Origin of the sequence: Actinoplanes xinjiangensis (assembly GCF_003148685.1) — a bacterium.
In the GTDB taxonomy this organism is placed as follows: Bacteria; Actinomycetota; Actinomycetes; order Mycobacteriales; family Micromonosporaceae; genus Actinoplanes; species Actinoplanes xinjiangensis.
In genome coordinates, this window is sequence record NZ_QGGR01000037.1 from 1 (window position 1) to 57,671 (window position 57,671).

Annotated in this window: 53 protein-coding genes and 2 pseudogenes (1 of these 55 running past the window's edge); 26 read left to right on the top strand and 29 right to left on the bottom strand. The window is 71.4% G+C overall.

Annotated elements, in window-relative coordinates; genetic code table 11:
• Positions 1-443 (bottom strand): SPFH domain-containing protein (locus tag BC793_RS43170; protein WP_146246732.1); only part of this gene is annotated, 443 nt, incomplete at its 3' end.
• 11 nt (positions 444-454) lie between these two features.
• Positions 455-904: an NfeD family protein gene (locus BC793_RS43175; RefSeq protein WP_109602443.1), complete on the bottom strand. Its 450-nt coding sequence runs from the start codon at positions 902-904 to the stop codon at positions 455-457.
• Between the two features lie 73 nt (positions 905-977).
• Here BC793_RS43175 and BC793_RS43180 point away from each other — a divergent pair, with 73 nt between their 5' ends.
• Positions 978-2,282, top strand: coding sequence for a serine hydrolase domain-containing protein (locus BC793_RS43180; protein ID WP_109602444.1), 1,305 nt, complete (start codon positions 978-980; stop codon positions 2,280-2,282).
• Between the two features lie 332 nt (positions 2,283-2,614).
• On the opposite strand, the gene BC793_RS43185 is transcribed toward BC793_RS43180, so the two are convergent.
• The gene (locus BC793_RS43185; protein WP_249037419.1) at positions 2,615-3,709 is read right to left on the bottom strand and encodes a DMT family transporter; all 1,095 of its coding nucleotides are present in this window, start codon (positions 3,707-3,709) and stop codon (positions 2,615-2,617) included.
• A 132-nt stretch (positions 3,710-3,841) separates the two neighbouring features.
• Here BC793_RS43185 and pdxR point away from each other — a divergent pair, with 132 nt between their 5' ends.
• Positions 3,842-5,200 carry a MocR-like pyridoxine biosynthesis transcription factor PdxR gene (gene pdxR, locus BC793_RS43195; protein ID WP_275416306.1) on the top strand — a complete coding sequence of 453 codons (1,359 nt, stop codon included), beginning with the start codon at positions 3,842-3,844 and terminating at the stop codon, positions 5,198-5,200.
• On the opposite strand, the gene BC793_RS43200 is transcribed toward pdxR, so the two are convergent.
• On the bottom strand, positions 5,181-5,987 hold the full coding sequence (locus tag BC793_RS43200; RefSeq protein ID WP_109602446.1) for a DUF3097 domain-containing protein: 807 nt from the start codon (positions 5,985-5,987) through the stop codon (positions 5,181-5,183). The genes pdxR and BC793_RS43200 overlap by 20 nt on opposite strands.
• Before the next feature lie 89 nt (positions 5,988-6,076).
• Between BC793_RS43200 and BC793_RS43205 the strand changes: the two genes are divergently transcribed.
• Together BC793_RS43205 and BC793_RS43210 are read left to right on the top strand one after the other, a co-directional pair.
• Positions 6,077-6,859, top strand: a complete 783-nt coding sequence (locus BC793_RS43205; RefSeq protein WP_109602447.1) for a hypothetical protein — start codon at positions 6,077-6,079, stop codon at positions 6,857-6,859.
• A complete protein-coding gene (locus tag BC793_RS43210; RefSeq protein ID WP_203896601.1) occupies positions 6,856-7,359 on the top strand; it encodes an NUDIX domain-containing protein in 504 nt (167 codons plus the stop codon). The genes BC793_RS43205 and BC793_RS43210 overlap by 4 nt, the downstream gene beginning before the upstream one ends.
• Before the next feature lie 541 nt (positions 7,360-7,900).
• Here BC793_RS43210 and BC793_RS43215 read toward each other — a convergent pair.
• Together BC793_RS43215 and BC793_RS43220 are read right to left on the bottom strand one after the other, a co-directional pair.
• Complete coding sequence (locus tag BC793_RS43215) at positions 7,901-8,308, bottom strand: NUDIX hydrolase (RefSeq protein WP_109602448.1); 408 nt, start codon at positions 8,306-8,308, stop codon at positions 7,901-7,903.
• Positions 8,305-8,790 carry an NUDIX domain-containing protein gene (locus tag BC793_RS43220; RefSeq protein WP_239170649.1) on the bottom strand — a complete coding sequence of 162 codons (486 nt, stop codon included), beginning with the start codon at positions 8,788-8,790 and terminating at the stop codon, positions 8,305-8,307. Before BC793_RS43220 ends, BC793_RS43215 begins: the two co-directional genes overlap by 4 nt.
• Positions 8,791-8,872: 82 nt before the next feature.
• On the opposite strand from BC793_RS43220, the gene BC793_RS43225 reads away from it, so the two are divergent.
• Positions 8,873-9,358 (top strand): signal peptidase I, encoded by a 486-nt coding sequence (locus BC793_RS43225; protein ID WP_109602449.1) that lies wholly within the window; start codon positions 8,873-8,875, stop codon positions 9,356-9,358.
• On the opposite strand, the gene BC793_RS43230 is transcribed toward BC793_RS43225, so the two are convergent.
• The 7 genes and pseudogenes from BC793_RS43230 to BC793_RS43260 all read right to left on the bottom strand — a co-directional run.
• Positions 9,324-10,160: an HAD-IIA family hydrolase gene (locus BC793_RS43230; protein WP_373871313.1), complete on the bottom strand. Its 837-nt coding sequence runs from the start codon at positions 10,158-10,160 to the stop codon at positions 9,324-9,326. The genes BC793_RS43225 and BC793_RS43230 overlap by 35 nt on opposite strands.
• Entirely contained in the window at positions 10,103-11,131 is a 1,029-nt protein-coding gene (locus BC793_RS43235; protein WP_109602451.1) for a ferrochelatase, read from the bottom strand. The genes BC793_RS43230 and BC793_RS43235 overlap by 58 nt, the downstream gene beginning before the upstream one ends.
• 20 nt (positions 11,132-11,151) lie before the next feature.
• Entirely contained in the window at positions 11,152-11,919 is a 768-nt protein-coding gene (gene fabI / locus BC793_RS43240; protein ID WP_109602452.1) for an enoyl-ACP reductase FabI, read from the bottom strand.
• Positions 11,920-11,952: 33 nt separating this feature from the next.
• Positions 11,953-12,657, bottom strand: coding sequence for a 3-oxoacyl-ACP reductase FabG (gene fabG / locus BC793_RS43245; RefSeq protein ID WP_109602453.1), 705 nt, complete (start codon positions 12,655-12,657; stop codon positions 11,953-11,955).
• 478 nt (positions 12,658-13,135) lie between these two features.
• Complete coding sequence (locus tag BC793_RS43250; protein ID WP_109602454.1) at positions 13,136-14,086, bottom strand: 26S proteasome regulatory subunit RPN10; 951 nt, start codon at positions 14,084-14,086, stop codon at positions 13,136-13,138.
• Complete coding sequence (locus BC793_RS43255; protein WP_109602455.1) at positions 14,083-15,096, bottom strand: DUF58 domain-containing protein; 1,014 nt, start codon at positions 15,094-15,096, stop codon at positions 14,083-14,085. Before BC793_RS43255 ends, BC793_RS43250 begins: the two co-directional genes overlap by 4 nt.
• Before the next feature lie 277 nt (positions 15,097-15,373).
• A pseudogene (locus BC793_RS43260) lies at positions 15,374-16,474 on the bottom strand (AAA family ATPase); the annotation flags it as partial.
• Between the two features lie 344 nt (positions 16,475-16,818).
• On the opposite strand from BC793_RS43260, the gene BC793_RS43265 reads away from it, so the two are divergent.
• The 4 genes and pseudogenes from BC793_RS43265 (at position 16,819) to BC793_RS43280 (ending at position 19,792) form a co-directional block, all read left to right on the top strand.
• Complete coding sequence (locus BC793_RS43265) at positions 16,819-17,061, top strand: hypothetical protein (protein ID WP_109602457.1); 243 nt, start codon at positions 16,819-16,821, stop codon at positions 17,059-17,061.
• A 9-nt stretch (positions 17,062-17,070) separates the two neighbouring features.
• Positions 17,071-17,585 (top strand): annotated as a pseudogene (locus tag BC793_RS43270) (PH domain-containing protein).
• Between the two features lie 380 nt (positions 17,586-17,965).
• Entirely contained in the window at positions 17,966-19,390 is a 1,425-nt protein-coding gene (locus BC793_RS43275; RefSeq protein ID WP_203896603.1) for a PH domain-containing protein, read from the top strand.
• Between the two features lie 3 nt (positions 19,391-19,393).
• On the top strand, positions 19,394-19,792 hold the full coding sequence (locus BC793_RS43280) for a thioesterase family protein (RefSeq protein ID WP_239170650.1): 399 nt from the start codon (positions 19,394-19,396) through the stop codon (positions 19,790-19,792).
• Positions 19,793-19,835: 43 nt separating this feature from the next.
• Here BC793_RS43280 and BC793_RS43285 read toward each other — a convergent pair whose 3' ends face one another.
• Positions 19,836-20,771, bottom strand: a complete 936-nt coding sequence (locus BC793_RS43285; protein WP_109602458.1) for a carbohydrate kinase family protein — start codon at positions 20,769-20,771, stop codon at positions 19,836-19,838.
• 102 nt (positions 20,772-20,873) lie between these two features.
• On the opposite strand from BC793_RS43285, the gene BC793_RS43290 reads away from it, so the two are divergent.
• The 4 genes from BC793_RS43290 (at position 20,874) to BC793_RS43305 (ending at position 26,767) form a co-directional block, all read left to right on the top strand.
• Positions 20,874-21,443: a superoxide dismutase family protein gene (locus tag BC793_RS43290; protein WP_109602459.1), complete on the top strand. Its 570-nt coding sequence runs from the start codon at positions 20,874-20,876 to the stop codon at positions 21,441-21,443.
• A 78-nt stretch (positions 21,444-21,521) separates the two neighbouring features.
• Positions 21,522-22,991: an aminopeptidase P family protein gene (locus BC793_RS43295; RefSeq protein ID WP_109602460.1), complete on the top strand. Its 1,470-nt coding sequence runs from the start codon at positions 21,522-21,524 to the stop codon at positions 22,989-22,991.
• A gap of 20 nt (positions 22,992-23,011) precedes the next feature.
• Positions 23,012-25,753, top strand: coding sequence for an ATP-binding protein (locus BC793_RS43300; protein ID WP_158319550.1), 2,742 nt, complete (start codon positions 23,012-23,014; stop codon positions 25,751-25,753).
• 54 nt (positions 25,754-25,807) lie between these two features.
• Positions 25,808-26,767, top strand: a complete 960-nt coding sequence (locus tag BC793_RS43305; RefSeq protein WP_109602462.1) for an alpha/beta hydrolase — start codon at positions 25,808-25,810, stop codon at positions 26,765-26,767.
• A 6-nt stretch (positions 26,768-26,773) separates the two neighbouring features.
• Here BC793_RS43305 and BC793_RS43310 read toward each other — a convergent pair whose 3' ends face one another.
• Together BC793_RS43310 and pulA are read right to left on the bottom strand one after the other, a co-directional pair.
• Entirely contained in the window at positions 26,774-27,298 is a 525-nt protein-coding gene (locus tag BC793_RS43310) for a hypothetical protein (protein ID WP_239170651.1), read from the bottom strand.
• Positions 27,299-27,423: 125 nt separating this feature from the next.
• Entirely contained in the window at positions 27,424-30,612 is a 3,189-nt protein-coding gene (gene pulA / locus BC793_RS43315; RefSeq protein ID WP_239170652.1) for a pullulanase-type alpha-1,6-glucosidase, read from the bottom strand.
• A 198-nt stretch (positions 30,613-30,810) separates the two neighbouring features.
• Here pulA and acnA point away from each other — a divergent pair, with 198 nt between their 5' ends.
• Positions 30,811-33,597 (top strand): aconitate hydratase AcnA, encoded by a 2,787-nt coding sequence (gene acnA / locus BC793_RS43320; RefSeq protein ID WP_275416304.1) that lies wholly within the window; start codon positions 30,811-30,813, stop codon positions 33,595-33,597.
• 107 nt (positions 33,598-33,704) lie between these two features.
• Here the strand turns inward: acnA and BC793_RS43325 are convergent, their stop codons facing one another.
• Complete coding sequence (locus BC793_RS43325) at positions 33,705-34,295, bottom strand: sugar O-acetyltransferase (protein WP_109602465.1); 591 nt, start codon at positions 34,293-34,295, stop codon at positions 33,705-33,707.
• 31 nt (positions 34,296-34,326) lie between these two features.
• On the opposite strand from BC793_RS43325, the gene BC793_RS43330 reads away from it, so the two are divergent.
• Positions 34,327-35,040, top strand: coding sequence for a hypothetical protein (locus BC793_RS43330; protein WP_146246733.1), 714 nt, complete (start codon positions 34,327-34,329; stop codon positions 35,038-35,040).
• Between the two features lie 13 nt (positions 35,041-35,053).
• Positions 35,054-35,299, top strand: a complete 246-nt coding sequence (locus BC793_RS43335; protein WP_109602467.1) for a DUF2630 family protein — start codon at positions 35,054-35,056, stop codon at positions 35,297-35,299.
• 39 nt (positions 35,300-35,338) lie between these two features.
• Here BC793_RS43335 and BC793_RS43340 read toward each other — a convergent pair whose 3' ends face one another.
• The gene (locus tag BC793_RS43340; RefSeq protein ID WP_373871310.1) at positions 35,339-36,256 is read right to left on the bottom strand and encodes a serine protein kinase RIO; all 918 of its coding nucleotides are present in this window, start codon (positions 36,254-36,256) and stop codon (positions 35,339-35,341) included.
• Between the two features lie 164 nt (positions 36,257-36,420).
• Positions 36,421-37,068, bottom strand: a complete 648-nt coding sequence (locus BC793_RS43345; RefSeq protein ID WP_109602468.1) for an HAD family hydrolase — start codon at positions 37,066-37,068, stop codon at positions 36,421-36,423.
• A 164-nt stretch (positions 37,069-37,232) separates the two neighbouring features.
• Between BC793_RS43345 and BC793_RS43350 the strand changes: the two genes are divergently transcribed.
• Positions 37,233-37,811 (top strand): TetR/AcrR family transcriptional regulator, encoded by a 579-nt coding sequence (locus tag BC793_RS43350; RefSeq protein WP_109602469.1) that lies wholly within the window; start codon positions 37,233-37,235, stop codon positions 37,809-37,811.
• 239 nt (positions 37,812-38,050) lie between these two features.
• Positions 38,051-38,779 (top strand): SDR family oxidoreductase, encoded by a 729-nt coding sequence (locus BC793_RS43355; protein WP_239170653.1) that lies wholly within the window; start codon positions 38,051-38,053, stop codon positions 38,777-38,779.
• Positions 38,780-39,107: 328 nt separating this feature from the next.
• Here the strand turns inward: BC793_RS43355 and BC793_RS43360 are convergent, their stop codons facing one another.
• Positions 39,108-39,473, bottom strand: coding sequence for a nuclear transport factor 2 family protein (locus tag BC793_RS43360; protein ID WP_109602471.1), 366 nt, complete (start codon positions 39,471-39,473; stop codon positions 39,108-39,110).
• Between the two features lie 122 nt (positions 39,474-39,595).
• Between BC793_RS43360 and BC793_RS43365 the strand changes: the two genes are divergently transcribed.
• From BC793_RS43365 to mug, 3 genes are all read left to right on the top strand, one after another.
• Positions 39,596-40,375, top strand: coding sequence for a helix-turn-helix domain-containing protein (locus tag BC793_RS43365; protein ID WP_109602472.1), 780 nt, complete (start codon positions 39,596-39,598; stop codon positions 40,373-40,375).
• Entirely contained in the window at positions 40,356-41,117 is a 762-nt protein-coding gene (locus BC793_RS43370) for an SDR family oxidoreductase (protein ID WP_109602473.1), read from the top strand. Before BC793_RS43365 ends, BC793_RS43370 begins: the two co-directional genes overlap by 20 nt.
• 317 nt (positions 41,118-41,434) lie before the next feature.
• Positions 41,435-42,022 (top strand): G/U mismatch-specific DNA glycosylase, encoded by a 588-nt coding sequence (gene mug, locus BC793_RS43375; RefSeq protein ID WP_373871311.1) that lies wholly within the window; start codon positions 41,435-41,437, stop codon positions 42,020-42,022.
• Positions 42,023-42,080: 58 nt separating this feature from the next.
• Here the strand turns inward: mug and BC793_RS43380 are convergent, their stop codons facing one another.
• From BC793_RS43380 to BC793_RS43400, 5 genes are all read right to left on the bottom strand, one after another.
• Entirely contained in the window at positions 42,081-42,296 is a 216-nt protein-coding gene (locus BC793_RS43380) for a hypothetical protein (protein ID WP_109602474.1), read from the bottom strand.
• Positions 42,296-44,164 (bottom strand): ABC transporter ATP-binding protein, encoded by a 1,869-nt coding sequence (locus BC793_RS43385; RefSeq protein ID WP_109602475.1) that lies wholly within the window; start codon positions 44,162-44,164, stop codon positions 42,296-42,298. The genes BC793_RS43380 and BC793_RS43385 overlap by 1 nt, the downstream gene beginning before the upstream one ends.
• 72 nt (positions 44,165-44,236) lie before the next feature.
• Positions 44,237-45,028: an enoyl-CoA hydratase/isomerase family protein gene (locus BC793_RS43390; protein ID WP_109602476.1), complete on the bottom strand. Its 792-nt coding sequence runs from the start codon at positions 45,026-45,028 to the stop codon at positions 44,237-44,239.
• Complete coding sequence (locus BC793_RS43395) at positions 45,025-45,252, bottom strand: helix-turn-helix domain-containing protein (RefSeq protein WP_020510159.1); 228 nt, start codon at positions 45,250-45,252, stop codon at positions 45,025-45,027. The genes BC793_RS43390 and BC793_RS43395 overlap by 4 nt, the downstream gene beginning before the upstream one ends.
• Before the next feature lie 405 nt (positions 45,253-45,657).
• Positions 45,658-47,262 (bottom strand): ABC-F family ATP-binding cassette domain-containing protein, encoded by a 1,605-nt coding sequence (locus BC793_RS43400; RefSeq protein WP_109602477.1) that lies wholly within the window; start codon positions 47,260-47,262, stop codon positions 45,658-45,660.
• Between the two features lie 203 nt (positions 47,263-47,465).
• Between BC793_RS43400 and ypfJ the strand changes: the two genes are divergently transcribed.
• Positions 47,466-48,368, top strand: a complete 903-nt coding sequence (gene ypfJ, locus BC793_RS43405) for a KPN_02809 family neutral zinc metallopeptidase (protein ID WP_109602478.1) — start codon at positions 47,466-47,468, stop codon at positions 48,366-48,368.
• 25 nt (positions 48,369-48,393) lie between these two features.
• Here the strand turns inward: ypfJ and BC793_RS43410 are convergent, their stop codons facing one another.
• The gene (locus BC793_RS43410) at positions 48,394-49,026 is read right to left on the bottom strand and encodes an acVLRF1 family peptidyl-tRNA hydrolase (protein ID WP_109602479.1); all 633 of its coding nucleotides are present in this window, start codon (positions 49,024-49,026) and stop codon (positions 48,394-48,396) included.
• 243 nt (positions 49,027-49,269) lie between these two features.
• Between BC793_RS43410 and BC793_RS43415 the strand changes: the two genes are divergently transcribed.
• Entirely contained in the window at positions 49,270-49,950 is a 681-nt protein-coding gene (locus tag BC793_RS43415; RefSeq protein WP_109602480.1) for a DNA alkylation repair protein, read from the top strand.
• A 392-nt stretch (positions 49,951-50,342) separates the two neighbouring features.
• Here the strand turns inward: BC793_RS43415 and BC793_RS43420 are convergent, their stop codons facing one another.
• On the bottom strand, positions 50,343-50,942 hold the full coding sequence (locus BC793_RS43420) for a LysE family transporter (protein WP_109602481.1): 600 nt from the start codon (positions 50,940-50,942) through the stop codon (positions 50,343-50,345).
• Positions 50,943-52,957: 2,015 nt separating this feature from the next.
• Between BC793_RS43420 and BC793_RS43430 the strand changes: the two genes are divergently transcribed.
• The 3 genes from BC793_RS43430 (at position 52,958) to BC793_RS43440 (ending at position 55,832) form a co-directional block, all read left to right on the top strand.
• Complete coding sequence (locus tag BC793_RS43430) at positions 52,958-53,641, top strand: histidine phosphatase family protein (protein WP_109602482.1); 684 nt, start codon at positions 52,958-52,960, stop codon at positions 53,639-53,641.
• 109 nt (positions 53,642-53,750) lie between these two features.
• Positions 53,751-54,998, top strand: a complete 1,248-nt coding sequence (locus BC793_RS43435) for an MFS transporter (RefSeq protein WP_239170654.1) — start codon at positions 53,751-53,753, stop codon at positions 54,996-54,998.
• A gap of 81 nt (positions 54,999-55,079) precedes the next feature.
• Complete coding sequence (locus BC793_RS43440; protein WP_109602483.1) at positions 55,080-55,832, top strand: alpha/beta fold hydrolase; 753 nt, start codon at positions 55,080-55,082, stop codon at positions 55,830-55,832.
• On the opposite strand, the gene BC793_RS43445 is transcribed toward BC793_RS43440, so the two are convergent.
• Together BC793_RS43445 and BC793_RS43450 are read right to left on the bottom strand one after the other, a co-directional pair.
• Positions 55,798-56,658 carry an LLM class flavin-dependent oxidoreductase gene (locus BC793_RS43445; protein WP_109602484.1) on the bottom strand — a complete coding sequence of 287 codons (861 nt, stop codon included), beginning with the start codon at positions 56,656-56,658 and terminating at the stop codon, positions 55,798-55,800. The genes BC793_RS43440 and BC793_RS43445 overlap by 35 nt on opposite strands.
• Positions 56,655-57,671 carry the 3' portion of a glycosyltransferase family 2 protein gene (locus BC793_RS43450; RefSeq protein WP_109602485.1) on the bottom strand. Its footprint extends 558 nt past the window's final position, so the window shows 1,017 of its 1,575 coding nt (coding positions 559-1,575); the start codon falls outside the window, past its right edge; its stop codon occupies positions 56,655-56,657. Before BC793_RS43450 ends, BC793_RS43445 begins: the two co-directional genes overlap by 4 nt.

Below are 57,671 nucleotides of genomic sequence, written 5' to 3' on the forward strand. Positions count from 1 at the left end.
TCGAGCACGCTGGACAGGTGCTTGTTGATCTGATCGCGGCTGGTCAGGGCACGTTCCAGATCGAGGGAGCCGATCACGTTGCGCAGCGTGGTGACGGTCAGCTGCTCGATCGCCTGGAGGAAGTGCGAGATCTCGTAGGTGGCCCGCACCGGGTCGACGACCTTGAAGTAGAGCACCGTGTCGATCGAGACGACCAGGTTGTCCGAGGTGATCACCGGCTGCGGCGGGAACGACACCACCTGCTCACGCATGTCGACCTTGGTCCGGACCGCGTCGACGAACGGCACCAGCAGATTGAGACCGGGTGACAGGGTCCGCTTGTACTTGCCGAGCCGTTCGACCACGTCCATCCGCTGCTGCGGGACGATCCGGACCGACTTGGCGAGGGTGATCACCGCGAACATGACGATCACGATGCCGAGAATTGCCAGAACCACTTCCATGACGTCGCTCCCTAAAGGTTGGGCAGGTCGTCTTGCCACACCAGGAGCGTCGCGCCCTGCAACTCGACGACCCGGACACGGTCGCCGGGCGCGAAGGTCTCCCGGTCATCGGCGGAGCGGGCCTGCCACAGCTCCCCGTCGATCCTGATCATGCCGCGGTCGCCGGTCACCTCGTCGATCACGATGCCGAGGGAACCCGCCATCGCCTCGATGCCGAACGGCCGTTCGCCGGTCTCCACCGCCGGACGGGAATGCCGCATGATGACCGGGCGCAACGCCGCCACCGAGATGCCGGAGACGACCGCGAAGACGATCAGCTGCACCAGCAGGTCCGCGCCGAGAGCGGCGGCACCGGCCGCGGCAAGGGCACCGGCGGCGAAGAAGATGACGAGGAACGTGACGGTGAAGGCTTCGGCGATGGCCAAACCTATGGCGAGGACGACCCATATCAAGGCTTCCACTCCCCGATCGTGGCACGTCTGTGCACGCGCAGCACAGTTAGACCCATGAGTTCGCAGGAGGAGAGGACATACTGTGACGTTGCTTCCGGAGACCTGCCGCCGGATCGATGAGATAGCCGCCCGGGCGCAGTCCGCCGGCCGGGTGCCGTCACTCGCTCTCGCCGTCGTCCGTGACCGCGTGGTCCTGCACTTCGCGGGCGCCGGCGAGCAACCGCACCCGGACCCGAAGACTCAGTACCGGCTCGGCTCCGTCACCAAGACGATCACCGCGACGCTGGTCATGCAACTGCGTGACGAGGGATTCTTCGCCCTCGACGACCTGCTCTACCGGCACCTGCCCGGCACCCCGATCGGCGGTGTCACCCTGCGCCAGCTGCTCGGGCACGTCTCCGGCCTCCAGCGCGAGCCGGACGGCCGGTGGTGGGAACGCCACCCGGGCGGTGACGTGGACGCGCTGCTGGCCGAGTTGACCTACGAGAAGCTCGCAGGTGCCCCGTACCGCCGCTTCCGCTATTCCAACCTCGCCTACGGCCTGCTCGGCGCCGTCCTGGAACGGGTGACCGGCACGCCGTGGAGCGAGCTGGCCGGCAAACGTGTCCTCGACCCGCTCGGCATGAAACGCACCAGCTACCACCCGGTCGAACCGTACGCCCGCGGTTATGTCGTGCACGCCCTCAGCGGCGCCCTGCACGAGGAGCCGCGCCCGGACACCGGTGCCATGGCCCCGGCCGGTCAGCTGTGGTCGACGGTCACCGACATGGCCAAGTGGGCGGGGTTCCTGGCCGACCCGGCGCCCGCGGTCCTGGCCCGGGAGACCGTCGACGAGATGTGCGCGCCGGTGGTGATCAGCGACCTGGAGTCGTGGACCGCCGGCCACGGCCTCGGCCCACAGCTGTTCCGGGTCGGCGAGCGCGTCTACGTGGGCCACGGCGGCTCGATGCCCGGTTACCTCGCCCATGTGGCGGTGCACCGCGGCAGCCGGCTCGGCGCCGTCGTCTTCACCAACGCCTACGCCCTCGACCACACCAGCGTCCAGCAGGTCTGCCTCGACGCCCTCACCGCCGCCGTAGACAGCGAGCCCGTACCGGTCACGGTCTGGCGCCCACCGGCCGCGCCGCGGGGCGAGGCCGCCGAGATCTGCGGCCGCTGGTGGTGGATGGGACGCGAATACTCGATCACCCCCGACGGCGACACCCTGGTCATGTCGGGACCGTTCGCCCCGACGCGTTACGCCCGCGAGGCCCCGGACCGCTGGCGCGGCCTGTCCGGCGCCAACGAGGGCGAGGTCCTGCACATCCTCCGCACTCCGGAGGGGGCGGCCGAACGCCTGGACATCGCCACCTTCCTCTTCAGCCGCGACCCCATGCACCTGGCCTGAGAAAACGCATACGGTACGGCCCACCCCTCCCCCGACCGCACCTACGCCGCCCCGCAGCGTCCCCGCGCGGTGGCTGCCCACTCCCGGCCTCCACCGCGACCGCCGGGCCGGTCCGCCGCTCACCGGCTGGCTCCCACCGCTGTCTCAGTGGTGTTGAGGCAGCGGTGACGACCAGCCACACCCACACGAACCGGCAACCGGCCCAAGACGCCCAACCCGGCTGGCTCCCACCGCTGTCTCGGCAGCGCTGAGACAGCGGTGACAACCAGCCGCACCTGAACGGACCGGCAAGCGGGCCCAAGACGCGAACCTGGCTGGCTCCTACCGCTGTCTCAGCGGCGCTGAGACAGCGGTGGTGACCAGCCGGGTCGGGGTGCGGGGGTGGTGGGTGCGGGGGTGATAGGCGGGGTGGGGGTGGAGAGGCCCAGGGCCAGGCCGGCGGCGACCGTGGTTATGCCGAGCCAGACGGCCGGGGACGGGAGCGGGCCGCCGAGCGCGACGCCGGTCGCGGCGGCGGCGATCGGCGCGAGGCCGGTGAGCAGGCCGGCGCGGCCGGTGCCGAGGCGGGCCACGCACGTGTACCAGAGCAGGAACGCGACGGCCGTGACCAGCACCGCGAGGTAGGCGCCGGCAAGCAGGTCGTCGAGGTGGATCCGGGTCACCGCGGCCGGCCCCTCGGTGGACAGGCCGAGCACGGCGAACATGGCGGCGCCCAGCCAGGTGGCGTGCACGGAGACGCCGAGCGGGCCGTGCCGGCCCAGTACCGGGACCGCCAGCAGGGTGAACGCGGCCTCGCAGGCGAACGTGACGGCGGCCCAGAACAGGCCTGTCGCGTCGGTACGGCCGAGGCCCTGCACCAGCATCGCGCCGGCGGTCACCACGGTGGCGGCGGTCAGCACACGGACCGCGGGGCGACGGCCTTCGAGGACCGGGCCGGCGGCGGCCAGCAGGATCGGGACGCACGCCACGGCCACGCCGATGACGGCGGGTTCGGCGTGCCGGGAGCCCTGCACCAACGCCACGTTGAAGATCACCAGGCCGGTGACGGTCACACCGAGCAGCCACCACCACTCCCGGCCGCGGGGCCGGAGCACCGGCGGGCGGCGGACGGGGGACGGCGAACGGGCGGCGTGCGGGATGGGCGAACGGGGGGCGGGCGGGGTGGGCGGGCGACGGACCGGGTATGGCGAACGGGCGGCGTGCGGGGTGGGCGGGCGACGGACCGGGTATGGCGAACGGGTGGCGTGCGAGGTGGGCGGGCGACGGCGGGTCAGGTGGGCCCAGAGCAGGAGCAGCAGGCAGGCCACGGCGTAGCGGAGGGCCTGGACGGTGTACATCGGGGCGTCGGCGAGGTGACCGGAGACGGCGACGCTGCCGCCCACGAAGATCATGCCGGCGGCACCGGCGAGGACCGGGAGAGCTTTCATGACCTGATGCTCGGGGCGGAGTATGGTCCGGATCGAGGGCCAATGCGACGGCGGTGAGGTGGACCAATTTCCGGATCCGACTTTCTCCAGCTCCGCGCCGAGGAGGCGCCGGCCAAAGGGCTGACCGCCTGGCTGACCGAGGGGCTGCGGGCCGCGGTGGCCGCCGGGCGGCTGTCACCCGGTTCGCGGCTGCCCGCCACCCGGCTGCTCGCCGGCGAACTGGGCGTGTCCCGGGGCGTGGTGGTGCAGGCCTACCAGCGGCTGGCGGACGAAGGACTCGCCGAGGCGCGGACCGGCTCCGGGACGGTGGTCACCGGCCGCGGGGTGCGGCGGGCGCCCCGGCCGGCCGGCGACCGGCGGCGGGCCCTCGACGAACTGCGGCTGCCGATCTCCACCACGGACGGCGTCGACATCGACCTGTCCCCGGGAGTGCCGGACCTGTCGGCCTTCCCGCGGGCGGCGTGGCTACGGGCGGAACGGGCCGTCCTCGACCGGGTGACCGCCGCCGACCTGCGGTACGGCGACCCCGGCGGCACGCCACGACTGCGGGCGGAGCTGGTGGGCTGGCTGGCGCGTACCCGTGGGGTGCGGTGTGAGGCGGACGACGTGGTCGTCACCGCCGGTGTCGCGCAAGGGCTCGCCCTGCTCGCGCAGGTGTTGCGGGCCCGGGGTGTGGACGCGCTCGCCGTCGAGGACCCGGGGTCGCGGGGCGCCACCGACCAGATGGTGTTCTGGGGGATGCGGCCCACCGGGATCGGCGTCGACGAGCACGGCATGCGGGTCGGGGAGCTGGTCGCCACCGGCGTGCGGGCGGCCCTGCTGACACCCGCGCACCAGTTCCCGACCGGGGTGGTGCTGTCCCCGGAGCGGCGGCGGGAGCTGCTCGCCTGGGCGAACCGGGACGGCGGCCTGGTGATCGAGGACGACTACGACGCCGAGCACCGGTACGACCGGGCGCCGGTCGCCGCGCTCCAGGGTTCCGCACCGGAGCGGGTCGCGTACCTCGGCAGCGTGTCGAAGTCGCTGGCCCCGGCGATGCGGACCGGCTGGCTGATCGCGCCCCGCGGCATGCAGGCCGAACTGCTGGCCGCCAAGCACGCGAGCGACCTGGGCAATCCGGCTCTGCCGCAGCTCGTCCTGGCGCAGCTGCTGTCCTCGGGGGACCACGACCGGCATCTGCGCGCCGTCCGTACCCGCCAGCGGTCCCGCCGGGACGCCCTGATCGCCGGATTGCGCGCGCATCTGCCGGAGGCCCGCGTCGCCGGCGTCGCGGCCGGACTGCACGTGCTGGTCCTGCTGCCGGGCACGGCTGACGACGTGGTCCTGGCGGGCCGGGTCGCGGCGGCCGGCGTACAGGTGCAGCCGCTGTCCTGGCATCGGCGCCGGCCCGGACCACCCGGCCTGGTGATCGGCTATGCCGCGCACCCGCCGGACCGCCTGGCCGAGGCCGCCGCCCGGATCGGCCGCGCCCTCAGTCGTCCAGGACCGTGACGAAGTCGATGAGCCGTTCCATCGAGTTGATCAGCGGGGTCTCGACGTCCCGGTAGGAGCTGACCGAGGCGAGGATGCGCCGCCACATGTCGGCCGGCTCACGGACGCCGGCCGCCTCGCAGACGCCCTCCTTCCACGGCCGGCCCGGTGGAATGACCGGCCAGGCGCGCAGGCCCACCCGTTCGGGCTTGACCGCCTGCCAGACGTCCACGTAGGGATGCCCGGTGACCAGGACGTTCGGGTCGGTCACGGCGGCGACGATGCGGCTCTCCTTGGACCCGGGGACCAGGTGGTCGACCAGGACGCCCAGCCGTCGCCGGCCACTCGGGCGGAACGCGGCGACCGCGCCGGCCAGGTCGTCGATGCCGTCGAGCGGCTCCACGACGATGCCCTCGATCCGCAGGTCGTCGCCCCAGATCCGTTCGACGAGCGCGGCGTCGTGGATGCCCTCGACCCAGATCCGGCTGGCCTTCGCGACCTGCGCCTTCACGTTGTCGACGGCGACCGACCCGGACGCGGTCACCCGGCGCTGCCGCGGCTGCGGGCGGGCCGCCGGGCGGACCAGGGTGACCGTCTCACCGTCCAGCAGGAACGCGGCCGGAGTGAGCGGGAAGTTACGGCGTTTCCCGAACCGGTCCTCGAGCACCACGGCGCCGAGTTCGAACCCGACCACGGCACCGCAGAACCCGGAGTCGGCGTCCTCGACGACCAGATCCGGTTCGGCCGCCACCTCCGGAATCACCTTGCGGCGGCGCCAGTTGCCCGCCATCACATCCTCCCCATACATGCCCCGCACTGTATGCGCGATCTCGGACACACCCTCGGTGACGCTCCGAGCCGAGACAAGTCTCCGCACCGCCACGTACCCTTGCTCGCATGTCACCCGCAGCCGATGCGGCCACCCGTACCGCGCGCCGGTCCACCAGGTTCGTCACCTGGGTGCGTGCCTGGCGTGCCGGTCTCGTCCCCTTCGACGAGCTGGCCGACGTGATCGCCGCCGACGAGGAACACCTCGTCGCCGACGCCCCCGGCACCTGGACGGACGTTCCGCTCAGCCAGGGCCTGCCGATCTTCGCCAAGCTGCGGCCCGACGAGATCCGGCTGGTGCTGCCGGTTCCCGGCGATCCCCGGGGCCTGCCCGGCCCGGGTGAGCTGACCGGTGCGGCCCTGTTGGCCGGCGAGGCCGTGATGACACCGGCGTTCGGGGTGGTGCCGGAGGTGCGGCGGCACACGTCGGGCTCCGGTGTGGAGTTCGAGACCGTGCTGTGGCGGGTGCTGCCGGCACCCGAGTACCGGCCGGTGTTCCAGATGGGCGCCGCCGAGGCCGAGGCGCAGCTGACCGCCGCCCTCGGCGAGGCCACCACGCGGCTCACCAAACTGGACGTGGCCCAGTGGAAACCGGAGCTCGCCGGTGCCCTTCAGGCGCTGCGCCGCCCGGAGAGCACCGAGACCCTGCCACCCGGCTTCGACCCGCGCTCGCGCCGCCTGTTCGCCCGCGCCAGCGTCCTTGACCAGGTGCTCGCCCTCGCCGGGACGAACGCGCCGGGCGGGGCCGTCAACGGCTACGAGGCCCAGCAGCGTGACGAGGCCCTGCGCCCGCTCACCGCCGCGTGCCGTCAGGCGCTGGTCGCGGCCTGCAACTCCCCGCTGCACCCGTGACGTCCGCGCAGGACCGCTACGCGCACTGCACGTTCTGTGGCGCCCGGTTCCCGTCCGGCCAGGCCTGGCCACGCCGGTGCGGTGCGTGCGGCGAGACCAGTTACCTCAATCCCAGCCCGGTCGCCGTCGCGGTCCAGCCGGTCGGGCACGGCCTGCTCGCGGTGCGGCGCGGCATCGCGCCGGCCCGTGGCCGGCTCGCCCTGCCGGGCGGGTTCATCGACGTCGGTGAGACGTGGCAGGCGGCCACGGCCCGCGAGCTGTTCGAGGAGACCGGGGTCGAGGCGGACCCCTCGGGGGTACGCCTTTACGACACGATCAGTGCCCCCGACGGAACGATCCTGGTGTTCGGGTTGCTGCCGGCGCTACCGAGCACGGGGCACCTGCCCCCGCCGCCGGTGGAGGACGAGACGTTGAGCCGTGAGGTCCTCTACGGCCCGACCGAGCTGGGCTTCAGCATCCACACCGCGATCGCCACCCGCTGGTTCACCGAGCGCCGCTAGCTCTCTCGGTGGTCGACGGGATCGCCGGACGGTTCGGCCGCCGGTGCGGTGAGCACCACCTGTGCTGTGACACAGCCCAGCGCACACAATCGCGGATCGTGTGCGTCCATCCTCGCCATGACGGTGGTCAACGCCCACGATCCGAACAACGTGAGCGCCCATCTTCGCCATGACCCCACCCAGCGCACACGATCCGCGATTGTGTGCGCTCGTCGCCGTTGTAGGCATCACAGGCCCGGCCGCAACCCGACGAAGCGCGGCCCCACGAAGTCCGGGCCAATGAAGCGCGGGCCAATGAAGCGCGGGCCAACCAAGCTCGGGTCAACGAAGTGCTGGTCAACCAAGCGCGGGTCAACCAAGCGCGGGTCAACCAAGCGCGGGTCAACGCAGTGCGCCGTGCCGAACGGAAGGACGCGGGCAGAACGAAATGGCTCAGAGAGCGGCGAGCCCTTCGCCGCAAGCGATGGCCGGCTACAGGTGCATTCGCGCGGATGACGCCTTCGCGAGGCCCGTCATCCCGGTGGGCCTCGTCAGCATCGCGCTAGTCGATCAGGTCGGCGTCGACCAGTTCATCGAGCAGGAGACGGATCGCGGGGGCGCAGCGGTGGGCGTCCGATGAGGTGAACCAGCCCAACTCGGCGATCTCGGCGGCGGCCGCCGGCGTGCCGTCCGCGTCGCCGGTGAAGCACACCAGCCGCACGCGGGTGCCGGGCGGCCGGTTGTGGGCGGGCGCGTCGATGGTGACGAACGGCTGGAGGGCGGCGGGATCGACGGCGAGACCGACCTCCTCGGCCACCTCGCGGGCCGCGGCCTCGGCGTCGGTCTCCCCCGGTTCCGGTTTGCCGCCGGGCAGGTAGAACGCGTCCGAGCCGTCCGCCCGCACGGTGAGGACCCGCCGGTCCCGAACATGCACCCAGGCCGCCGCGACGACGACGTCCACGGCGGTCATACGAGCATGAAGGGTTCGCCGGCCTCGAAGCGGGCCAGGTGGTCCAGGGTCACCGGCACCGAGCCGGACAGGTCCGCGGGCAGCGCGCCGGGGTCGAAGAAGCCGGCGTCCAGCGTCTCGTCGGTGGTCCGGACCAGTTCACCCGACCACGAGTCGACCCGGACGGCCAGCGACACGTGCTGGTACGTCGCCCCGAACACATTGGTGTGCAGGTGCTCGCCGGAGTAGAGGGCGAACGGGGTGACACCGTGCGCGGTCAGGCCGGTCTCCTCGTACACCTCCCGGATCGCGCAGTCACGGACCGTCTGGCCGAGTTCCATGGTGCCGGCCGGCAGCGCCCAGAGGCCGTTGTCGTTGCGCCGGATCAGCAGCACCCGGCCGTCCGGGTCGCGGACCACCGCCCTCGCCCCCATCGTCAGCAGGACCGGCTCGCTCCCGGTGATCGCCCGGAGCCTTCCCAGGTACGACTCTTCCCACGGCACGGCAGAACGCTATCCCAACGGCGTGGACGCCCGGTGAACGGGACCCGCTCAGAACCGGTCGGCGGCCGCCGACCGGACAGGTGTGAGCCGGACGACGATGCCGATGATGCTGGCCGTGGCCGGTGTGCTGCTGGCCGGCGGCACGGTCCCGCCACGGTTCGGGTGGTCGTCGTCGGTGGTGATCTCCGGTTCGATGAGCCCGGTCGTCGAGGCGGGTGACGTCGTCGTCACCTCGCCTCTGCCGGAGAACCGGATGCGGGCCGGCCACGTGATCCGGTTCCACGACCCGCGCAGGCCCGGGCGGTACGTGCTGCACCGCATCGTCGGGGCCACCGGCGACGGCCGGCTGGTCACCAAAGGGGACGCGAACCGGGTGGTCGACGCGGCCCCGGTGCCGAAGGGGACGGTCACCGGGGTGTGGCGGCTGCGTGTGCCGTACCTCGGCCTGCCGGTGCTCTGGTGGATCCGCGGCGAGTATCCGATGGTGGCACTGACGGTGCTGGGCCTGCTCGTAACCCTGGGGTGGTGGTGGTCTAGATCTCGTCGATCAGGTCGGCGACCGAGTTGATGATGCGGGACGGCCGGTACGGGTACGTCTCGCTCTCCAGCTTGCTGCTGATGCCGGTCAGCACCAGGATCGTCTCCAGCCCCGCCTCGAGACCGCAGAGGACGTCGGTGTCCATCCGGTCGCCGATCATCGCGGTGCTCTCGCTGTGCGCGCCGATCGCGTTGAGCGCCGAGCGCATCATCATCGGGTTCGGCTTGCCGACGAAGTACGGCTTCACGCCGGTCGCCTGGGAGATCATCGCGGCGACCGAACCCGCGGCCGGGAGCAGGCCCTCGTTCGACGGGCCGGTCGCGTCCGGGTTGGTGCAGATGAACCGGGACCCCGCACTGATCAGCCGGATCGCCTTGGTGATCGCCTCGAAGCTGTAGGTGCGGGTCTCGCCGAGGACCACGTAGTCCGGCTCGAACTCGGTGAGGATGTAGCCGGCCGCGTGCATGGCCGTGGTCAGTCCCGCCTCGCCGATCACGTAGGCGGTGCCGCCGGGACGCTGGTCGGCGAGGAACTGCGCGGTCGCGAGCGCGGCCGTCCAGATCGAGTTCTCGTCCACGTCGAAGCCCATCCGGTACAGACGGGCCTGCAGGTCACGCGGCGTGTAGATGGAGTTGTTGGTCAGGATGAGGAACGGCTTGCCGCTCTGCTTCATCCGGTTGACGAACTCGGGTGCGCCCGGCACCGGCTCCCCCTCGTGGACGAGGACACCGTCCATGTCGGTGAGCCAGCTCTCGATCGCCTTGCGCTCCTTCATCAGGATGCCTTTCGTCGCGCGGGTGGGGGGCAGCAGTCCGCGGGGCAGACATCCCAGATCGGGAGCGTACCGAGGGACTCCCGCGACCGGTCGGCGGTCCGCTCCTGTACCAGCCGGCGGATCATCGACACGAAATCCGGGTGGACGCCGGGCGTCACGGCCCGGGCGTATCCGAGACCGAGCCGGTCCGCGGTGTCCTTCGCCTCGTTGTCGAGGTCCCAGATGACCTCGAGGTGGTCGGAGACGAAACCGATCGGACTGACCACCACGTCGGTCACCCCCTTGGCGGCGAGCGCCTCCAGGTGATCGTTGATGTCCGGCTCGAGCCACGGCACCTGCGGCGGGCCGGAACGGCTCTGCCAGACCAGGTCATAGGGCAGGTCCGCGGCGGCGGTCGCGTGGACCAGGCGCGCGGTCTCCTCCAGCTGGGCGTTGTAGCGGCCACCGGTGGGGCCGGCCGTCTCGGCCATGGTCACCGGGATGGAGTGCGCGGTGAAGACCAGCCTGGTGGTGGCGCGGCGGGCCGGATCCAGCCGGGTCAGTGCCGCGGTCACCGCCTCGGTGTGCGGCCCGACGAAACCGGGATCGTCGTGGAACTGCCGCAGCTTGGCGATCCTCGGGGCCCCGGGGCCGACGTGCGCCCGGGCCGCGGCGATGTCCTCCCAATACTGCTTGCAGGAGGAATAGCCGCCGTACGCGCTGGTGGCGAAGCCGAGTGCATTCTCGACGCCGTCGTCGCGCATCTGCGCCAGGGTGTCGGCGAGCATCGGATGCCAGTTGCGATTGCCCCAGTACGTGGGCAGGCCGACGCCGTGTTCCGCGAATTCGGTGTCGATCGCGGCGAGCAGATCACGGCACTGCTGGTTGATCGGGGACACCCCGCCGAAGTGCATGTAGTGCTCAGCCACTTCGGCGAGGCGCTCATCCGGTACACCACGCCCACGGACCACGTTCCGTAGGAACGGCATCACGTCATCAGGTTTCTCGGGGCCGCCGAAGGAGAGCAGGACGAACGCGTCGTAAACCACTCGCCCATCCTGCCACCGTGTCAGGCACCGATCGCGTGGTAACCCCCGTCAACGTGTACAACCTCACCAGTGGTCGCCGGGAACCAGTCCGACAGCAGGGCGCAGATCGCCTTGCCGGCGGCGGCGGTGTCGTACAGATCCCAGCCCAGCGGAGCCCGCTCCGCCCACGCGTCCTCGAACTGCTCGAAGCCGGGGATCGACTTGGCGGCCATGGTCCGCAGCGGGCCGGCCGCCACCAGGTTGCTGCGGATCCCCTGCTTGCCCAGGTGCAGGGCGAGGTAGCGGGACGCCGACTCGAAGCCGGCCTTGGCCACGCCCATCCAGTCGTAGACCGGCCACGCCTTGGTCGCGTCGAAGGTCAGGCCGACGATGCTGCCGCCCGGCGACATCAACGGCAGGGCGGCCTTGGCCAGCGACTTGTACGAGAAGGTCGACACCTGCAGCGCGGTGGCGACGTCCTCCCACGGCGCGTCCATGAACCCGCCGCCGAGGCAGGACTGCGGGGCGAAGCCGATCGAGTGGACCACGCCGTCCAGCCCGTCGACGTGCTCGCGGACCTTGTCGGCCAGCCCGGCGAGGTGCTCCTCGTTGGTCACGTCCAGTTCGATGACCGGCGCCGTCTCCGGCAGCCGCTTGGCGATCCGCTCCACCAGGGACAGGCGGCCGAAACCGGTCAGCACGACCGTCGCCCCCTGCTCCTGGGCGATCTTCGCCGCCGAGAAGGCGATCGAGGCGTCGGTGATGACACCCGAGATGAGCAGCCGTTTTCCGGCCAGCAATCCAGACACGTTGTTTCTCTCCTGAAAAAGTTTCCCGGGACTTCAGTGGCCCATTCCGAGCCCACCGTCGACCGGCAGCACGGCGCCCGAGATGTAGGCCGCGCTGTCGCTTGCCAGGAAGGTGACCGCCGCGGCGACCTCGTCGGTGGCGGCGAGACGCCCGGCCGGGACGGCTTTGATGATCTCGGCCTTGCGGGCGTCCGGGAGGACGGCGGTCATCTCCGTCTCGATGAAACCGGGCGCCACCACGTTCGCCGTGATGTTGCGGCTGCCCAGCTCACGCGTGATGCTACGGGCCATGCCGACCAGGCCGGCCTTGCTCGCCGCGTAGTTCACCTGGCCGGGTCCGCCGTACAGGCCGACGACCGACGAGATGAAGATGATCCGGCCCCATCTGGCCCGCAGCATCTTCGCACTGGCCCGCTTCGCCACCCGGAACGCGCCGGTCAGGTTGGTGTCGATGACCCGCTCGAACTGCTCCTCGCTCATCCGCAGGAGCAGCGTGTCGTCGGTGATCCCGGCGTTCGCGACGACCACCTCGACCGGGCCGAGCTCGTTCTCGACGGTGGTGAACGCGGCGTCGACCGCGGCCGAGTCGGTGATGTCGCACTGCACACCGAACAGGCCCTCCGGCGCCCCGGAACCACGATGGGTGACGGCCACCCGGTCGCCCTGCTTCGCGAAAGCCTGGGCGATGGCCAGGCCGATACCGCGGTTTCCTCCGGTCACCAGAACGGTGCGAGCCACAACACACTCCATTCGACAGGCTTCACTCACGCAGGGTCACAGGGGCCCTGAAGAGCGAGACTATCGGCCCGGCGTACCACCCCGGAGGGACGGGCCCGCCGACTTACCCCCCGTTCAGTGCGGGGCCGATTTTCTTAAGTCGCGATTAAGGAGTACGCTCCCAACCGGTTCCCGAGCCCGACGACGTACGGAGGTGATCGCTGTGCGAGATAGCGATCCTCCCAGTCGTGGCCGGGACGCTTGTCAGCGTTTCTGACCGCTGACCAGACGACTCCCATTCGCACGCCCACCGGCTTCGTGCCGGCTCTTTCCGCGTGCGGTGGTTTCCGGCCGCGAGTGACCACAGCGCCCTTTGCTCAGTCGCCAGCGGAAGACGGTTCAACCATGCGTAACTTCGTCGCGCCCCTCGGTTTCACCCTGCTCTCGGCGTGGGTCGTCGTGCTCTTCGTGCTCGCCCACAACACGCCCTGACCAGCGATCAAGGCAGCCTCGATGTCCAGAGCAGACTCATCGCGGCTCCCGCCAGCCCCAGCAGCAGGCCGACCGCCGCATACCACTGCGTCACCTCGCGTGGCTCGGTGCGGTGCCCGATCGAGCTGCCCATGTCCTCGTAGACCTGCTTCAGCTCGCTGACCGACGCCGCCTCGTAGAAGTAGCCCTTCGTCGACTCGGCCAGGTCCTGCAGCGACAGCCGGTCCACCGGCACCCGCTGCACCGAGCCGCGGATGTCGACCACCCCGGTGTCGGTCCCGAACGCGATCGTCGACACCGGCACGTTGGCCTGCGCCGCCGCGGTCGCCGCGTCCTCGACCGAACGTCCCGACGTGCGGTAACCGTCGGAGAGCAGCACGATCCGGGCCGGCGGGGCACCGTCCGCGCCGTCCGACGGCACCATCCGGATCGCGTCCAGCGAGGTGAACACCGCCTCACCGGTCGCGGTCGCCTCGGCCAGCGTCAGACCGTCGATCGCGGAGATCACCGCGGACCGGTCCTTGGTCGGCGCGACGAGCACGTTCGCCGCCTTCGCGAACGAGACCAGCCCCAGGTTGTAGGTGGGCGGCAGCTCGCTCACGAACGCCTTCGCCGCCTCCTGCGCCGCCTCGATCCGGCTCGGCTCCACGTCCTCCGCCTGCATCGACAGCGACACGTCGATGGCGAGCATCACGGTCGCCCGTTCCAGCGGCTCCTCGGTGTCGACCGACGGGCGGGCGGTCGCCGTCGCCAGCGCGCCCAGCATCAGCAGGAACGCGGCCGCCGACACGTGCCGCCGCCAGCCCAGGCCCTTCGGCGCCAGGGTGCGCAGCAGGTCGACGTTCGTGAACCGCATCGCGTACTGCCGCTTACGGAACTGCCGCCAGACATACGCCCCGGCCATCGCCAGGACCGGTAGCAGGGTCAGCAGCCACCACGGCTCCAGGAAACGGATCATCGTGTGGTCCCTCGGGTACGGGCGTGGCGCGAAGCGGCCACGAAGCGGACCATGTCGAGCAGCCAGTCGGTGTCGGTGCGCAGCCGCAGGTGGCTGGCGCCGGCCGCACGCAGCGCGCGGGCGATCCCGGCGCGCTGCTCCCCGGCGGCCTCGGCGTACCGGTGGCGCAGTTTCGCGTCCGACGTCTGCACCTCGTGCAGCTCGCCGGACTCCGGGTCGGCCAGGGTCAGCACCCCGACGTCCGGAAGCTCCAGCTCACGTGGGTCGACCACCTCGATGGCCAGCACGTCGTGGCGGACCCCCAGCTTCCGCACCGGCCGGGCCCAGCCGTCCAGCGGCGCCAGGAAGTCGGAGATCACCACGGCCACACCGCGCCTGCGGGGTGGCCGGTTCAGCATGTCGATCAGCTCGCCGAGGTCGGCCCGGCCCGGCCGGATCGTCGTCCCGGCGATTGCCCGCAGCAGGCCCTGCGCCTCCTTGCGGCCGGGCCGCGCCGGCAGGCGCAGCACCGGGGCCGAGGGCGCCGGCTCGGGGTTCGCGGCCGCCTTCCGGCGCCACCAGCTCCCGCCGGGCCCCTTCGCCGGTACGCCGGACCCGGTGCCCACCACGGCGCCGATCCGGTTGCCGCCCCGGACGGTGAGATGTGCCATGGCCGTGGCCGCCGCGAGCACCAGGTCCCGTTTCAGCCATTTGGCGGTGCCGAAGTCCAGACTCGCCGACAGGTCCACCGCCAGCCACGTCTCCAGCTCCCGGTCGGCGACCGTCCGGCGCACGTGCGGCATCGTGGTGCGGGCCGTCACCGGCCAGTCCATCCGGCGCACGTCGTCGCCCGGCCGGTACTCCCGGGACTCGCCGGCCTCGGTGCCGGGCCCCGGCAGCAGGCCCGCGTAGTCGCCTTGGAGCAGGCCGTCCAGCTTGCGCGTGACGAGCAGCTGCAACCGGCCGAGGACGGCCTCGGCGCGGGCCGCCTCCTCCGGGGCGACGGGTATCGCGGCGCCCGGCGGCGTCATGAGCGGCTCGGCGGGGTCATGACCGGCTCGGCCAGTTGCCGTTGCCGCCCGGCTGCGGCGGCCGGCTGTCGAAGGTCGCGGCCGGCACGCCGCTGGTGGGCTGCACCCCGGACGGGCCGCCGGGGCCCGCGGCTCCGGCAGGTCCGCCCATTCCCGCGGGGCCGCCGACGCCGGCCGGGCCCGCGACGAACTGCGTGGTGGATGGCTGGCCGGAGGCGACCGGGGTCAGCGGGCCGGGAAGCGCCGGCACCGGCTGGCCCGGCTGGCCGAACATCGGCTGACCCGGCTGGCCCGGCTGACCGGGCTGACCGAACGTGGCGGGCGGGGCGCCCTGGCCGTTCGGCGAGCCCTGACGCGACGACACCTGCGGCGGCGGGACCATCTGCATGATGCGGGCCACGATGTGGTCGGCCGGGATGTCGTCGGCCAGCGCGTCGTAGCTGAGGACGAGGCGGTGCCGCAGGATGTCCGGCGCGATGTCCTGCACGTCCTGCGGCAGCGCGTAGTCACGGCCGCGCAGCAGGGCCAGGGCACGGGTCGCCCGGACGATGCCGAGCGAGGCGCGGGGACTCGCGCCGTACTGGATGAGCTGGGCCACGTCGGGCATGCCGTGCTGCGCCGGGGCACGGGTGGCCAGCACCAGCCGGACCGTGTAGTCGACCAGCGCGTTGTGGACGAACACCTGGTCGGCCCGGCGCTGGAGGGCCAGCAGGTCGGCCGGGGTGAAGATCTGCTTCGGCTCGGGGGCGCTCACCCCCATCCGGTAGACGATCTCCCGCTCCTCGGCGTCGGTCGGATAGCCGACCAGGATCTTCATCAGGAACCGGTCACGCTGGGCCTCGGGCAGCGGGTAGACACCCTCCTGCTCGATCGGGTTCTGGGTGGCCATCACCAGGAACGGGTCGGGCACGTCGTAGCTCTTGCCGCCGATCGACACCTGGTGCTCGGCCATCACCTCCAGCAGCGCCGACTGCACCTTCGCCGGGGCACGGTTGATCTCGTCGGCCAGCAGGAAGTTGACGAACACCGGGCCCAGCTCGACGTCGAACTGCTCGCTCGACTGCCGGTAGATCCGGGTGCCGACGATGTCCGAGGGCACCAGGTCCGGCGTGAACTGCACCCGGGAGAACGTGCCGCCGACCACCTTGGCCAGGGTCTCCACCGCGAGCGTCTTCGCCACGCCGGGCACGCCCTCCAGCAGGCAGTGCCCGCGGGCCAGCAGCGCCACGAACATCCGCTCGACCATCCGGTCCTGGCCCACGATGACCCGCTTGACCTCGAACATGGCCCGCTCGAGCTGCGACGCGTCCTGCGCGGGCGGCACCGGCACGCCGGCGTCGGCGCTGGTCTCGGTATCGGGCGTGCTCGGCTGCGCCACCGGTCCTCCACAACGGTCGAGATGCGCCGGCTATTCGACGGCGACGGTCAAGACTTACACGACAGACAACAGCACACGACTGAGAGGTTCCTAAGAACATCACGTCCGTACGCACGGCAGCATAGGGACCCGTGTCGTCATCATCGTCGGATCGCGGATGTCTTCGCAGCCCAGACCACCATGGGCCGAAGGTGTGGATCTTTCTGCGCGATCCGCCGGATCGGGCACCGTCACCGGGTACTCACGCGACCTCGGCAAGCGTGTAGCATTTGCATCGTCGCCGGGCGGCTTCCCCCGTGGCCGCCCGGCGCTCAAACTTCTCCTCCCGGCCGTAGGGTTACGGCATGGTCGAGGGCCCCGCTGAGAATTCCGCGCAGATCGCTCCGCAATGCTCTGCCAAGGGCTGCCGGGCGGGCGCCGAGTGGCAGCTCCTCTGGAACAATCCGAAGATCCACACGCCGGAGCGGCGGAAAACGTGGCTGGCCTGCGGTGATCACCGCACCACCCTCGGTTCGTTCCTCGACGCGCGCGGATTCCTGCGTGAGGTGACTCCCTTCGCCTCGTCGGACGGTGCGATCGTCTCCTAGGCTCTAGTTGTGACCGAGCCGTCCGTGCCCACCGTCGTCGATGCCCTTGAGCCGTGGCCCGGCACCGTCGCCTGGCGCCCGGTCTCCAGCCGGCTCATCGTCGTCCATCTCATCGGCATCACCGTCTGGACCGTCGTGCTGCTCGGCGGTCTCCTCACCGGCTACCTGATCGTCGGCGGGGCGCCAGGCTCTTCGGGATGGGCGCGGTGCTGGTCCTGGCCGTGTGGCGGGCCGTCATCGCCGCCCGTGCCGTCCGGGCCTGGGGCTACGCCGAGCGCGACAAGGACCTGCTCGTCCGGCACGGGCTGCTGGTCCGGCACCTGTCCATCGTGCCGTATGCGCGGATGCAGTATGTCGACGTCACCGCCGGACCGCTGGAGCGCGCGTTCGGGCTCGCCACCGTCCAGTTGCACACCGCCGCCGCGGCCAGCAACGCGCGGGTGCCCGGCCTGCCGCCGGACGAGGCGTCCCGGCTCCGCGACCGGCTGACCGCCCTCGGCGAGGACCGGGCCGAGGGCCTGTGACCGGCGCCGGAGTTCCGCACCCCCCGCAGGCCACCCCCGGCGGGCCCGACCCGGCCGCTCCGCATCCCGGCCTTCCCGCCGTCACCGGCCTCCCGAATGGGGCCGGGAGCACGGGTCCGCCTCTGACCGGCAGCGGGAGCGCGAGTCAGCCTCTTACAGGCAGCGGGAGCGCGGCTCCGCCTCTTACAGGCGGCGGGGGCGCGGGTCAGCCTCTTGCGGGCGGCGGGGGCGCGGGTCAGCCTCTTGCGGGCGGCGGGGGCGCGGGTCAGCCTCTTGCGGGCGGCGGGGGCGCGTGGTCCGTACCGGATGAGGGTTTTCCGGCTGGGGAGACGCCCGGCGCGGCAGGGGGGCGAGGGGCCGACCGTGAGGCGCGGCAGCGGCTGCATCCGCTGAGCCCGCTGCTCAAGGGTGCCAAGAGCATCGCGGTGATCGTCGCGGCACTGTCGTGGAACACGCTGGGTAAGGTCGGGGCGACCGACTTCGCGCTGATCGTGCTGGCGCTCGCCGTCGCCGTGGTGATCTTCGCGGCGGTCGGGTGGTGGAACACCGGGTATCACGTCGTCGGCCGGGAGCTGCGGATCACCGAGGGGCTGATCTGGCGGCGCAACCGGGCCATCCCGCTCGACCGGCTCCAGGCCGTCGAGGTGCGCCGGCCGCTGCTCGCCCAGCTCACCGGCCTCGCCGAGCTCCGGCTCGAGGTGGTCGGCGGCAGCAAGACCGAGGCGCCGCTCGCCTACCTGACCGTCCGTGACGCCGGCCTCCTGCGGGAACGGCTGCTGTCGCTGTCCGGCCGCGCGCCGGCGGTCGCCGCGCCCACCCCGGACGGCGCCGCGGAGGTGCCGCTCTACCAGGTCCGCAATCAGGACCTGCTGATCAGCCAGTTGCTCACCCCGCAGGCGTTCTTCCTGCCGTTCGGTGTCGCATGGGTGATCGCCCAGTTCGTGCTGGAGGGGACGTGGACGTTCATCGGCATCGCCAGCACCGTCACCGCGATGGCCGGCGTGCTGCTGCAACCGATCCGGCGGGTGCTGCGTGACTGGGACTTCCGGCTGTTCCGCGGGGAACGGCTCGTCCTGCACTACGGGCTCACCGAGACCCGCAGCCAGGTCCTGCCGCCGCACCGCGTCCAGACCGTGCGGGTCACCTGGCCGCTGTTGTGGCGGGCCAAGAAGTGGCTGCACCTGACGCTCGACGTCGCCGGCGTCTCCGGGCCCGAACCGGGTGAGGACCACAGTTCCGACCGCCTGATGCCGGTCGGTGACCTGGCCGCCGCCCGTGCCCTGGTCGCCGCCGCCCTGCCCGGCGTCGACCTGACCGGTCTCGCCACGTCACCGCCGCCGCTGCGGGCGAAGTGGCTGCACCCGTTCGGCCTGCGGTTCTACGGGGCCGGCCTCGCCGATCAGGTCTTCGTCAGCCGGTCCGGGCGGCTCACCCGGGAGATGACGCTCGTGCCGTACGCCCGGTTGCAGAGTGTCCGGGTCGTCCAGGGGCCGCTTCAGCGGCGGCTCGGGCTCGCCACCGTCTACGCCGACACCGCCGGCGGGCGGGCCGGCGAGGCCCGCGACCGGGATCTGACCGAGGCGTACGCGATCGCCGACCAGCTGGCGGCCCGCTCCCGTCAGGCACGGGCGGCCGCCGCGGCGGCGCCGCAGGTCACGCCCACCGCCCCCGGGTCGATGCCGCCGGTTCCGGCTTCCGGTCCGCCCGGTTCCGGGCCGTCCGAGGGGATACCTCCGGGCGCGGCCGACCGGCCGTTCGGCGCACCGCGGGACGAGACGTACTGGCAGCGGCCCGAACAGTCCTAAGCTGTGACGATGGAGCTTCCGGAGTTCGCCCCCGGTCTCAGCGCCCGGGTCGAGTTGACGGTCACCGACGCCGACACCGCCCAGTCCCTCGGGTCCGGCGACGTGCCGGTTCTCGGCACGCCCCGGTTGCTCGCCCTCGCCGAGGCCGCGACGGTCGCCGCCACCGCGCGGCAGATTCCCGGCGGCATCACCACGGTCGGCAGCCGGGCCGACATCGAGCACCGCGCCCCCACGCCGGTCGGCCGCCGGGTCACCGCCCAGGCCACCCTGACCAAGGTGGACGGGCACAGACTCCTGTTCGACGTGACCGTCCACGACGGCGACACCGTGGTGGCCGAGGTCCGTATCGAGCGGGTCGTCCTGGACCGGCAGCGGTTCATCGCCCGCGCCCTCGGCGACTGACCGCGGCCGGGTCGGCGTCGCGGGGTGGCCCCGGTGCGCCGCCTCAGCGATCTCCCCAGCGGGCCAGCAGGTCGGCGGGGGTGGGCATCGCGGTGGCACCGCCCTGCCGTTCGCAGACGAGCCCGGCCACCGAGAGGGCGAAGCGGACGTGCCCGGTCCAGGCGGCCGGCCCGGTGGGGCGGCCGCCGGTGAGCAGGCGACTGATCAGGGCGGCCATCACCGAGTCGCCGGCACCGGTGGCGTCGACCGCTTCGACCAGCGGGGCCGGGATGTCGGTGGCGCCGTCCCGGGTGGCGACGTGCGCCCCCCGGGAGCCGCAGGTGACGACGACCGCGCCCGCGCCGAGCGTGAGGATGTGGGCGGCGGCCGCGGCCGGATCGTGTTCGCCGTAGAGGGCCACCGCGTCTGCCGAACTGAGTTTGACCAGGTCAGCGGTGGCGAAGAACTCTTCGGTGAGGTCACGGAGCGCGTCCACGGCGGCAGTGCCGGGCAGCAGCGTCGGCCGCACGTTCGGGTCGAAGACCCGCAGCGGCCCGGCGGTCGACCAGGCGGCCCGGGCCGCGGCGAGGAACGGCTCGCGGAGGAGGCTGATCGAGCCGGCGTAGAGGACGGCGGCCCCGGCGATCGCCGGTACGTCGAGGTCGGCCGGGGTGAGCAGGGCGTAGGAGGGCGGCTCGCCGTAGAAGGTGAAGGTGGGCTCGGCGCCTTCGAACGTCGTGACGGCGAGGGTGGTGGGGACGCCGACCCGGCGTACCCCCTGGCCGTCGACGCCGGCGGCGCGCAGGAAGGCGGCCATCCGGTCGCCGAGGACGTCGGTGCTGAGCGTGCCCGCGAAGCGGACGTCCCCGCCGAGGCGCGCGACACCGACGGCGACGTTGAGAGGTGCGCCGCCGATCGCCTGCCGGTAGATCCGTTCGCCGTCGAGGTCCGCTTCGAGCAGGTCGATCAGCGCCTCGCCCATCACCATCGCGTAGCCCACGTCGCCAGCCTCTCATTCCGGGGCGCCGGTCCCAAGGGGCACGCGGGGGCCAGACCCACCCGATCGCCCGGTCGAAATAGGTGGATTTGAGACAATTACCGAATGAATACGTTAGCCCTGGCGATGGTGGCGCCGCTTCTGATCACGCCCGCGCCCGTTTCCGAGGGGACCTTCAAGACCTGGCGTGACGGCGCGCGCGCCGTCACCTACGACACCGCGTCGGTCCCGGCAGGCGCGCGGGCCACCGTCAAGATCATCGAAAACCGTCCGGGGGTACGGGTGAGCCTGCTCGCCACCGGCCTGACGCCGGGCCGGGCGTACGGCGCGCACCTGCACACCAGCCCGTGCGGGAAGGACCCGGCCGCCGCCGGCCCGCACTACCAGCACCGTCCGGACCCCGCCGCCGGACCGGGCAGGCCGTCGACCGACCCGGCGTACGCCAACCCGCGCAACGAGGTGTGGCTGGACTTCGTCGCCGACCGCAATGGCGTCGGCCGGGCGGTCAGCACGCAGAAGTGGACGTTCGGCGACGACCGGCAGCCGCGATCGCTGGTGCTGCACGCCGAGCACACGCACACCGAGCCGGGGGCGGCGGGCACGGCCGGCGCCCGGCTGGCCTGCCTGACCCGCGACGTCGCCGCGACCTACGCGAACGCCCCCGGCCGCGGGTGATCATGAGGCCGGGCCCGGCGCTGCCGGGTCCGGCGCTTCGGCGGTAACGTCGGGGGCACCGAGAACGGAGGCACCCACATGGCCGAGAACAGCGGCGCCCAGCCCGCACCGAAGACGGAGTCGCACGACCCCGACTTCCCCGAGGCGTTCCTGAGCTTCATGCGCCAGGGCTGGCGGGAGGATCCGCTGGCCGTGTCGCCCCTTCCCGAGGTGCCCAACTACGCGAAACGCCGCAACGCGCTCTCCGAGGCCTTCCCCGGTGAGACGCTGATCATCCCGAGCGGCAACGAGAAGGTGCGTGCCAACGACACCGACTACCACTTCCGCCCGGGCAGCGACTTCTTCTACCTGACCGGCGACCGCGACCCGGACAGTGTGCTCGTCCTGCACCCGAGCGGGTCGGGGCACGACGCGGTGCTCTACACCCGGCAGCGCAACTCGAAGGACACCGACCGCTTCTTCCGGGACCGCAACGGCGAGCTGTGGGTGGGGCGTACACACACGTTGTCGGAGAAGTCCACCGAGCTGGGAGTGACCGCGGCCCCGCTGGGTGACCTGGGCGCGGCGCTGGCCGGGTCGGCGCCGGGCCGGACCCGGGTGCTGCGCGGCCTGGACGCGAACGTGGACCGGGCGGTGCTGGCGTACGAGCCGGACCGGTCGCGGCCGCGCGACCGTGAGCTGGCCGGGGTGATCTCCGAGCTGAAACTGGTCAAGGACGAGTGGGAGATCGCGCAGTTGCAGGCCGCGGTCGACGCGACGGTGTTCGGCTTCGAGGACGTGGCGCGCATCCTGCCGGCCGACCGGAGTGTCAAGGAGCGGCTGCTGGAGGGCGTGTTCGGGCTGCGGGCCCGGCACGATGGCAACGACGTCGGCTACACGTCGATCGTCGGTGCCGGCCCGCACGCGACGATCCTGCACTGGGTGCGCAACACCGGTGTGACGAAGCCGGGCGAGCTGCTGCTGATGGACATGGGTGTCGAGGGCGACAACCTCTACACCGCCGACGTGACCCGGACGGTTCCGGTGAACGGCACGTTCACTCCGCTGCAGCGGCAGGTCTACGACATCGTGTACGCGTCGCAGCAGGCCGGCATGGACGCGATCCGGCCGGGTGTGGTCTTCAAGGACGTGCACAAGGTCTGCATGCGGGTGCTCGCCGAGGGCCTGCACGACCTCGGCCTGCTGCCGGTGAGCGTGGACGAGGCGATGGCCGACGACAGCACGATCTACCGGCGGTGGACGCTGCACGGGTTCGGGCACATGCTCGGCATCGACGTGCACGACTGCTCGGCGGCGCGCAACGAGGCGTACCGGGAGGGCCCGCTCAAGGAGGGCTACGTCCTGACCGTCGAGCCGGGTCTCTACTTCCAGCCGGAGGACGAGCTGGTGCCCGAGGAGCTGCGGGGTGTCGGCGTCCGGATCGAGGACGACGTGCTGGTGACGGCGGACGGCTGCCGCAACCTGTCGGCCGGCCTGCCGCGCGCCTCGGGTGAGGTCGAGCAGTGGCTCGCGTCGCAACGGGAGGCGGGTCCTCGCCTGCCCGGATGACCGTCCGGCAGGATCAGGGCATGAGCGCCACCGAGCCCGCCGTGCGGCTGCGTTGTTACGGCGGGCTCCGCATGTGGCGTTCCGGCGTCGAGGTCGACGTCGGGGCGCCGCGCCTGCGGACCCTGCTGGCGGCGCTGCTCGCGGCCCGCGGCGGCACCGTCGGGGTGGACTCCCTGGTCGAGCTGATCTGGGGCGCCGCGCCGTCACCGAGTGCGGTGAACCAGCTGCACCGGCTGGTCGGGCAGGCGCGGCGGTTGTTCGAGCCGGACCTGGCCAGCCGCGCCACCGGCAGCTGGGTGTTCCCCGCCGGTCAGGGATACCGGCTGGTCACGGATGCGCAGAGCTGTGACCTGATGGCGGTGCGGGCCCTGCTGGACACGCCCGGGGCGGTTCCCGCGGTGCTGGAGATCGTGCAGGAACCGGCGTTCGCCGGGCTGGACGCCGAGGTGCTCGGCCATCCGGCCTTCGTGGCCCTCGAACAGGAGCGGATCCAGATCGCGGTGGACGCCGCCGAACTCACCCTCGGCGATCCCGGCGCACTCCGGCTGCTGGCCCCGTTGCAGCGGATCGCCGCGTCGGCACCGCTGCACGAGCCGCTCCAGGCCCGGATGATCCGCCTGTTGACGTCGGCGGGCCGCCGGGCCGAGGCGCTGGTGCTCTTCGACGCGACCCGCCGTCTGCTCGCCGACGATCTGGGCGCCGACCCGGGCGCCGAGCTGCGTGGCGCGCACCTGGCGGCCCTCTCCGACGGTGAACCCGGCACCCCGCCCGCCCACCGGCCGGCGCAGCTGCCGCGCCGGGTGGCCGGCTTCGTCGACCGCGGCGACCTGACCGATCACAGCGCCGGCATCGTGGTGCTCAGCGGCATGGGCGGGATCGGCAAGACCGCCCTCGCGGTGGAGTGGGCGCACCGGCTGGCACCGAGCCACCCGGACGGGCAGCTCCACCTCAACCTGCGCGGCTTCGACCCGAGCGGCCGGGTGGTGAAGACGATCGACGCACTGGCCATGCTGCTCGAATCGGTCGGTGTCGGTCCCGCCGAGCTGCCGGGCGACGTCGACGCCCGCGCGGCCCGGTTCCGGTCGGCGGTCGCCGACCGGCGCATGATCATTCTGCTGGACAACGCGCGCGACTCCGAGCAGGTGCGCCCGCTGCTGCCCGGGGCACCCGGCTGTCTGGTGCTGGTGACCAGCCGCAACCGGCTCGCCGGCCTGGTGGCGCACGAGGGCGCCCGGGCGGTCCAGGTCGGCCGGCTCGACGAGGCGGGCGCCCGGGAGCTGCTCGCGAAGCGGATCGGCGCACCCCGGCTGGCCGCGGAGCCGGCGGCGACCACCGAGCTGATCCGGTTCTGTGCCGGCCTGCCGCTGGCGCTGTCGATCACCGCGGCCCACGCCGCGGTCCGGCCCGGCCGCAGACTCGCCGACCTGGTCGAGGAGCTGGCCTCGCAGGCCCGGCTGGACGCGCTCACCACCGGCGAGCCACACGACGACGTCCGGTCGGCGCTGTCCTGGTCCTATCTGGCGCTGAGCCCGGCGGCGGCGCGGCTGTTCCGGCTGATCTCGGTGCACTCCGGGCCGGAGATCCCGGTCGAGGCAGCGGCCAGCATCACCGGCACCTCCGGCGCGGCGGTGCGCACCGCGCTCGCCGAACTGAGCGCGGCCAACATGATCACCGAGGCCGGGCGGCAGCGCTACACCCTGCACGACCTGCTCCGGGCGTACGCCGGGGAGCTGCTCGGCGACGAACGCGCCGACGCGGTCGCCCGGCTGGTCGAGCACTGTCTGCGGGACGCCCGGAACGCGTACCTGACGTTCGGCCGCCCGGAGATCGCGCCACTCGGTCCGCCCTCACCGGGCATGACGTCCACGCCGATCGCCGACCTCGGCGACGCCCTGCGCTGGTACACCCGGGAGCAGGCCGCCCTGACCTGCATCATCGACCTGGCCCTGCTGCACGGCCACCACCGGGAGGCCGTGCTGACGGTGTTGTACCTGCGGGCGGTCCGGTCGGCGCGGGCCGAGCCGTACTCGGACTCCCGCGAGCAGACCATGCGGGTGCTGGCCGTGGTCGGCGACCTCGGCGAACCGGTGCTGGAGGCGGCGCTGCTGCGCGAGGCCGCCCTGGTGGAGAGTCCCACCGATCCGGCGGTCTCCCGGCTGCTGCTGCGCCGGGCGCTGGACATCGCGGAGCGGGCCGACGACGTGATCGGGCAGGCGCACGTGCTGCGCAACCTCGGGCTCACCATCGCCGGTGAGGACCGGGACCGGGCTCTCCCGTTGCTGCGGCGGTCGGTGCGGGCGGCACGGCGCACCGGCGAGCCGACCGTGCTGGTGTACTGCATCGACGCGCTCGCCCGGACCCTCCAGGAGGACGGGCAGCTGGACGAGTCCGTCACGCTCGCCCGGGAGGCGTTCGACATCGCCCTCGCCACCGGACTCGACGATCTGCGCAGCAATGCGGCGACCCGGCTCGCCGAGACCGCCCTGCTGACCGGCGATCACCGGCAGGCCGCCGCGATGGCGCGATGGGCCGCCGAGCACATACCGCCCGGTGAGATCCACATCCGGCTCCCGGTCTACGCCTTCCTCGCCGAGGCCAGCGACCGTCTGGGTGACGACGACCAGGCGCGGGCCGCGTGCGCCGTCTTCCGCGATCTGATGCGCCGGCACGGGCCGGCCTACCGGCAGGCGCTCGGCGACGAGGAGGTGAACCGCTTCATCGCCACGGTGGACAGGATCACGAGTGCATCGGAAATGCACTGATCTCGCACTGATCCACGGTTGGCTGAGCCTCGACCGACTCTCCAGGAGGATTCGATGAGTTACCCCAAGCCCGTGCTCGAACCGGCCGCGCAGGCCTTCGTCGAGGCGACCGCGAACCCGCCGTACCTGTTCGACCTGGGTCCCGCGGAGGGCCGCAAGGCCGTCGAGTCGGTACAGGACGGCGCCGGGGTCGAGACGCCCGCCGCCGACGTGCAGGACCTGACCTTCGCGGGCGGCCCGACCGGCGAGGTCACCGTGCGCATCCTGCGGCCGGCCGGGGTGACCGGTCCGCTGCCGGTGCTGATCTACACGCACGGCGCCGGCTGGGTCTTCGGCGACGCGAACACCCACGACCGCCTGGTCCGTGAGCTGACCGTCCGCGCGAACGCGGCGACCGTCTTCGTCGAGTACGACCGCTCCCCCGAGGCCCGCTACCCGGTCGCGATCGAGCAGGTCTACGCCACCCTGGAGTGGGTGGCGACGCACGGCGGCGAGCACGGCCTGGACGCCACCCGCATCGCGGTCGCCGGTGACTCGGTCGGTGGCAACATGACCGCCGCGCTGACCATCCTGGCGAAGCAGCGCTCCGGCCCGGCGATCGCCGCGCAGCTGCTGTTCTACCCGGTGACCGACGCGAGCTTCGACACCGACTCGTACCACCAGTTCGCCGAGGGCTACTTTTTGCGCCGCGACGGCATGCAGTGGTTCTGGGACCAGTACACGACCGACGAGGCGGAGCGGGCGCAGATCACCGCGTCACCGCTGCGGGCCACCACCGAGGACCTGGCCGGGCTGCCGAAGGCGCTGGTCATCGTCGCCGAGGCGGACGTGCTGCGGGACGAGGGCGAGGCGTACGCGGCCAAGCTGCGCACCGCCGGTGTGGAGGTGACGGCCGTCCGCTACCAGGGCATCATCCACGACTTCGTGCTGCTCAACGCGCTCAAGGACACGCACGCCGCGAAGGCCGCCACCCGTCAGGGCGGGGAGTTCCTGCGCGAGGCGCTGCACCCCTGATCCGGGTCAGGACGCCGGCTTGTACTCCGTCACGTTCCAGCACTCGGCGGCGGCCGGATCGTCCTCGACGTTGATCTTCACCTGGACCGGGTGACCGTCGGTGGTGTCGAACCGCGTCGCCACGGTGGCGCCGTCCGCACCGGCGGTCTCCGCCATGCCGAGCAGCTCACCGAGGGTCGGCACGTCGATCTCCTCGCCCTGCTGGCCCTCGGTGACCGGGCCGAGATCCACCTCGGCGGAGGAGGACGGCACCACCGGCACCGCACCGACCCGCTCGGCGGCGCTCAGCACGCCGTCCTTGACGGTCGCCCGGTACTCACCGATCGGCGCCGGCCCGCACCCGCGGGTCAGCGTGAAGCTGTAGGCGGCCGGCTCGGTCCAGGGTGGCGCCGACGCGGCGACCGCCGGGCTCGGGTCCTTGATGACCGGCTTGTCGTCACCGGACGAGGTGCAGCCGCTGACCAGCCCGATCACCATCAACGCGCACAGGGCACGCTCTACCCGCACCACGACCTCCGCTCGACGCCTCACGCGGCGCAATGTAGCGCAGCCGCGCAGCCCCGCCGTCAGGGGCGTCGGCGCGGTCAGGGCGGTCGGCGCGGTCAGAGCGGTCGGCGCGGTCAGAGCGGTCGGCGCGGTCAGGACGGTCGGCGCGGTCAGGGGATGTCGGCCACGAAGACCGCGACCGACCGGGCCGGCACCTCGCCGGGGGTGGCCGCCCGCACCACCGGGTCGGCCGAGCCGGTCATCTCCGGATGTGGCCGCAGGCCGGCCGGGTCCGGGATCGCCGGGTGCACCGTGCCGTCGGTGGCGTTGAACACCACGACGACGCGGGCCCACCGGGCGTCCAGGCCGGTGCCGTCCAGGCACATCACGATCACGCCGGCCTGCTCGGACGGACCGCCCGGTGCGAACGACAGCCGCCGCTGCACCTCCTCGGCGGTGGGCAGCCCGAAGACCGGCGACGACCGGCGGATCCGCAGCAGCTCCCGATAGCGTTCGGCGGCCAACTCGATCACGTCCGGCCCGGGGACCAGCGACGGGTCGCCGAGCAGGGGCCGCGACCAGTCCCACTTGTCGCCGTTGTCGGCCTCCGGCGGCAGGCCCACGCCGAAGCCGTTGCCGAGCGCCGGATCCCAGCGGATCTGGTTGAACCAGTCACCGGAGTTGTACGAGTTCCGGTCGAGCGACTTGGACCGCAGCCGCTCGGTGCCGAGTGCCACGAACCCGGCGCCCTGGCTCAGCACCACCAGCGCCAGCGCCAGGACCTGCATGCGGGCCCGGTCCAGCTGGGAGAGACCGGGTGGCAGCTTGAACGCCATCGCGTCGTACAGGATCTCGTTGTCGTGGGCGTCGACGTAGTTGACCGCCTCGCCCGGATCGTGGGCGTAGCCGGCGGGTGAGCCGTGGTAGCCGACCTGCGCGCCGCTGCGCTCGACGCCGTCGTGGGCCGCGAACCGGTAGGTGGCCAGTGCCCCGGACAGGCCCACCTTGACCTGGTCGTGCAGCCACAGCGGAACGGCCGTGCCGAGCCCGGTCGCGAAGCCGCGCACCGCCGGGTCGTCGCCGAAGGCCCCGCCACCGCGGATCGCGTCACGCAGCCGGTCGTTGAACGTGCCGATCCCGGTGCCGGCCATGTTGACCTGGGTGGCCTGGGCGAAGCGCGCGTCATACGCCACCTCGCCGAAATTCCACCCCTCGCCATAGAGGGTGATGCCGGGCCGCACCCGGTCGAGGGCGGCCCGCGCCTCGAGGATGCCGGCCCGCGGGTGGTGCCCCATCAGGTCGAACCGGAAGCCGTCGATCCGATACTCCCGGGCCCAGGTGACCAGCGAGTCGACCACGAGCCGGCCCATCATGGTGTGCTCGGGCGCGGTGTTCGGGCAGCAGCTCGACTCGGCCACGCTGCCGTCGGCGAGCAGCCGGTGGTAATAACCGGGGACGATCCGGTCGAGGACACTGAACCGGTCGAGGCCCTCGCCCATGGTGTGGTTGTAGACGACGTCGAGGACCACCCGCAGCCCGGCCGCGTGCAGCGCCGCCACCGCCGCGCGCAGCTCCACGATCCGCGCCGTGCCGGCCGGGTCGGTGGCGTAGCTGCCCTCCGGTGTCGTCCAGTGCCAAGGGTCGTAACCCCAGTTGAAACCGTCGGAGTCGGCGACCGCCATGACGGCCCGCTGCTGCTCCGGCGAGTCCGGCGGGAACGACGCCAGGTCGCACAGCGGCACCGCCTGGTCGGCCCGCCGGTCCGGCACGGTGGCGAAGTCGTTGACCGGCAGCAGGTGCACGTGGGTGAGCCCGGCGTCGGCGAGCGAGCGCAGGTGGCGCATGCCGGCCGAGGACTCGCGGGTGAACGCCAGATAGGTGCCGCGCTCCTCCGGCGGCACCGTGGTGTCGCCGATCGAGAAGTCCCGGACCGAGACCTCGGTGATCTGCATCCGGGCGGGCGGCAGCGGGGCCGGCACGGCGGATCCGGCCCAGCCGGGTGGGCAGAGCGCCGGGTCGGACAGGTCGACGAGCTGGCTGTGGGTGGAGTCGGTGGCCAGCGACACCGAATACGGGTCGGTGACGCTGGTGGTGACCATCCGCTGGGCGGCCGGCTGCCACACCTGGACGCGGAATCTGTACCACCGGCCGAGCCACTTGCGCTTGCCGGTGACCGACCAGACGCCGGTCGCGTCGTCGCGCTCCATCGGCAGGATCCGCGGCTCGTCGCCGGGCTCGCGGAACAGCTCCAGCTCCACGGTCCGGGCGGTGGGTGCCCAGACCGACAGGCGCGGGCGGTCCTCGTCGTCGACGACCGGGCCGAGCTCGGCGTCGACGGCGCCGGCATAGAGGTCGTCGAGGACGCCCTGCACCTGCACGGCGGTGAGCGCGACCACCTGGCCCGCACTGTCCGTACCGGTCACCAGGAGCTGGTCACGCAGCAGCTCACCGAGAGTCGCGTCATCCAGCTCACGCACCGCGAACGCCCGGTAGGCCCGCAGGTGCGGGAAGCGCCGGCTCTGCGCCTGGAACAGGCCACCGGGCCGCGGCACCAGCGGCAGTGATCCCAGGGTGAAGCTCGCGGCGCGGGCGGCGAACCACTCCGGCAGCGCGACCGTCCCCCGGTCGATGAACACCGCGTGCGCCCGCGCCGGGTCGAGCTCCGGCCCCAGGGTCCCGACGTCGGGCCGGACCGGCTGGACGACGCCCGCGACCAGCCACGCCTCCCGCGCCACGGTGAGGTCGAGACGCTGGTCGTCGGGCAGGTCCTTCTCCTCGCCACGGTGCAGCACGTAGCGCAGCCCCACGGCGTCCGGCCGGACCCGCACCTCGAAGACCGCGCCGAACGCGTCGAAGTGGGTGGGCATGTGCGGGGTGCCCCACCGGGTCTTCTCGGTGACCGGGACACCCTCCCAGGCGTGCAGGCCCCACCCGGCGTAGTCACCGGCCGGGCGGCGGTAGTGGATCACCACGGTCTCTGGGCCGGGCGCCGGCAGGGCGGGCGGTGTGTACGAGACGCGCCGATCGCCGGCGGTGATCCAGATCTCACTGCCCTCACTGAGCGTGACCTGGCGGTCGATCTCGACGTCCTTCGCGCCCTGCCGGTTGAGCACCAGGAAGCCGACCTCCCGCGCGTCGTCGGCGAGACGCACCCAGGCGAAGCGGCCCCACCCGTCCTCCCCGGCGAAGGGGGCGCCGCCGGGATAGAGGGCGTCGGCCCCGGGCGCGAGATCACCCCAGGCGTGCAGCACCCAGTCGGCGTAGTCACCGTCGGCCCGCTGGTAGTGCACGATCAGCCAGTGCGAACGGGCCGCGGCTCCCTGGTCCGACCCGGGCGCAGTGATCTCCATCGTCGTCACCGGCCCATCATCCCAGCGGGATACGACATTTTCCGGGCGTCCCGGCGACGGACTGCGAGGATCGTCGCGTGGGACCCGCCTTGCAGCGGCTAGCAAGACGGACGTACGGTTTACCGAAGACGCACAACCGAGAGTTAGGCATACCTAACCCGAAGGTCGCCCTTTCGGTGCGAAAGACTTGACTTCCAGTCGCTGGGTGTGAAGGAGATGACGGTGGCCAGCCTCGACACCTTTGGTGCGAAGAGCGAGCTGCGCGTCGGAGACGCGAGCTACGAGATTTTCACGATCGACAAGGTGAAGGGGCACGATCGCCTGCCCTACTCCTTGAAGATCCTCCTGGAGAACCTGCTGCGTACTGAGGACGGCGCGAACATCACCGCCGACCACATCAACGCGCTCGGCAGCTGGGATTCCAGCGCCGAACCCAACGTCGAGATCCAGTTCACCCCGGCACGGGTGCTGATGCAGGACTTCACCGGCGTTCCCTGCGTGGTCGACCTGGCCACCATGCGTGAGGCCGTGAAGGACCTGGGCGGCGACCCGACCAAGGTCAACCCGCTCTCCCCGGCCGAGATGGTCATCGACCACTCGGTCATCGCCGACCTGTTCGGCCGGGCGGACGCCTTCCAGCGCAACGTGGACCTGGAGTATCAGCGCAACCGCGAGCGCTACCAGTTCCTGCGCTGGGGCCAGACCGCGTTCAACGAGTTCAAGGTCGTCCCGCCGGGCACCGGCATCGTGCACCAGGTCAACATCGAGTACCTGGCCCGCACGATCATGGAGCGCAACGGCCAGGCGTACCCGGACACCGTGGTCGGCACCGACTCGCACACCACCATGGTCAACGGCCTGGGCGTGCTGGGCTGGGGCGTCGGCGGCATCGAGGCCGAGGCCGCCATGCTGGGCCAGCCGGTCAGCATGCTGATCCCGCGGGTCGTCGGCTTCAAGCTCTTCGGCGAGGCCCCGGCCGGCACCACCGCCACCGACCTGGTGCTCACCATCACCGAGATGCTGCGCAAGCACGGTGTGGTCAGCAAGTTCGTCGAGTTCTACGGCCCCGGCGTGAGCGCCGTCCCGCTGGCCAACCGGGCGACCATCGGCAACATGTCGCCGGAGTACGGCTCGACCGTCGCGATCTTCCCGATCGACGAGCAGACCATCGACTACCTGAAGCTGACCGGGCGTACCGAGCAGCAGGTGGCGCTGGTCGAGGCGTACGCGAAGCGCCAGGGCCTGTGGCTCGACCCGGCCGCCGAGCCGGACTACTCGGAGAAGCTCGAGCTGGACCTGTCGACGATCGTCCCGTCGCTGGCCGGCCCGAAGCGCCCGCAGGACCGGGTGCTGCTCAGCGAGGCCAAGCCGATGTTCCGCGACGCCCTCAAGAACTACGTGCAGCCGCAGGGCCACGCCGACGAGGCGAGCGACGAGTCCTTCCCGGCCAGCGACTCGCCGGCCAACGGCGTCGACGACCCGGCCGACAAGCCGCACGTCTTCAGCGCCGCGAACGGGGCGAACGGCCGTCCGTCGAAGCCCACCCGGGTCAAGGGCGAGGACGGCGTGGAGTACGAGCTGGACCACGGTGCCGTCGTCATCGCCGCCATCACGTCCTGCACCAACACCTCGAACCCGCAGGTCATGATCGGCGCCGCTCTGCTCGCCAAGAAGGCGGTGGAGAAGGGCCTGACCCGCAAGCCGTGGGTCAAGACCACCCTGGCCCCGGGCTCGAAGGTCGTCTCCGACTACTACAACCGGGCCGGCCTCACGCCGTACCTGGACAAGATCGGTTTCAACCTGGTCGGCTACGGCTGCACCACCTGCATCGGCAACTCGGGCCCGCTGCCCGAGGAGGTCTCGGCCGCCATCAACGAGGCCGATCTGACCGCGGTCAGCGTCCTGAGCGGCAACCGGAACTTCGAGGGCCGGATCAACCCGGACGTCAAGATGAACTACCTGGCGTCCCCGCCGCTGGTCGTGGCGTACGCCCTCGCCGGCTCGATGGACATCGACATCACCACCGAGCCGCTCGGCACGGGTTCGGACGGCAAGCCGGTCTACCTGAACGACATCTGGCCGACCAACCAGGAGATCGACGAGACGATCGCGCAGGCCATCGGCGCCGACGGCTTCAGCACCGCCTACGCCGACGTCTTCGCCGGTGACGAGCAGTGGCAGGCGCTGCCCACCCCGACCGGCGACACCTTCGCCTGGGCGGGGGACTCCACCTACGTCCGCAAGCCCCCGTACTTCGAGGGCATGCAGGCCGACCCGAGCCCGGTGACCGACATCTCCGGCGCCCGGGTCCTGGCCAAGCTGGGCGACTCGGTCACCACCGACCACATCTCCCCGGCCAGCTCGATCAAGCCGGACTCGCCCGCCGGTAAGTACCTCGCCGAGCACGGCGTCCCGCGCGCCGAGTTCAACAGCTACGGCTCACGCCGCGGCAACCACGAGGTCATGATCCGGGGCACCTTCGCCAACATCCGGCTGCGCAACCAGCTGCTGACCGATGTCGAGGGCGGCTTCACGCTCAACCACCTGACCGGCGAGCAGACCACGATCTACGACGCCTCGGTCGCCTACAAGGAGGCCGGCATCCCGCTGGTCATCCTGGCCGGCAAGGAGTACGGCTCGGGCTCGTCGCGTGACTGGGCGGCCAAGGGCACCATGCTCCTCGGCGTCCGCGCGGTCATCGCCGAGAGCTACGAGCGGATCCACCGCTCCAACCTGATCGGCATGGGCGTGCTGCCGCTCCAGTTCCCGCAGGGCGAGAACGCCGAGTCCCTCGGCCTCACCGGCACCGAGACCTTCTCGTTCGCCGGCGTCACCGCACTCAACGACGGCACCACGCCGCGCACGGTCAAGGTCACCACGGACACCGGCATCGAGTTCGACGCCGTCGTCCGTATCGACACCCCCGGCGAGGCCGACTACTACCGCAACGGCGGCATCCTCCAGTACGTCCTCCGGAAGATGCTCCGCAGCTGATACACCCTGGTCAAGGCCCGCTTCCCGGTTCCGGGAGGCGGGCTTTTCCCATGGCGTACGGCCGACGCGCCCCCGGCCCACGCAAGAGGCGCTCACCCCGTACCGGATCAGGGTGTGAAGCCCGTCCGGTCGGCGTCGGTGATCTCGCGCAGCACCCTGGCCGGGACACCGGCCGCGATCACGCCGGCCGGGACGGGCTTGGTGACCACGCTGCCCGAGGCGACGATCGCCCCGTCCCCGATGGTCACGCCCGGGTTGATGGTGACGCCGCCACCGATCCACACGTTGTTCCCGATCGTCACCGGCTTGGCGTAGCAGGCGCCGGCCGCCCGCTCGGCCGCGTCGATCGCGTGGTTGGAGGTGTAGATCCCGACCCGCGGCCCGAACAGCACGTGGTCACCAATGGTGATCCCACCGCCGTCGAGCATCACGCAGTCGAAGTTGGCGTAGAAGTGATCCCCGACGCTGATGTTGAACCCGAACTCACAGCGGAACGTCGGCTCGAAATGGCAGCCCCGCCCCACCGATCTCAGCAGCCGCCGCAGGATCACCTCCCGCTCGGCCTGCGGTTTCCCGAAGCTGCCGTTGTACTCGTCGGTCAGCAGCACGGTCCGTTCCCGCGCCTGCACCAGCTCGGTGGTCAGGTCGTTGTACATCCGGCCGGAGAGAATGTGCTCTCTCTGAGCGTCAAGCGTCACCGGCCGACCCTAACCCGGTTAAGGTCGGTCGATGCCCACACCCGATCAGATGGTCGTAGCCGCGGCCCAGACAGCGCTGCGCCCGCTCGGGCTGCGCCGCCACAACCGCACCCGCGTGTGGGTCGAGGACCGCGGCTGGTGGCTGCTCCTCGTCGCGCTGGAACGGACCCGCGGTGGGGACACCCAGCTGGCGGTCGCCGCCAAGTTCCTCTGGGGGCCGATGCCCGAGTTCACCTACGACCTGGGTGGCCGCGTGTTCTGGCGGGAGGACACCGGCGACTTCGCCACCGAGTGGCCGCAGGACGGCCACGTGTGGGTGCAGGGCATCCGGCACATCCGTGACGATCAGTTCGCCACCGATCTGGCACAGGTCGCCGGCATCGCCCGGCAGCGGGCGGAGCAGTTGCGGCAGGAGATCGGCACCCCGGCGGACGTGGCCCGCGTGCTGGCGGCCCCGCAGAGCCGGATCACCGCGACCTCCTGGTGGCACGCGTTCCACACCGGCGCGGCGGCCGGGATGAGCGGTGACGCCGGCCTGGCGCGCAAGCACTTCGACCGGATCCGCCCGGACCGGCTGGCCGTGGCGTGGGAGTCCGACCTCGGCCGCCGGGCGGCCACGCTGAGCGCGCTCGCCGACGACCCGCCGGCGCTGTTCCGGCGGCTGTCCGACGACGTCGCGGCCATGCGGGCACGGCTCGGCCTGTCGGACACACCACTCGCTGCACCACCGGAGCCGGTGTGGTGAATAGGCTTCGGTGATGGATGACAAGACAGTGCTCAGCCGGATCAACGAACTGGTCGACGAGGAGCACGTGCTCCGCCGCCAGCTGAGCGAGGGCGAGATCTCGTCCGACGAGGAGCACGCCCGCCTCAAGGACCTGGAGGAGTCCCTCGACCAGTGCTGGGACCTGCTGCGCCGCCGCCGGGCGGCCCGTGACGCCGGCCAGGATCCGGACGCCGAGAAGGCCCACAGCATCGGCGAGGTGGAGGGCTACATTCAGTGAGGTGAGCCGGGGCCGTGCGGCCCCGGCTCCGGTCGGGCGTCAGCGCAGCCCCGCCTCGAAGTGCAGGCGCTCGATCAGTTCGTCCTCGTCGATGGTCAGCCCCCGGGACCGGAACCAGTTCGCCACGTTGCGTACGTCCCGGGCGATGAACTCCCCACCGCGCGGATTGGCGATCACGTCGACGATCTGCGGCAGATCGATCATGACGAGCCGCCCGTTGTGCACCATCGTGTTGTACGGCGAGAGGTCACCGTGCGCGACCTGCGCCCGGGCCAGCACCGACAGGGCGTCGGTCATCTGCCGCCACAGGTCGGCCAGCTGATCCGGGTCGGCCCGCACCTGGGCCAGTCGCGGCGCCGCCTCGCCGGTCTCCCAGTCGCCGATGAACTCCATCATCAGCTCGGTGCCGATGAGCTGCACCGGGTAGGGCACACAGACCAGATCGCTCTCCCGCCCGATCTCCCAGAGCCGGCCGAGCGCGCCGAACTCGGCCGCCGACCACTGCCCGGAGATCATCTCCTTGCCGAAGGCGGTCCGGTTGCTCATCGCCCGCATCTCACGGGACCGGCGGACCCGGCGTCCCTCGAGATAGCCGGCGTCGCGATGGAACATCCGGTGGTCGCCGTCGCGATAGCGCTTGGCGGCCAGCATGCTGATCTTGTCGGTGCCCGGGACGGCCCGCCGGACCAGGAAGACGTCGGCTTCCTTACCGGTCTTGAGCATCCCCAGCTCGGTGTCGACCGCACCGTACTCGGTGCGGACCCAGTCGGGGCGAGGCTCGGGGCCGTGCAGAGCGCCGTCCCACGTGGACCAGCGGTCGCCCTCCTCGGGCAGATCCGGGTCCTCTTTCAGGGCCGGCTCGATCCGGCCGCGCTTTACGAAAGTGGGGTCGTCGTCGTCGAACTTGCGGCGCTTGCCGCGCATGGTGGTGGAGCCGTAAGAGTCGTGCTCGCGCACTGGAGGTTCTCCTCGGAGAAAGAAGTTTTCGGGGAAGCGGGGACAGCAGGCATCACAAAGACGGCCATGAGGTCCACCCCCTTCTCTCTCGTCGGTTCGTTTCCGGCGCGCCCACTCTTTCCGATCACCGCGGAGCGCGCAACCGAATTAACTCCGCCCCTGTCTCAGCGGGCTGCCATGATCGCGGACAGGCCCTGGATCACGTTGCCGACCGCATGGGTCGGGGCGAACCGGGTGTCCACCCAGTCCCGCCCGCGGTGCAGCCACACACTGGGCAGGCCGAGCGCCGCGGCCCCGCCGATGTCGGCCTCCGGGCTGTCGCCGAGCACCCAGGCCCCGGCCAGCCGCATCCGCACCCGCTGGGCGGCGACCGCGAAGATCCGCGGGTTCGGTTTGCTGACGCCGCACTCCTCGGAGATCACCCAGTCGGCGACATACCGGTCCAGACCGGTCCGCCGGATCCGGGCGTCCTGCTGCTCGGCCGGCCCGTTGGTGACCACCACCGGGACCAGCCCGGCGTCACCGGCGATCTCCAGCGCGCAACCGACCATCGGGTCGAGGCGTTCGTAGGTGAGGGGGCCGGCGTTCAGCTCGTCGACCAGGTCGATCGAGGAGACCCGCAGCCGGTAGCGGTCACGGATCCGGTCGGCGAGGTCCCACCGGGAGGTCAGACCGTCCGCATCCACCGCGACCAGCCACTCGAGATCGTCCTGTGGCGCCGCGATCTCATCCAGAAACCCCTTGGCCCACAGCCGGAACGCACCGCTGCGGTCAAGCAGGGTGTCGTCCAGAGCGAGGAAGACTAGAGGCACGCGGGCACTTTACGTGAGCACCACCGGTACCGCACAGCCCAGGACTGTTAACAAAACGCTGAGAGCATGACGAAATTCGCATCATCCGATCGTGCGACCGCCGGCTCTAGTAAGCCGTACGTACGGATTGCAAGAAAGTCCTGGCCCATGACACGATCAGCGGTGTGCCCAGGGTGAGTCAGGACCAGCTCGATGCTCGACGCCACGAGATCCTCAGCGCGTCCCGCACGTGCTTCGCGCGATTCGGATACAACGGCGCGACGGTCCACCGCCTCGAAGAGGCCACCGGCATGTCCCGCGGCGCGATTTTCCACCATTTCCGTGACAAGGAACATCTGTTCCTCGCGGTCGCCGAGGACGACGCCGCCACCATGGCCGAGACCGTCGCCCGCAACGGCCTCGTCCAGGTGATGCGTGACCTGCTCGAACGCGCCGGCAACAGCGAGGGCGACACGGCCGGCTGGCTCGGCACCCAACTAGAGGTCGCACACCGGCGGCGCACCGATCCGGCCTTCGCCAAACGGTGGGCCCAGCGGTCCGCCGCGATCGCCGACGCCACCCGCGAACGCCTCCAGCGCCAGCGGGACGCCGGCGTGCTCCGCGACGACGTCCCGGTCGAGGTCCTCACCCAGTTCCTCGAGCTGGCGTACGACGGCCTCGTCCTCCACCTGGCCACCGGCCGGCCCGCCGGCGAGCTCGCCGCCGTCCTCGACGTCGTCGAGGACGCCGTCCGCCGCCACTGACGATGGCCCCGCCACCGCGCCGCCCGAGCCGACAACCGGCAACCGGAGCGCCGCAGGACCCGTCTTCCTCGCCCGAAGCGCCGCCACAACCGGCCTCCCTTCCTGAGACGCCGCCCGAACCGGCCCCCACCCACGGAACGCCCGGCCCGACCTCTACCCACGGAGTGCCGCCCGAACCGGCCCCCACCCACGGAACGCCGCCCGGACCGGCCTCCCTGACCGGGGCCCGGCGAGGGTCGGTGCTGGTCACCGGGGCGTCCCGGGGGCTCGGCGCGGAGATCGCGCGGCGGCTCGGCGCCGACGGGTGGCCGGTCGCGGTGAATTACCTCCCCGATCCCGAGGGCGCCGAACGCGTCGTCGCCGACATCCTCGCGGCCGGTGGCACGGCCGCCGCGTTCCGCGCCGACGTCACCGATGAGACCGCTGTAGCGAATCTCATACCGGCGGTGCGAGACGTCCTCGGGCCGGTCCGGGTGCTGATCCCCAACGCCACCGGACCTCAGCCGGTACGGGCGGCGCTCGACCTGACCTGGCAGGACCACCTCGACCAGCTGCTGTTCTTCGTCAAGAGCCCGACCCTGTTGATGCGCGCGGCCGTCCCCGACATGAGCCGGCTGGGCGGCGGCCGCATCATCCACGTCGGCTCCGACCTACCCGAACGAGCCGAGCCGGGAATGTCGGCCTACAGCGCCGCGAAGTCCGCCCAGCTCTCCCTGACCCGCACGTGGGCCCGCGAACTCGGCCCACTCGGCATCACCGTCAACCTGGTGGCGCCCGGCTGGATCCCGGTCGAACGGCACGCCGGCATCCCCGCCGACCAGATCGAGGGCTACCGGCGGGACGTACCGCTGGGCCGGATGGGCACCCCCGCCGAGGTCGCCGACGTGGTCGCGTTCCTGGCCTCGGACGGGTCCCGCTTCATCACCGGCGAACGGATCGCCGTGAACGGCGGCCACACCCTCACCTGATCCACCAACCCACCGTGAGAGCCCGTACTCCTCGGGAGTACCTGCCTCCGCCGGCCGCCGACCCTTCCCGGCTGGTCCCCACCGCTGTCTCACGACCCTCGAAACAGCACTAAGAACCAGCCAGCCAGGACCGGCTGGCTGTCACCGCTCTCTCCGCGGACCTGAGACAGCGGTCAGGACCAGCCGAAAAGAACCGGCTGGCTGCCACCGCTCTCTCAGCGAGCCTGAGACAGCGGTCAGGACCAGCCGAAAAGAACCGGCTGGCTGTCACCGCTGTCTCAGCGAAGCTGAGACAGCGGTGGGGACCAGCCGGGGGTGTGGGGTGGGGCTAGTGGGTGGGGGCGTGGTCGATGAAGCCGAGTACCTGGAAGATCCGGCCTTCGGCGTCGCGTTCGGCCACGTCGAAGCCCACCACCAGCGGCTCCTCTCCCGGCCGTCCCAGATGCCAGGTGAAACGGGCCTGGTCGTGGTGGGCGTCGACCGGGCCGCCTGAGCTGAACACCAGTCCCGCGAACTGCTGCTGCGCCGCACCGATCACCGCGTCCAGGGCGTCGCGCCCCTCGACTGCCGCGAGCGGGTCCACGTACCGCACCCCTTCGGCGAACGTCTCGCCGATCGCGGCCCGCCGGGCCACCGGGTCGGTCTCGTTCCAGATCGCGAGGTACCGCTCGATCACGCTGTCGAAGTCGCTCATCCGTCTCGTCCTCTCATCGCCGGTCGGCTTGACGGGGACGAGCCTGCCCGCGGCGGGGTAGTGCGGTCGATTACCCCGCGGGTAATGGCGGAGCCGCGGGCCACTCCCTACGCTCGGCGGACATGAGCGACGTGGGCAGAATGCTGCGCGGCTGGCGGGACACCCGGCGGATGAGCCAGCTCGACCTCTCCAGCCGGTCCGGGGTGTCGACCCGGCATCTGTCGTTCGTGGAGACCGGCCGGTCCCGCCCGACCCGGCAGATGCTGCTGCGCCTGGCCGAGGAACTCGACGTGCCGTTGCGGGCCCGCAACGAGCTGCTGCTGGCCGGCGGGTTCGCACCGGCATACCCGCAGTCCGAACTGGACGGCCCGCCGCTGGCCGAGGTGCTGGCCGCACTGCGCAACGTGCTGGCCGGGCACTCGCCGCATCCGGCGGTGCTGGTGGACCGGCACTGGACGATGGTCGACGCCAACGACGCGGTGGCCAGGTTCACCGCCGGATGTGCCCCGGAGCTGCTGACCCCACCGGTCAACGTCCTGCGCCTGGCGCTGCACCCGGCCGGCATGGCGCCGCGGATCGGCAACCTCGCCGAGTGGCGTACGCACATCCTGCACCGCCTCGACCGGCAGGCCGCGGCCACCGGCGACCCGGTGCTGCGGGAGATGTACGCCGAACTGGCCGGCTATCCCGGTGGCGAGGTCACCGGCCATCCCGATGGTCTGGTCGTCCCGCTGCGATTCGAGGACCTCGACTTCTTCAGCATCACCACCGTGCTCGGCACTCCGCGCGACGTGACCCTGTCCGAACTGGCCATCGAGGCGTTCCTGCCCGCCGATGCGGCCACGGCGGCGGCGCTGCGCCGTGAGGTGGCAGGATCGGGGCATGGACCTTGGGCTCGCTGATCGTGTCTACATCCTCACCGGGGCTTCCCGTGGCCTCGGGTTCGCCACCGCGCAGGCACTTGTCGGCGACGGCGCGAAGGTGGTCGTCTCCTCGCGTGACACCGACCGGGTCACCGAGGCGGTCACCGCGCTGGGCGGTCCGGATCACGCTCTCGGGGTGACCGCCGACCTGTCCGACCCGAGCACCCCGCGGGAGTTGGTGCACGCCGCGCAGGAGCGGTTCGGGCGGCTCGACGGCGCCCTGATCTCGGTGGGCGGCCCCACCCCGGGCACCGCGGCGAGCATGAGCGACGACCAGTGGACGAGCGCGTTCGAGACGGTCTTCCTGGGCTCGGTGCGCGCGGCCCGTACGTTCGCGTCGGCGCTTCCCGAGGGCGGCGCGATCGGCCTGGTGCTGTCCACGTCGGTGAAGACGCCGCTCGCCGGACTCGGTCTCTCCAACGGATTCCGCCCCGGCCTGGCGATGGTGTCGAAGGACATGGCCGACGAGTTCGGCCCGCGCGGCATCCGGGTCGTCAGCGTGCTGCCCGGCCGGTTCATGACCGACCGCAGCCGGGAACTCTTCGAGTCGGCCGCCGACCCGATCGCCGCCGCGGAAACGGTCGCGTCCGGCATCCCGCTGCGCCGTATCGGGGAGCCGACCGAGTTCGGTCGCGCCGCCGCGTTCCTGCTCTCCCCGGCCGCAAGCTACATCACCGGCGTAGCCGTCGCCGTCGACGGCGGCGCCCTCCGCGCCCTGTGACCAGCCCGTCGTCCGCCGCCGGCCCCACCCGCGGCCCAGTCGGCGGGCTCACCGGAACCAACGGCCCGACGGCAGCGGATCGCCCCACCCTCAGCGGGCGGACGGCAGCTGCCCGCCGCACCACTGACGGGCCGGCGGCAACCGGCCGCACCACCACCGGTAGATCAACGGCGACCGACCGCCCTGCCGGCAGATCAACGGCGACCGACCGCCCTGCCGCCAGGTCGACGTCGGTCGATCGCGACACCGCTTCGCCGGGCGTCCGGCGGCCGAGCGCCGACGAGGTGGCGGCGGCCGCTGACCGGACGATTCCCGATGTGGCCGGGCCGGGTCTGCTGGTTCTGTTCTCCGGGATCAATCCGAGCCTGTACTCGGCGGCGACCGGTCACCATTTCGCCCGTCCGGGAAATCGCTTCTGGCCGGCACTGCACGGTGCCGGTTTCACCGGCCGGCTGCTCCACCCGTCCGAGCAGCACCTCCTGCCGGCACTCGGGCTCGGCATCACCAACGTGGTGTCCCGGGCGACGGCCCGCGCCGACGAACTGTCCCCCGAGGAGTTCGTCGAGGGCGGCGCTCAACTGGCCGCCCGAGTGGCCCGGTTGCGCCCCCGATATCTGGCGGTGCTCGGCGTGACCGCCTACCGCGCCGCATTCAAGCGACCGAAGGCCAGGCTCGGCCCGCAGGACGAGACGATCTCCGGCGTGCCGGTCTGGGTACTGCCCAACCCCAGCGGCCTGAACGCCCACTTCCAGCTACCGGCCCTGATCACCGAGTTCGCCGCGCTCAGAGCCGTCGTTCTCAGGACGGACGCCTCCACGACCACACCACCGCACGACCGACCCGGCACTCCCACCGCGGCGCCGCACGACCGACCCGCCACCCGCACCGCGCCGCCACACGACTAACCCGCCCGCCTTACCGCGCCGCCGAGTATCGCCCTGCCGCACGACCGCGGGAGGCCGGCTAGGGTCGGGTGCGGTCGTCGCCTGGTCGGGGTGGCAGGACCCGCTGCTCGTGCACCTCGGTCTCGCGCCGGAAACGATCAGCCGACGGGTGCCAGGCCTCGTCGATCGGGCCCATCAGTCCGCCGCCGATCCCCCTGCGCCGCGCCCATCCGGCGAACCGCATCAGCAGCAGGCAGATCACCGCGAGCACCGCGAAGGTCAGTAGGTAGGCCATCAGATCACCGCCTCTGTGAACTGGGTGCGATACAGCGAAGCATAGAGGCCACCGGCCGCGACCAGGTCGTCGTGCCGGCCGCGCTCGACGATCCGGCCCTTCTCCAGGACCAGGATCTGGTCGGCCTCCCGGATCGTGGAGAGCCGGTGCGCGATGACCAGCGCGGTGCGCCCGCGCAGCGCCGTGGCCAGGGCCCGCTGCACGGCCGCCTCGGACTCGCTGTCCAGGTGGGCGGTGGCCTCGTCGAGGATCACGATCGACGGCTGTTTGAGGAGCAGCCGGGCGATGGCGAGGCGCTGTTTCTCGCCGCCGGAGAACCGGTAGCCACGCTCCCCCACCACGGTGTCGAGCCCGTCGGGCAGCGCCCTCACCAGGGCGGCGATGCGTGCCCCGGTGAGGGCCTCCCACATCTGCTCCTCGGTTGCGCCCGGCCGTGCATACCGAAGATTCTCGGCGATCGTCTCGTGGAAGAGATGGGAGTCCTGCGTGACCACACCGACCGTGTCGCGCAGCGACTCCAGGGTGGCGTCGCGGACGTCGACCCCGCCGATCAGCACCGCCCCGCCGGTCACGTCGTAGACCCGGGACACCAGCATCGACGTGGTCGACTTGCCGGCGCCGGACGGGCCGACGAGCGCCACCATCTGCCCCGGTTCGACGGTGAAGTCGAGGCCGGTGAGCACCTCCTCCTGCTCGGTCCGGTCGAGGGTGCTGACGTCCTCGAGCGACGCGAGCGACACCTGGTCGGCGCTCGGGTAGCGGAAGCGCACGTCGCGGAACTCGATCCGCCCGGAGCCGGCCGGGACCGCCACCGCGCCGGGTTTCTCGGCGATGCCGGGCTCCAGGGAGAGCACCTCGAAGACCCGGTCGAAGGAGACCAGCGCGCTCATCACGTCGACCCGCACGTTGCTGAGGGCGGTGAGCGGACCGTACAGCCGGGTCAGCAGCAGGGCCAGAGTGACGACGGTGCCGGCCGAGACGTTGCCGTGGACCGCCAGCCAGCCGCCCAGACCGTACGTCAAGGCCTGCGCGAGTGAGGCGACCAGCAGCATCGCGACGAAGAAGGTCCGGGAGTACATCGCCTGCTGGACGCCGATGTCCCGGACGCGGGAGGCGCGCTCGCCGAACCGCGACGCCTCGGTCTCCGGCCGGCCGAAGAGCTTGACCAGCAGGGCGCCGGAGACGTTGAACCGCTCGGTCATCGTCGCGTTCATCTTGGCGTCCAGGTCGTACGACTCGCGGGTGATCTCGGCGAGCCGTTTCCCGACCCGGCGGGCGGGCACGATGAACACCGGCAGGAGCACCAGCGACAGCGCGGTGATCTGCCAGGACAGGGTGAACATCACGGCGGCGGTGAGCGCCAGCTGGATGACGTTGCTGACCACCCCGGAGAGCGTCGACGTGAACGCCCGCTGAGCGCCGACGACGTCGTTGTTGAGCCGGCTGACCAGGGCGCCGGTCTGGGTGCGCGCGAAGAACTGGAGCGGCATCCGCTGCACGTGGTCGAACACCCGGGTCCGCAGGTCGAGGATGATCCCCTCGCCGATGCGCGCCGAATACCACCTCTGGGCGAGCGACAGCAGGGCGTCGGCGACGGCCAGTGCGGCGATCACCAGGGCGAGCCGGACGACCGCACCGGCGGCGCCGTCACCACCGGCGGTGATCGCGTTGATCACGTGCCCGGCGAGCAGCGGGGTGGCGACCCCGATACCGGCGGCCAGCACGACGGTGAACAGGAAGACCGAAATGTCCCGCCGGTACGGCACGGCGAACCGCACGATCCGCCGGGCGGTGCCTCTGCGCACCTCGTGCCGGCTGACCCGATCCGCGTTCTGGATCGAGCGCAGCACGCTCCAACTCGTGGACATGTCACCTCCCGGGCGTCGTTCGACGGGCAGCACACAGTCTGCCTCGTGGGTACGACAATCCCGGGAGGTGCTCTACTCCCCGGAGCCCAGCAGTTCGCTGAGACGCCGCGTCTGGGCCTCACGTTCGGCCCGGTCCTGTTCCGCGTACGACCGCAGGGGCGCACCCGCCAGCAGGGCCTTGATCTCCGCGACCGCTCCCCGGTCCGCTGCCAGCACCGCAGCGGCCAGGTCGGACACCGTGGCGTCCAGGTCGGCACGGGCGACGACAGTCGTCGCCAGGCCGATCCGGTCCGCCTCGTCGGCCGTGATCCGCCGGCCGGTGACGCAGATCTCCAGTGCCCGGGAGGGTCCGACCAGCTCGGTGAGCCGCTTCGTACCGCCCAGATCGGGCACCAGGCCGAGGGTGACCTCGGCCATGGAGAACCGCGCGTCGTCGGCGAGGACACGCATGTCGCAGTTGAGCGCCAGCTGGAAGCCCGCGCCGATCGCGTGTCCTTGAACTGCTGCAATCGTCACAATGGACGGACTGCGCAACCAGGTGAACGCGGTCTGGAACCCGGCAATCCGATCGGCGCACTCGGTCGCGGACAACTGCGCCAGCCGGGACAGTGAAGAATCGCCGTCGCCCCGGGCCACCGACAGATCCAGGCCCGCGGAAAACGCGCGTCCCTCGGCTCGGACAATGACGACCCGGACGTCACCCGGCAATTTCCGGGAAATGTTGCCGAGCTCCGTCCACATCGCCGGAGTCTGAGCATTGAGAACGTCGGGCCGGCACAACGTCACCGTCGCGACCGGCCCGTCCTGTTCGTAACGAACGCCTACCTCGTCGGTGGTGGCGGGCCCGGCGTTCCCGGCCGTCACGCCTTCTTACGGCGGCGGGCGCCACCACGCTGGCGCAACTGCACGCCGGACTCGGTGAGTACGCGGTGGACGAATCCGTAGGAACGGCCGGTGGACGCGGCCAGCGCGCGGATGCTCTCGCCGCCGGTGTAACGCTTCACCAGGTCCTTGGCGAGCGACTGCCGCTCGCTACCGACGATTCGACGACCCTTCTCAGTACTGGTAGCTGTGCCAGTGGCTGCCATCTTGAATCCTCACGTCGCAGACAGTGCGGTCAGATACGGTCCCACCTATTACACCGTCTCGGACGATCATGCGCCAGGCATCTAGCCCCCGTGAACGTGCCCATTTATTACTGTCAGGAACTTGACGGTTACCACGGGCATCAATGTCAGACAGTTTGCCGGTCGACTCTCGGTGCCCATTTCCACTCCGAGGGGCGGTCCCCCAAGACCATCGATCACCTGCGGAAACACTGGATCGAGGGGATCGCCTCGATCGCTCCGGAGAGTGCTGTGATCGCTCCATGGCGTGACACTCGACCTTGGTACGGACCGCCCGGCGCCTGCCCGACGTGTTCGGAAACGCCCGAACATCGCACTGTCTGTGTGGGCACCAGTTGACAACTGACGATCGGCGACCGTCGGACCTCAGGCCAGCTCGACGAGCTCCAGCAGATCGTCGCTCCAGGCGTCCTCGTCGCCGTCGGGCAGCAGGATCGCCCGGTCCGGCTTGAGCGCCTGCACACAGCCGGCGTCGTGGGTGACCAGCACGATCGCGCCCGGGTAGTTGGCGATCGCGTCGAGCACCTGCTCCCGGCTGACCGGGTCGAGGTTGTTCGTCGGCTCGTCCAGCAGCAGCACGTTGGCGCCGGAGCAGACCAGGGTGGCCAGGGCCAGACGGGTCTTCTCACCACCGGAGAGCACCCCGGCCGGCTTGTCGACGTCGTCGCCGGAGAACAGGAACGCGCCCAGGATCTTCCGCAGCTCGGTGTCGGTCTGCTCGGAACCGGCGCTGCGCATGTGCTCCAGGATCGTCCGGTCCACATCCAGCGTCTCGTGCTCCTGGGCGTAGTAGCCCAGCCGCAGCCCGTGCCCGGCACGCACCTCACCGGTGTCCGGCTCGAGCAGTCCGCCCAGCATCCGCAGCAGGGTGGTCTTGCCGGCACCGTTCAGCCCCAGGATCGCCACCCGGGAACCACGGTCCACCGCGACGCTGACGTCGGTGAAGATCTCGAGTGACCCGTACGACTTGGAAAGGCCGCTCGCCGTCAGCGGCGTCTTGCCGCACGGCGCCGGGCTCGGGAAGCGGACCTTCGCCACCTTGTCCGAGCTCCGGACCTCCTCCAGGCCGCCGAGAAGCTTCTCGGCACGGCGGGCCATGTTCTGCGCGGCCACCGTCTTCGTCGCCTTGGCGCGCATCTTGTCGGCCTGCGCCATCAGGGCGCCGGCCTTCTTCTCCGCGTTGGCCCGCTCGCGGCGGCGGCGGCGCTCGTCGGTCTCGCGGGCTTCGAGGTACGTCTTCCAGCCCATGTTGTACATGTCGACGACCGACCGGTTCGCGTCGAGATACCACACCTTGTTGACCGCGGCGTCGAGCAGCTCGACGTCGTGGCTGATCACGATCAGGCCGCCCTTGTGCTGCGCCATGTAGCCGCGCAGCCAGGCGATCGAGTCCTGGTCGAGGTGGTTGGTCGGCTCGTCCAGCAGCAGGATGCCCTTGCCGTTCTGCCCGGAGTTGGCGAACAGGATGCGGGCCAGCTCGATCCGGCGGCGCTGACCGCCGGAGAGGGTGCCGATCGTCTGGGCCAGCGCACGCTCGGGCAGGCCCAGGTTCGCGCAGATCCGGGCGGCCTCGGCCTCGGCGCCGTACCCGCCCAGCGCGGAGAACCGGTCCTCCAGCTGGCCGTACCGCCGGATCAGTTTCTCCTCGGAGCTCTCCTCCAGCTGGATTTCGAGCTTCTGCATCTCGGCGAGGATGGTGTCCAGGCCGCGGGCGGACAGCACGCGGTCGCGGCCGGTCACGTTCAGGTCACCGGTCCGCGGGTCCTGGGGCAGATAACCGATCTCGCTCGTCCGCTCGACCTGCCCCGCGTACGGAATGCCCTCGCCGGCGAGGACTTTGAGGGTGGTGGTCTTGCCGGCGCCGTTGCGGCCGACCAGCCCGATCCGGTCGCCGGGTTGCACCCGCAGCGTGGTCGGGGAGATGAGGATGCGCGCGCCGGCGCGGAGTTCGAGCCCGGTGGCGGTGATCATGAAATTTCTCGCTCTCGGTGAGACGGCTGACTCAGGGCGCAGAAAAGCGCCGGCCATCGGAGATGACGGTCGGCGCCGGGGCAGGTCAGCCTTCGCAGAGCAGCACCCGACCATCCTACCGGGCGTCCGCGGGCACCTCCCACCCGATTAATTCACAAGATCAACGGGTAATCGCTCGGCAACCGTGCTGAAGGTGGGACGACATGGAACTCAACCAACGTGCCGACATCGACCCCGGCTCGATCGAGGACGTCCGCGGATCGGGCGGCGGAGGCGGCGGGATAGGCGGCCTCCCGATCGGCGGCGGCGGCCTCGCCGGGATCCTGGTGACCCTGGTCGTGGCCCTCGTCGGCGGCTATTTCGGGATCAACACCCTGGGCGCCGAGGACAGCGCGCCCGCACCCAACTCGACCGCCCAGTGCGCGAACGAGCAGGAACGCACCAAGTTGCTGGAGTGCCGCAACGGGCTCTATGTGACGTCGATCCAGCGTTACTGGCAGCAGCAACTGCCGGAGTCGTTCGGCGAGCAGTACCAGCCCGCCCCCACCCGCATCTTCTCCAACCGGGTGAACACCGCCTGCGGCGCCGCCGACTCCGGTGTCGGCCCGTTCTACTGCCCCGCCGACGACAAGATCTACATCGATCTGACCTTCTACCAGGTGCTCTCCAAGGAGCTCGGCGCTCCCGGCGAGTTCGCCCAGCCCTACGTGCTGGCCCACGAGTACGGCCACCACATCCAGGACGTCCTCGGCACCGAGGCGGACATGCGCCGCCGGCAGGAACGTGATCCCGGTAACGCCAACCAGGAGTCGGTGAAGCTGGAACTCCAGGCCGACTGCTACGCCGGTGCCTGGGCGCACGCCGCCGCGAACACCGTCGACAAGGACGGTGACAAGATCTTCACGAGCCTCACCGACGCCGACATCCAGGAGGGCATCCAGGCCGCCGGCCAGATCGGCGACGACACCCTCCAGAAGCGCGGCGGCGGCGAGATCAACCCGGACCAGTTCACCCACGGCACGTCCGAGCAGCGTCAGCACTGGTTCCGCGTCGGCTGGGAGTCCGGCGACCCGAAGCAGTGCGACACCTTCAGCGCCACCATCTGACCGACGGCGATCCTGGTCCGCGGGCTCAGGGCTCGCGGATCAGGATCGGCACGGCACGGGCCGCGGCCACCGCCGACACCAGGACCGCATGCCGCGGCTCGGGCACGTCGAGCAGCCTTCCGGTACGCAACGCGGCCACCGCCGCCAACTGAGGCGCCGACAGGATCGCGTCCACAGCGGAACGGTCCCCACCCGCGACGATCGCGGTGAGTGTGCGTACCTCCGGAAGAAGAATGCGGCCGACGATCCCGGCCCCGTCCGCCGACGCCGCTTTGGCCTGGTTGTCGCGGCGGCGCGCGAAGCGCTGCTGCGACCATCCGCCCGCGGCCGTCCGCCCCTGCACATAGTGGGTGTCCACCTTGGAGGCGACCAGCTCACCGCCGTCGGCGATCCCGACGGCGACCGCGCCCTTGCGCGCGAGCAGCAGACCCAGCCTCCGCGGCGCCCGTGCCGCCTCCATCAGCTCGGCCAGAGCCTCGACCGGCGCGACTCCCGGCGGCTCGTGCAGCGTCGCCGACGCACCGTCCGCGGCGGTCACCGTCAGACCCTCTTCGGTGTACGGCCCATGGCGCACCCCGAAGTTCTCCAGCCATCGGGACAGCCGCTCCGGAGCGACATCCACCCACTTCCCACCGCCGGCGGCCGCTCGTTCCCCCACCCCACCACCCTACGGCGAAGCCTCGCCCCCGGCTGCCGTCACCCCGCCGTTCGGCGCCGCGCAATTCCTGCGCTCTCGACTGCCGCCACCCTGCCCACCAGCGCCGCACCATCCCTGAGCTCTCGACCCCTGCGCGCTCGACGCCGCCACCCCGCCCGTCGGCGCTGCACGGTTCCCGGGGCCTCCGACTGGTGTCACCCGGCACCGCCGGAAATTGTCGGACCCCGGTGGCAGGATGCGGGCATGAGCGACGTCGCGGTAGTTCTTCTCGACCGGCTGGCCGGCGGGTTCGAGCAGGCCCGCGACCCGGAGCGGGCGGTCGGGCAGGCCGCCTACATGCGCGATCAGTTCCCGTTCCTCGGGTTGACCAGCGCGGTCCGGCGCGCGCAGGCCCGCAGAGCGCTGGCCGGGCTGCCGGCACCCGCCGAGACCGACCTGGTCGACGTGGCCGTGGCCTGCTGGGCCCGCGACGAGCGGGAGTTCCAGCAGTTCGCCTGCGACTACCTGACCGCCCACGTCGGGGTCCCCGGACCGGCGTTCCTCGACACCGCGGCCGAGCTGATCACCACGAGGTCCTGGTGGGACACAGTGGATCCGCTCGCCACCCGGGTGGTCGCCGGTCTGGTCCGCCGCCACCCGTCCCTGACCGCCCGGATGGACGAGTGGTCCCAGGCGGCGGACATGTGGCTTGTCCGTACCGCGATCCTGCACCAGTTGCACTACCGCGAGGCCACCGACACCGATCGCCTGTTCGAGTACTGCGCCCGCCAGGCCAGCCACCGCGACTTCTTCGTCCGCAAGGCGATCGGCTGGGCACTCCGTCAGCACGCCCGCACCGATCCCGATGCGGTCCGCGCGTTCCTCGCCGCTCACGCCGGCACCCTGTCCCCGCTCTCGATCCGGGAGGCCGCCAAACACCTGTGACCTCGTCCCACCGGTGAAAAAGGCCGGTCCACCGCAGCCTTCGGTATTCGAGACGCCGGTGGACAGCCCATTGCAGGAACGAAATGGTGCCGGCAAGTCTGCGACCGGACGCCCCGGCGCCACCCGTCCCATCGGCGGATGACGCCGGCGAGTCTGCGACCGGACGCCCCGGAGCCGCCCCTCGCGTCGGCGGACGGCGTCGGGAAGTCTGGGATCGGACGACCCGGAGCCGCCGTCGTGTCGGCGGACGGCGTCGGGAAGTCTGCGATCGGACGACCCGGAGCCCCGTCGCGTCGGCAGATGACGCAGGGAGGTCTGCGATCGGACGACCCGGGGCCGCCCTTCGCGTCGGCGGATGGCATCGGGAAGTCTGCGAACGGGCGCCCCTGCGGTCAGGTGGTGAGTAGGCGGATGGCCAGCACGGCGATCACGGTGCTGGAGACCAGGGCGGTGATCAGACGGCCCCGGTCTCCAGTGAGGACACGGCCGATCAGGGAACCGCCTCCCGCGACCAGAAGTTGCCAGCTCGCCGAGGCGAGAAAGGCGCCGGCCACGAACCAGACGCCGCCTCCTGCGCCGCCGCTGGCGAGCACCAGGGCCGCGAAATAGATCACGGTGGCCGGGTTGAGCAGCGTCAGGGCGAGGACCCCGGCGTACGCCCGAAGCGCCGTCTCCGGACGCTCGTCCCGTTCCGTGACACCCGGCCGGCGGACGGCTCCCCATGCGGTCCATCCGGCCAGGGCCAGCAGTACCGCGGCACCGAGCCAGCGCAGAGGTGTCTCCACCGGTGCGATGAACCCGGCCACCGCCGCTCCCCCGGCGACGGCTACCAGCGCATAGAGGCCGTCGGCGGTGGCCGCACCCATGCCGGCGGCCGCGCCGATCCCCAGTGACGTCCGTGCGCTGAGCCCGGCGATCAGGACACCGATGGCGCCGACGGGCACAGCGATGCCGTAACCGGCGACCACGCCGGCCAGGAACGCCCCGTTCATGACCGCTGCCGAAGACCCGCCGTTCCGTCGGCGGCCGTCTGCTGTCGCACGGCCGGATCGGCCACAGCGACAGGGACGGCAGGGTACGGCTTCAACTCGGTCACGCCCTCATCCTGTCGCCGCAGTCCCCACCGGGCCAGCGATTTTCCCCGACCTCCGGAGCCGTCGGATCAGCTTGTCCACCCACGGCAGAGCAGCTCATCCCCCGCTGGTTCCAGCGCCGGCTCGGCCCCTTGGTCTCTCGGCATCTCGATCTCTCGGTTTTTCGGATGGGGAGACGTCCGGCGCGGCATGGGGGCGAGGGGCCGATGTTGAGGCGTACCCGGTGTTCCACCACCCGACCGCCAAGAAGATCGCCACGGCGACCGCGAGAGCCAGCACGATCAGCGCGCGGCAGCGGCTGCATCCGCTGAGCCCGCTGCTCTGGGGCGCCAAGAGCATCGCGGTGATCGTCGCGGCACTGCCGTGGAACACGCTGGTAGGCGGGTACTCCCCCTCTCCGCCTCTTGGTCTCTTGGTCTCTTGGTCTCTTGGTCTCTCGGTCTCTGGGCCAGGCGCTCACCTCTCGGCCTCCCGGTCGGGCGCTCCACCCTCGACCTCCCGGCCGGGCACTCCACCTCGACCTCCGGGCCGGCCACTCCACCCTCAACCTCCCGGCCGGCCACTCCAACCTCGACCTCCCGGTCGGCCACTCCACCTCCCAGCCTCTCGGTCGGGCGCTCAGCCTCTCGGTTCTCCGGCGCAAGAGCGGCGCGGAGAGTCGGCCGAGGTTCTGGACGACTCTCCGCAAGTGGCGTGTTGTCCGCAGCCGCACGATCCACGCGTTGGACGAGGCTGTCGGGTGGCTCGTGTTCGCGACGGGCGCTTGCCAGGCGGCGGGGCCCCTGCTCACGGTGGTTGACGCCGGTCGCGGAAGCCGTCGGTCCGGCTTGCATATGACGGATCGCGAATTTCCATACAACGAATCGCTCATCGAGCCGAGCCGACAACGAAGGTGACCGGTGAGCGGCCACAAAGGCGGTGCAGATTCACCAGTCATGCCAGGGCGATTCCTAGCATCACGACCTGGACAAAGGTGAGCACCAACCTTTGCTGTGACACAGCCCAGCGCACACAATCGCGGATCGTGTGCGCCCACCCTCGCCATGACGGCGGTCAACGCCCACGATCCGAACAACGTGAGCGCCCATCGTCGCCATGACCCCACCCAGCGCACACAATCCGCGATTGTGTGCGCTCGTCGCCGTTGTTGGCGTCACAGGCCCGGGCGGCAGCCGAACGAAGTGATCCGACCCAACGATGCGCGACCCGACGAAGCACGGTCCAACGAAGCGCGGGTCAACGGAGCGCCGTTCAACGGAGCGCGGTCCAACGAAGCGCCGTTCAACGAAGTGAGCCGGGCCGAACGAAAGGGCCCTCGCAGAACGAAGCGGTGCAAGAGCGGAAGCCATTCGCCGGAAATGACGGCCGCTTCAGGTGCATCCGCGCCCGTTGACGACGCCATCCCCTGGCCCGTCATCCTGGTGGGCTTCAGTCGCCATCGGGCAGGATCGCCGCTCGGCCGGCATCCCGTCATAGCCATGATGATCGGCCGGCTCTCGACCAGGGGCGACAAGCGGTGGCGGGACAAGGTCGGCGGGGTGTGCGGCGAGCGGTGGCCGATGGACAGGGAACTGCGTGTGGCGGAGGGGGGTGTGGGGCGGCCCACCGTGGACGACGGGCGACCGACGACGAGCGACAGGCGACAGGCAACAGGCGACAGGCAACAGGCGACAGGCAACAGGCGACAGGCAACAGGCGACAGGCAACGAGCGACAGGCAACGAGCGACAGGCGGCAGGCGGCAGGCGGCAGGCGGCAGGCGGCGATCAACGGTGACGGCTGGTAGGCGGCGGGTAACCGAGGGTGGGGCGGGCGGCAGGTGGGGCGGTGAGTGGCGGCAGAAGTTGATCACGGGAGGTTTCGGGTTGCTGCCGGAGCGTGACCGGGAGGTGGTTCGATCGGTAGGGTCGGATCATGGTCGCTGAACTGATTCTGGTCCGGCACGGGCAGAGCCTGGCCAATGTCGCCTTTCCCGCCGCTGATGCGGAAGGACTGATGGAAGCGGTCGTCAGCGGCCGCGACGCCGAGGTGCCACTGACCGAGGCGGGTGAGGAGCAGGCCGCGGCGCTGGGGCGCTGGCTGGCCGCCCTTCCGGAGGACCGCCGGCCGCAGGTGGTGATCACGTCGCCGTATCTGCGGGCGCGGGAGACGTGGCGGATCGCCGCGGAGGGGCTGGATCTGCCTGCGCCGAGTACCGATGACCGGCTCGTCGACCGGCTGATGGGTGAGCTGGAGTTGCTGACCCGGGCGGCGGTGACGGCGCGGTTTCCGGGCGAGGCGGCGCGGCGGGCGCAGGCGGGCGAGTTCGAGTATGCGCCGCCGGGCGGGGAGTCGTTCGCGGACATCGCGGTGCGGCTGAAGTCCTTTCTGGACGATCTGCACGCCGACCATCCGGGTGAGCGGGTGATCGTGGTCGCCCACGATGCGGTGGTGCTGATGATGCGGGCTGTCGTCGAGCAGTTGAGCTGGGATGAGGTGATCGCCGTGGAGAAGGAGTCGGGAAGTGTGCGCAACGCCTCGATAACTCGTTTCGACGACTCGTCGGGCACGCTCACGCTGGACCGATACAACGTGATCGACCATCTGCCGCCGGCGTGACGCCCGTCGAGACATCGATGGCTGTCTTGCTTTGGGTCGCCGGGAAACTTAGGTTCGATCCGTGCCCGTCGCCCTTTCATCCCGCGGGCCGGCCCGCACACCCGTCACGGTGAACCGTCAACTGGGCGCTCTTCTCACCGCCGAGGCGCTCTCCATGCTCGGCAGCCGGATCACGTTCGTGGCCGTACCATGGCTGGTTCTCACCACGCAGGACTCGGCGCTGCTCGCCGGGCTGGCCGGTCTCGCGGAGATGCTGCCGTATGTGCTGGCCGGCCTGATCGGCGGCCCGATCGTGGATCGGGTCGGGCCGCGACCGACCGCGGTCGCCGCGGACACCGCCAGCGTTCTCGCGGTGGCCGGCATTCCGCTGGTCGCCTACTGGGAGGGTGTGTCGCTGAGCGCGCTGCTGCTGCTGATCGCGCTGGCGGGCGCGTTGCGCGGGTTCGGCGACGCGGCGAAACGGGCGCTGCTGCCACGGACGATCGCGGCGGCCGGTCTGTCCACCGAGCGGGGCACCGCGATGTACGACGGCATCTGCCGCGCCTCGACCCTGGTCGGGCTGCCGCTGGCCGGGGTGCTGATCGCCGCGTTCGGCCCGGCGTCGGTGCTGCTCTTCGACGCGCTGTCGTTCGCGGTCAGCGCGATCATCATCGGGTTGCTGGTGCGGGTCGGCTGCGCCGACGCCGCGGCTCTGGCCGAGAGCAAGGAGCAGGGGTACGCGGACGCCCTGCGCGACGGTTTCCGATGGGTACGTTCCGACCGGCTGATCCTCGGCGTCATGTCGATGCTGTTCGCCACCAACATGTTCGACCAGGCGTTCGCGACGGTGTTCGTGCCGGTGTGGGTGCGTGAGGGACCGCACGGCCCGGCCGCGCTCGGGGTGATCGGTACCGCGTTCGGTCTGGGCGCGGTGGCCGGCAACATCCTGTACACGGTGGTCGCCCCGCGGCTGCCACGACGGCTGACCTTCGGATTGTGTTTCTTCCTCGGTGGCCCGGCCCAGCTTCTGGCGCTGGCCCTGTCCGACCGCATGTGGACGGTGCTGGTGACGGCCGCGCTCTCGGGCGCGCTGATGTCGACGGTGAACCCGATCCTGATGGCCGAGGTGTACCGCCGGATCCCCACCCACCTGCACGGCCGGGTGATCAGCGTGCTGATCGCGGTCTCCTGGGCGGGTATCCCGTTCGGCGGGGTGGTCGGCGGCCTGGCGACGGACCGGCTCGGTCTCCAGACGGCCGCGCTGATCGCCGCGGTCGGCTATCTGGCGGTCACGGTCTCCCCGTTCCTCTTCCCGGCCTGGCGGGAACTCGACGCCCGCCCCCGCTCGGAGACGAAATCGGCGATGGTCACCGCCTGACGAGTCATCACTGAAGAGGAAGGGCACGGAACGGCGAAAACCCGGTGCTCCGCCGCGCGCGGGAAGGCTACGGTCACGTCGATGACTTACGACTTCGACGTGACCGGCGACGGCCCGGCCGTACTTCTGCTGCATTCGACCGTCTGCGACCGCCGCATGTGGGATCCCCAGGTGGCCGCCCTGGCCGCCGCGGGCCGCCGGGTGGTGCGCCTGGACCTCGTCGGCCACGGCGGCACCCCGGTGCCGGCCGGCCGTTTCGACGAGGCCGGGGGCGTCGCCGAACTCCTCGACGGTCTCGGTGTCGGCGAGACCGCGCTGGTCGGCTCCTCCGGCGGTGGCCGGCTGGCGCTGGAGTTCGCCGCCCGCTGGCCGGGCCGGGTGACCGCGCTGGCGCTGCTCTGCACCGCGCTGCGCGGCCACGGTGCCGGCCCCGAGCTGGAGGCCTTCGACGAGCGCGAGGAGGCGCTGCTGGAGGCGGGTGACGTCGCCGGCGCCGTCGACCTGAACGTGGATCTGTGGGTGGGCCCGGAAGCCGACGACGCGACCCGCGAGAGGGTACGGGTCATGCAGCGCCACGCGTTCGACGTGCAGCTCGCCGCCGAGGACGTCGCCTACGAGCCGGTCCGCACCGACCCGGACCTCAGCCGGATCAGTGCGCCCACCCTGCTGGTCACCGGCGCCCACGACCTGCCGGACTTCCGGGAGATCGCCGTGCATCTGGCCGGTGTGCTGCCGAAGGCACAGCACGTGGAACTGGCCTGGGCCGGTCACCTGCCCAGTCTGGAACGGCCCGAGGAGATCAACGGGCTGTTGCTGGAGTTCCTCGCCGGATAGCGGCGACGGTCGCGGCGAACCGCACGAACCCCTCCGGATCGGGATCGTCCGGGGCCGGCTGCAGGACCACCGTGTCCGCGCCCGCCCCGGCCCAGCGGCCGACCTGCTCGGCGACCTCGTCGGCGTCCCCGGTCACCGCGCGGTCCACGATGGTCGGATAGCCCCAGTTGACCCGTTCCCGTTCCATCCGCTCGGCCGCACCGGGGCCGGTCGCCGTGTGCAGGTAGACGACCAGGGGGACGTCGCCGATCACGGCGCGCGCCGCCCGTACGTCATCGGGGGTGTTCCCCGCACTGATGATGACGCCGTCGCCGATCTCGCCGGCCAGCCGCAGGGTCTTCGGGCCGGAGGCGCCGACCAAGACGGGCGCCGCCGCCGTCGGCGGCCAGTCCAGGGCGACGCCGTCGAGGTGAACGTACCGCCCGTCGACCGTGACCCGCTCGCCGGCGAGGAGCTGCCGCAGGGCGGTGACGTGCTCGCGGAGCAGCGTCATCGGTGACGAGACGCGGGCACCGACCTGGCCCATCCAGTCCTGCACGCCGTGGCCGACCCCGATGTGCGCCCGCCCCGGGAAGAGCCGGTGCAGCGTGGCGAACTCCATCGCGGCGATCGCCACGTTGCGCAGCGGCACCGGGAGCAGGCCTACTCCCACCTTCAGCCGGTCGCTCCAGGCGAGCGCGGCCGCCATGGTGGCGACGCCGCTGGTCAGGAAACAGTCCTCCCACAGCCACAGCTCTTCGAGCCCGGACTCGTCGGCCGCCTGCACGACCGCGCGCAAACGGTCCGGCGGTAGCTGCGGCAGGGCGATGGCCCCCAGTACGGTCATGCTGGCACCTTGTCCTCGTCGGTGATCCGCCGGTACAGGTGGTCCGGTGACAGGTTCGTGTACCAGGGTGTGACCGGGCGGCGTTCGTACCGTTCCATGCCTACCAGGAAAGCCAGCGCATAGCCCGCGCTCAGGGTGAGGAAGGCGGCCGACCACGCCGCGATGACGACGTGCTCGCCCTGGATCAGCCGGGCCACCGCGAGCCCCAGCGCCGACACCTCGGCCAGCGCGAACACCCGGTAGGCCCACTTGAGCCGGGCGTCGGTGCCACGCCGCGCCCGTTTGTCGGTCACCCCGAACTCCCGCTCCCCGAAGATCGCCGCGGGCAGGGCGGCGAGCATCGGCAGCGTGTCGGCGACGGCGAACGCCTCGCTGTGCAGCGGGTGGTAGTGGCCGCGGCCGAACCGGACGACGGTCCCGATCGAGAGGATCGTGAAGGCGAGGAAGGCGAAGCCGTAGACGGCGTACGGTCCGCGCACCGGCGCCACCCCGGTGGTCAGGGCCGCGACCGGGACCAGCAGGTAGAGCAGCCGGTTCAGCCCCTGGAAGTGCGCGACCATGGCGCTGAGGTAGTTGAGTCGCTGCCGCCAGGAGAGTCCACGGACGATCAGTGGCGAGTCCGGATGCCGCAGCAGCAGGTGCAGACTGCCGATCGCCCAGCGGCGCCGGGTCCCGTAGTACTGGCGCAGGTTGTTGACCTCCAGCCCGTACGCGAGCGGCTCCTCCAGATAGACCGACCGCCAGCCGCGGGCGTGCAACCGCAGTGACGTGTGGATGTCCTCGGTGGACGTGTCCTCGGCGAACCCGCCCACATCGTCGAGTGCGCTCCGCCGCAGCATCGCCGACGTGCCGGTGTAGATGGCGCTGCCCGCGCTGTTCTTCGTCGGCTGCACCCCGCCGTAGAACATCTCCTGCTCGTGCCAGCCGCCGTCGCGCCCGTGCCGGCGGCGGAAGGTGAACGATTCGGTGTTGTAGAACGACTGCGGTGACTGGACGACGGCCACCTCCGGGTC

What these genes read in the sequence shown, in the direction of transcription:
- BC793_RS43185 (WP_249037419.1), bottom strand. Translation starts at nt 3,709, where the DNA reads ATGAAAGCTCTCCCGGTCCTCGCCGGTGCCGCCGGCATGATCTTCGTG.
- BC793_RS43200 (WP_109602446.1), bottom strand. Translation starts at nt 5,987, where the DNA reads ATGTATGGGGAGGATGTGATGGCGGGCAACTGGCGCCGCCGCAAGGTG.
- BC793_RS43205 (WP_109602447.1), top strand. Translation starts at nt 6,077, where the DNA reads ATGTCACCCGCAGCCGATGCGGCCACCCGTACCGCGCGCCGGTCCACC.
- BC793_RS43215 (WP_109602448.1), bottom strand. Translation starts at nt 8,308, where the DNA reads ATGACCGCCGTGGACGTCGTCGTCGCGGCGGCCTGGGTGCATGTTCGG.
- BC793_RS43250 (WP_109602454.1), bottom strand. Translation starts at nt 14,086, where the DNA reads ATGATCCGTTTCCTGGAGCCGTGGTGGCTGCTGACCCTGCTACCGGTC.
- BC793_RS43255 (WP_109602455.1), bottom strand. Translation starts at nt 15,096, where the DNA reads ATGACGCCGCCGGGCGCCGCGATACCCGTCGCCCCGGAGGAGGCGGCC.
- BC793_RS43265 (WP_109602457.1), top strand. Translation starts at nt 16,819, where the DNA reads ATGGTCGAGGGCCCCGCTGAGAATTCCGCGCAGATCGCTCCGCAATGC.
- BC793_RS43290 (WP_109602459.1), top strand. Translation starts at nt 20,874, where the DNA reads ATGAATACGTTAGCCCTGGCGATGGTGGCGCCGCTTCTGATCACGCCC.
- BC793_RS43295 (WP_109602460.1), top strand. Translation starts at nt 21,522, where the DNA reads ATGGCCGAGAACAGCGGCGCCCAGCCCGCACCGAAGACGGAGTCGCAC.
- BC793_RS43300 (WP_158319550.1), top strand. Translation starts at nt 23,012, where the DNA reads ATGAGCGCCACCGAGCCCGCCGTGCGGCTGCGTTGTTACGGCGGGCTC.
- BC793_RS43305 (WP_109602462.1), top strand. Translation starts at nt 25,808, where the DNA reads ATGAGTTACCCCAAGCCCGTGCTCGAACCGGCCGCGCAGGCCTTCGTC.
- BC793_RS43330 (WP_146246733.1), top strand. Translation starts at nt 34,327, where the DNA reads ATGCCCACACCCGATCAGATGGTCGTAGCCGCGGCCCAGACAGCGCTG.
- BC793_RS43335 (WP_109602467.1), top strand. Translation starts at nt 35,054, where the DNA reads ATGGATGACAAGACAGTGCTCAGCCGGATCAACGAACTGGTCGACGAG.
- BC793_RS43360 (WP_109602471.1), bottom strand. Translation starts at nt 39,473, where the DNA reads ATGAGCGACTTCGACAGCGTGATCGAGCGGTACCTCGCGATCTGGAAC.
- BC793_RS43365 (WP_109602472.1), top strand. Translation starts at nt 39,596, where the DNA reads ATGAGCGACGTGGGCAGAATGCTGCGCGGCTGGCGGGACACCCGGCGG.
- BC793_RS43370 (WP_109602473.1), top strand. Translation starts at nt 40,356, where the DNA reads ATGGACCTTGGGCTCGCTGATCGTGTCTACATCCTCACCGGGGCTTCC.
- BC793_RS43380 (WP_109602474.1), bottom strand. Translation starts at nt 42,296, where the DNA reads ATGGCCTACCTACTGACCTTCGCGGTGCTCGCGGTGATCTGCCTGCTG.
- BC793_RS43385 (WP_109602475.1), bottom strand. Translation starts at nt 44,164, where the DNA reads ATGTCCACGAGTTGGAGCGTGCTGCGCTCGATCCAGAACGCGGATCGG.
- BC793_RS43395 (WP_020510159.1), bottom strand. Translation starts at nt 45,252, where the DNA reads ATGGCAGCCACTGGCACAGCTACCAGTACTGAGAAGGGTCGTCGAATC.
- BC793_RS43400 (WP_109602477.1), bottom strand. Translation starts at nt 47,262, where the DNA reads ATGATCACCGCCACCGGGCTCGAACTCCGCGCCGGCGCGCGCATCCTC.
- ypfJ (WP_109602478.1), top strand. Translation starts at nt 47,466, where the DNA reads ATGGAACTCAACCAACGTGCCGACATCGACCCCGGCTCGATCGAGGAC.
- BC793_RS43415 (WP_109602480.1), top strand. Translation starts at nt 49,270, where the DNA reads ATGAGCGACGTCGCGGTAGTTCTTCTCGACCGGCTGGCCGGCGGGTTC.
- BC793_RS43420 (WP_109602481.1), bottom strand. Translation starts at nt 50,942, where the DNA reads ATGAACGGGGCGTTCCTGGCCGGCGTGGTCGCCGGTTACGGCATCGCT.
- BC793_RS43430 (WP_109602482.1), top strand. Translation starts at nt 52,958, where the DNA reads ATGGTCGCTGAACTGATTCTGGTCCGGCACGGGCAGAGCCTGGCCAAT.
- BC793_RS43440 (WP_109602483.1), top strand. Translation starts at nt 55,080, where the DNA reads ATGACTTACGACTTCGACGTGACCGGCGACGGCCCGGCCGTACTTCTG.
- BC793_RS43445 (WP_109602484.1), bottom strand. Translation starts at nt 56,658, where the DNA reads ATGACCGTACTGGGGGCCATCGCCCTGCCGCAGCTACCGCCGGACCGT.